Raw genomic sequence first — 51703 nt, 5'->3', positions numbered from 1 at the left:
TTCTAATCTGAAAAGATGGGGATCTCAGCTTGAGTAATGACCAATACTACCTCAAAATCAGTCCTGAGTATGCTAACTGTACATCAGAAGCCTATTCCCGCTTGCTAGAGTGTGAGTAGTTCACGTAAAATATAGTGCCATTGTTGCAGCAGTTCTCATGACCTCATCTGCGTCTTTTGACACATTAGAGTCTTTACAGGCGGATATCGCTGAATTGATCGTTCGTTTACCGACATTAAAAAATCGGCAATTTATTCAGCAAGCACTTGCTACTATTGTTCGTCTAGCTGATACCGAAATTGAACGTCTCGATTGGAAAATCTTGTCGGCTGCATTAGCAGATATGGAGCGCGGTTTCCAGCTTTTCTATGATTACCGACACGTTCGCAAAGTCACCATCTTCGGTTCTGCTCGTCTAGCGCCGGATACACCAGAATACCAAATGGCCCTTGAGTTTGGCCGTGCTGTTTCTCAATTAGGATTTATGGTGATGACCGGGGGTGGCGGTGGAATCATGCAGGCGGGTCATGAAGGGGCTGGTCGAGAAAATTCTTTTGGATTAAACATTCAGTTACCCTTTGAACAGGAAGCAAACCCATTTATAGAAGGTGATCCTAAGCTAGTTCACTTCAAATATTTCTTTACCCGCAAGCTGTTTCTCCTAAAAGAAAGTGATGCTGTAGCCTTGTTTCCGGGAGGCTTTGGCACTCAAGATGAAGCTTTTGAATGCATGACATTAAGCCAGACTGGTAAATTTGGCCCTGTACCTCTAGTTTTAATTGATCGCCCCGGTGGTGATTACTGGCGCTCTTGGAGCGAATATGTTGATAAGCAACTAGTGCAAAATGGTCTTGTCAGTCCTGAAGACCCCAGCCTTTACACGCTAACAGATAACGTGGATGTGGCTTGCGACGCTATTACACGTTTTTACCAGGTTTATCACTCTTCTCGATATGTCGGTGGAAAGTTAGTCATCCGTCTGAAGACAGATATATCAGACACTCAGGTAGAGCAACTCAATGCTAATTTCAGCGACATTATTATTCAAGGACGGATTGAAAAAAGTCAGGCATTACCTCAAGAAGCACAAGATGAAACTGTTGAACTACCCCGACTCATTTTGTACTTTAATCAACGCGACTTGGGGCGCTTGTATCAAATGATTGCCACAATTAACCGGATGGGTACTCCTTCACCAGAGGATGCAGCGCATCCAGAAAGAAAGTAAATATTAACTAATTCGTAATTCGTAATTATATTTGCGGACTTCTTCTCTCCGAGACGTTAAGAGCGAACGTGCTACTCTAAGGTAATTTTCGGATTTGAGTCCTGTACTAAATTCTAAAATCGCTGGTCTATAATTAGTCGGGGTATGAATCCTTAACTAATTCAATTACGGGCGTTGCTGAATTCAGGTATGAAAATGATTTTGCGTGATTTCAAAATTTTTGTAGAGACTAGCAATTGCTAGTCTCTACAGCCAGATTCATACATTTAATCTGCAATGCCCAATTACGAATTACGTTAGCAAGTATTCGATAGCGAAGCGTCATTACGAATTACGAATTATTTTTATGAGATGCGATCGCTTCATACCTATCCATAAAATTTTCTTATAACTAAACTAATTCATATCATTGCCTTAGCTAGAGATTTTTTATTCCCTGCGACTATCTTCATGAGGAATGGGCATTTTGGCTTTGTTAAAGGAGCCGCGAAAACAATATGATTCACCCTACTTACAGATGAGAGAAACAGCAGTTATTATGACTCAATACTGATTCTTGCAAAAAAGCTTGTATATTAGCACAGTAAACACTGTGTCACATCTTAACAGAGGAATAAAATATGCTGGAATTATTGGGTTCAGGTTTGGTATCGCTCTGGCTAGAGATGGCCGGGGTACAAATTAAACCTCTAGATGCTTTAGACGCTTTGACTTGGCAAAGTAGCCCTGGCTTGGTTCTTGCGCCTGATCCTAATCCAACTGGGGCTACTACGGTGCAGGAATATCTGAAACAGCTAATAACATCGAAACTGATAGCGCAAAATCTGGCTGAAAGTCAGGGAATTTGGATGCAGTCGGGGCCGATGCTGATGGCAAATCACCAAGGTACAACACCTCTGCCAGCTGCCTCTTTAACTAAAATTGCTACTTCATTAGTTGCTTTGAAAACCTGGGGGCCAGACTACCAATTTGATACCTTAATCAGTGCCACTGGCCCAGTGGTAAATGGCGTTGTACAAGGCGATTTGGTGATTACTGGTGGTGGCGATCCGATGTTTGTTTGGGAAGAAGCGATCGCTCTTGGTAATACTCTCAATAAAATGGGCATCAAGCAGGTAAAGGGAAATTTGATTATTAATGGCAGGTTTGCCATGAATTTCCAACGTCAGCCGATGTTAGCAGGTCTGATGCTCAAGCAAACACTAAATCGTGCGACTTGGGGCCGCCCCGCTATCTATACACACTCAATCATGCCCAAGGGAACGCCCAAGCCTCAAGTTGTCATTGCTGGTGCGGTGAAAGTTGAGGCGCAACCAAACCCCCGACAGATTTTGTTACTACGTCATCGCTCATTGCCTTTGAAGCAACTAATCAAGGAAATGAATGTTTACAGTAACAACGATATGGCAGAGATGCTGGCAGACTCAGTGGGAGGAGCGGCTGTAGTGCAGTCAACTGCTGCTAACCTTGCGAGAGTGCCGCAAGTGGAAATTCAGTTAATTAATGGTTCTGGATTGGGGCCAGAAAATCGCATTTCCCCTAGAGCTGTTTGTGCCATGCTGATGGCTATTCAAGTTGAGGCATCGGCCCATCAACTGAATCTCGCTGACTTGTTTCCTATGTCTGGATTTGATCATCGGGGGACAGTACACTCCAGACACATTCCCCTTGCTACTGTGATCAAAACTGGCACTCTGCGGGATGTTAGCGCCTTAGCTGGAGTAATGCCTACACGCGATCGCGGTTTGGTTTGGTTTGCTATTATCAACCGGGGGACAAATGTCTGGGGTTTGCGGACTGGACAAGACCAGTTGTTGCAAAGTGTTGTAAAACAATTACAATTACCTCTAACCGTTCCTGTTGCCCTTACTCCCCACTCAGCCATCAACTCTTTACCCCAGCTAGGCGCAGCTAATCGCAATGAAATTTTATTCAAAAGTTAATTCATTTATAGTTCACCGTTAAAACAGAGGTAAGCCTGTCTTATTCACAATCCAAAAATTTTATTGATGGGTAAAAACCGAACTTGTAAAGGGTAAATGTCCATAATAGCTTTTGGGTTAAATCTTCCATTAACTTGATTATAGGTAGTTCGCAAAATGCCCTAACCCCATCATTGGGGAGAGCAGGCGAAACCTGAAGTAAAAGCCAACGTCAATTTTGTAAAAATAACTGTAAATAGATTTGTCACGACTAAGCAACAATTAAGCTTATAAATCAGGTTGTGATTATGCGATTTCTCAAATTACCCAGGTCTTTACGCCAACTCAGTACTCATGTTTTAGCGATCGCGCTAGGAGTTCTGCTAACCGTTAGCACATTGCAAGTGTTGCCCTCCCAAGCCGAACCAGCACCCACAGTAACTGCTGGAGATACTTCACAACTGATTGCCCAACGGCAATCACCAGCCAGTGCTGCGATCGGTAGCAGTAGCTTTGTGACAGCAGCAGTGAATCGTGTTGGCGCAGCAGTTGTCAGAATTGATACTGAGCGGACAATTACTCGTCGGGTTGATCCATTTATGGAAGACCCCTTTTTCCGTCGGTTTTTTGGTGAGGGTTTCTCGCAACAGATTCCTTCTGAGCAGTTACGCGGTTTAGGCTCAGGTTTCATTATTGACAAGAGCGGGTTAGTTATGACTAATGCTCATGTCGTCGATAAAGCTGATAAAGTAACAGTCCGGCTCAAAGATGGCCGCACCTTTGAAGGGAAAGTTCAAGGTATTGATGAAGTCACAGATTTGGCAGTAGTCAAAATTAATGCTGGTAATGATTTACCAGTAGCACCCTTGGGTTCTTCTAGTAATGTCCAAGTAGGAGACTGGGCGATCGCAGTTGGTAATCCTTTGGGATTTGATAATACCGTTACTTTGGGAATTGTCAGTACCCTCAAACGTTCCAGTGCCCAAGTTGGCATTAGTGACAAACGCTTAGATTTTATTCAGACAGACGCTGCCATTAATCCTGGTAACTCTGGTGGGCCGCTATTGAATGGTCAAGGTGAAGTGATTGGTATTAACACAGCCATTCGCCCTGATGCGATGGGTATTGGCTTTGCAATTCCTATTGATAAAGCTAAAGCGATCGCAGGACAATTGCAACGTGATGGCAAAGTTGCTCACCCCTATTTGGGCGTGCAAATGCTAACTTTGACACCTGAGCTTGCCAAGCAAAATAACACCGATCCCAATTCTCCTATTCAGATACCAGAAATTAATGGTGTTTTTGTAATGCGAGTTGTCCCCAACTCTCCAGCTGCATCTGCGGGTATCCGGCGCGGGGATGTAATTCTTCAAGTTGATGGTAAAGCTATTACCAGTGCTGAACAATTGCAGAACGTTGTAGAAGATAGTCGGCTTGGTCAAGTATTACAGGTGAAAGTCCAACGAGGTAATAAGACACAGCAGCTTTCAGTCCGCACAGCCGAGTTGCAAAATGCTTCTTAGAAGGGCAATATAGCCCAATACAGTTCAGATAAGACCAAAACACTTGTAGAGACGGCGATTTATCGCGTCTCGAAAACCCAATTTTGTACAATTAGCCCTTAACTGAACCGTATTGCAATATAGCCGATTTTAATAGTGTCAATAGTAGGGGCACAGCAATGCTGTGCCCTTAGTACATTTTGTATAGAAATTTGTTAAGAACCCATCAGATCACACCATCTCGACAGAAAAGCGAACTGATAAGTCAGTGTTTGGGCATAGCTTACCCCCGTAAGCATCGCTCTACCACCGATTTCAAAATCCCAAGAATAAATTCATTTAGCAACAATTAAAATTAGACCTTCACGGGCTAGTATTCCTTGAGGAAAGGCAGATTTAACATCGACTTGAACCTGATCAAGAAAATCATCATGATCATCTGGGTGATGATGAGAAATGGCTAGCCGTTTAACGCCAGCGTTCAGAGCCGCATTCACCGCAGCTTGCCAAAGCAAATCAGCAGAGTCATGGTTGTGAGATGTAGGCGGAGTATAAGTTGCATTAGCAATCAGCAAGTCAACACCTTGAATGAACTGTAAAATCCGCTCTCGCTCCACTTGATCGGCATTCTGGTGCAAATCTGTGACGTAAGCAACACTATAATCTTGCCAAGTGACTCGGTAGCCAACTGACCTCTGAGTTTGATTAATTAATGCAGTTGTAATAGTGACATCATCCAGCTTCACCTCAATGTCGGGAGTGAGATTGTAAAACTGCAATTCCGACTGCATTACCTGTAAAGGGTAAGGAAAGTGTGGCTGGAGCATCTGATCGTACAGACATTGTTTGATTGAGGCTCCATTTGATGCAGCTGTGCCGTAAATATGGAAGCAATTTTCCCCTATAAATGCTGGAGCAAAAAAAGGAAACCCTTGAATTCTATTTGATTGGCAGTTGGTAAAAAATAAATGGGCTTCTAGTGGCTGTTGCATTTCTTGCCAAGTTTTACCCAGTATGCGTAAGCCAGTACCGCCATCAAAAATCAAACGTTTCCCGACTACATGCATTTCTACACAAGCGGTATTACCACCATAACGACTGGTATTGCTACTTGGAGTGGGAATCAAACCTCTTACACCCCAGAATTGCACGATAAATTCACCTGCTGGGCTACTTGGCAGGGTAGATGACTTTTCAGGTACGTAGCTCTGGGAATCCGACAACTCAAAATTTGACATTTTCCTTGAAATTAGACCTTACTGAGCAGATCATCATAGTGCCGCACTTCTAAAAGCCTGTTTTTTTCGTCCACAATGACTACTGTAGGAGAGTAACTTTTTAACTCTTCTGGAGTGAACTGCCCGTAAGTCATTATAATCAAGCGATCGCCAATAATGCCTAGACGTGCCGCACCCCCATTTAGCTCAATTACTCCGGAATGGGCTGGAGCCGGGATCGCATAAGTAATAAAGCGCTGACCATTGGCACTATTAACTACTTGCACCTGCTCATAAGGTAAGATGCCAGCTTTTTCCAAAAGCATTTCATCAATGCTAATACTACCTACATAGTTGATATTCGCCCCAGTAAGGGTGCAGTTATGAATTTTTGCCAAAAGGAGAGTGCGCTGCATTTAGGTTTGGGTTAGTGACAGATTTTACAATCCTTAACAAGTGAAAGTTATTAAAATCAGGAGTGAGGAGTGAGAAATTAGCAGTGAGGAGAGAGAAATAAAAATTCATAATTCTTAACTCCTAACTTTTAACTCTTAACTGTTAACTCCTAACTCCTAACTCTTCTATTATCCTCTATAAGCTTTGACGGATTTTTCTACTAAAGCTGCAACTTTGTCCACATCTTGCCAACCGAGGATTTCAGTCACCTTTTTTTCCAAATTTTTATAACTACGGAAAAATTCGGCAATTTCATCTAAGCGGTGTGGCGCTAAGTCATTCAGGGATTTGACCTGAGTGTAGCGCGGATCTTTGTCAGGAACACAAAGGATTTTTTCATCGCGATCGCCACCGTCAATCATCTCCAAAAAGCCAATGGGTCGTGCAGCAATCACACAGCCTGGAAAGGTTGGCTCGTCAATTATGACCATACCATCAAGGGGATCGCCATCATCAGCCAAAGTATTAGGTACAAAGCCGTAGTCATAAGGATATTGTACCGAGGAATAAAGTACTCGGTCTAGAGCAAAAGCTTCTAGTTCCTTATCGTATTCGTATTTATTTTTACTTTTGCCAGTAATTTCAATCAGAACGTTGATTAGACCTGGTTTCGGTTGGGCAGGAATACGAGATAAGTCCACAAAAAACTCCTCTGATAACAATAAATCACGGGGACACTCAGTCAGTTTCTCTCCCCGTGTAGAATTTTAGGGCAATATGGATCTCTTCCCAACGTATTCATTTTCATTTCACAAAATAGGGCATTAGGAAAGAGGAGGCAGAAGTTCTTTAATGCGTGAATTTTGAATTGATTTCTCCCTCATCCTCCCCTGCTCCCCCTGCTCCCTCATCCTCCTCATCTCTGCCACTTTTAATTGAAATGGAAAAAGCGTTGTAAAGAAACTTCACAACGCTTTTTCCAAGAGGGTATTATTTTCTAACATCCTTAATTGCTGTTGGAGGGATTTATTTCTGCCCCTATTCTGTCAAGACAACTGAAATCTGGAGTCACCCAATAAAGATTTCAGCTTATTCTTGATGAAATACATCCAAATCTAGAGAGATTGTCTCAAAATCAGTTTTCTCCTTTTTTGTAGCTTTTCTGATGGGGAAATGCTACTGGAAAGCTTTCTCAATCTTGACTTCCTTTGAAATTTTGAACCAGGGGCTGCTGGTTATTTTGAACATCAGTTGAAGAATAGTGGGCTATGACAAATACGGGTAGGATAAGAGTTAACAGAGCGATCGCAGTTCCCACAATGTCTGCCAAACGTTGGGAATATGTGTCGGTATTGGCAGACTGGCTATTTGAATTCATACAAAATTGAAGTTGTTCGTAACACTGTATAGGTCTACTCTCTGATTGAGAGTCTTAATTGCTATGTTAGCTATTTTTAAACTGTAGAATGTGTAACATCCTACAATCTAAACCAGTTCTTTGCTGTCATAATAGCCTTTTTATACATGGAGTTCTTAATACAAAGTTACAACTAAACAAATCATGTTTTATGCAATTAATATTTTCAGATGTTTCCCTGTATGGTGTAATGGTTCGCATACGCAAAGCCAACGTTGACAGCATCATAAATTACATTTTTTCGCTGTTTAAAGATTAATTAGCAAAACATATTTGTCCGAGACTTCATCATTATAACATCTTAAAATGCCTTTGATAAGGTCATTTTACTGTAATTGCTAATTTGTGATACAGGACACAAAACAGCAATTGCACTGAGAAATATTCAGTGCTTTTGATTGTTATACAGTAGTTATACACAAAAAAATTTGATGTTAGCCAAGAAATAGATAGGAATAATTTTTGTAACTAAGGATAGCTACCGAATAAATACACATGGATCAACTGCGTGTGCAGCAAGCATTCAGTGATAACACTAAACAGATATTTTATAATTTAAATTTTAAAGTATATTTAATATCACAGCAATTTTGTCAATCTATATATAGGTAGATTTAAAAATACTGTAGAAGGTGGCGTAGAGGTGTGGAAGTTATCGCAAAACCTTGCTCATGTCTGAACAAAATATCCAATCCTAATTTCCAGATTCTAAATTCGTATAAGTTTTTGGATAACAAATTAATCAGCTAAAAAAACCGCCACTAAATATCATAGGGCGGTCTGATTAAGCAATCGGAGGGTAATTTCAGATTACTCTGCTAATAAATCAAATTGCTGTAACGAAGTTTGCATTCAATTGGGGAGTAGGGAATAGGTATGGGTTTATTCTCTCCTTGTCTCCCTCATTTCCTTAGTACAGTGGGCGCAAAAGCTTGGAATATAATTCTTTTGACTTTTGACTTTTGAATTTTGACTTCCGCCCTGCGGTACTACTCCCTTCCATAAACACTCATTGGTTCCTTGATAAATCGGGTGTAAAGATGCTTAAACGTGGATTTAATTACGCGGGGCATACCAAAATCGATGGGCATCAACTTGTCTGGTAACCGCCAATCTTCTATTTTTAATAAGTCAGGATTTAAATGCGGAAACTCTATGTCAGCTAGTTCTGGACAAACTCCTAGTCTTTGGGAAGCTGCAACTGTAGGCACTTGTTCAGGAGCAACATTAAGGATTTCTACCATTGCCCGATCTAAGGCAAATATATCTGATGCGGCTGCTAAAATTCCCAGTTGGCGAGGTTCACCATTACTAGGGCCATTTCCTTCATGACCGATGATGCCATCTAATATGGTTAAGTTAGGGTTTATTGCCCTGGCAGTTTCTACTAACATTTCACCAAATCTATTCGCATCTTTTCCGGCTTCCATGTGCCACCAAGCTTTCATTTTACCGGGGACGCAACCAAACAAGTTTTTTACACCTAGTGTTAATGTCAATTGCGTATGTGATTTCACTTTAGGTAGGTTAATCACTACATCTGCTTCCATTGCTTCTTTAGACAACCGCAGATGATTAAAATTGTCACTAATAGTTTGGTAACGCTGACCTTGAAAATCGATGATGGGAAGATTGAGTTCTTCTAAAATAGGCAGATAGCCATTTGCTACTGCTACGCCCTTGGCACTGCCAAAAGCAGGACTATCACCCAAAAATGGCTTACCGCCAACTTCAATTACCATCTGGGCAACTTGGTAAACTAGTTCGGCACGGGTGATACACTCTTTACCAGGACGTGAGCCTGTAAGTAAATTTGGTTTGAGTAAAACGCGATCGCCTTTTTTCACAAACCCTGCCATTCCACCAAAAGGTTCTAGGAGAATGACTAAGGATTCTCGTAAAGCCTCTCGTTCGTAAGATGTAGCTCGAATGAGACTAACAGATGGTTTTTGAGTCTGCATAAATTAAATGGGGAGTGGGGAGTGGGGACTGGGGAGTGGGGACTGGGGAGTGGAGGAGATGAGGGAGTGAGGGAGTGAGGGAGTGAGGGAGGGAAAAGAATTAATAATTAATGCCCCATGCCCCATGCCCCATGCCCCATGCCCCATGCCCCATGCCCCATAACCTATTATTCTGTTCTAAGCGGTAAGATACCACTCATTTGTTCTAGATTTAACACTGTAGCTAAGTCTGTTTCACTCATCAATCCGCGTTCTAGGACAATTTGTCGCAGGGATTTACCAGTTTCTAAAGATTCTTTGGCGACAGCTGCGGCGTTTAAATAACCGATGTGGGTATTTAGTGCGGTTACTAAAGCTAAACTACCTTCGGCATAAGCTAAACAACGTTCCTCGTTTACAGTAATTCCCTGGATGCAGCGTTCGGTGAGTGCAGCGATAGTATTACCCAGAATTTCGATGCTGTGAATCAAGTTATAAGCAATCAACGGCATCATCACATTTAATTCTAATTGTCCGGCTTGTGCGGCTAATGCGATCGCACTGTCGTAACCCATCACCTGAAAACACACCATTGATGTCATCTCTGCCATGACTGGGTTATATTTACCTGGCATAATTGAGGAACCGGGTTGCACTGGGGGGAGTTGAATTTCTTTCAAGCCTGTTTTTGGCCCTGAATCCATCAGTCGTAAATCATGAGATATTTTGACTAAATCCTGCGCTAAGTTGCGTAAAGCACCAGAAACATTTACAAATGGGGCCATACTCTGCATGGCTGCCATAAGATGGGGTGCAGGTTCTAAAGGAGTATCAATCAATTCTGAGAGAACTTCTACCACACGGGCGCGATACAAAGGATGAGTATTTAACCCCGTTCCGGCTGCACTACCTCCCAAACCTAGCACCATCAAATCTCCAGAGGCGGTGTAAATCCGGTTTTGATGTTCTGTAAGAATTTGCGCCCAAGCCCGAAAGTTCTCGCCCAAACGCACTGGTACTGCATCTTGTAAGTGGGTTCTGCCAGATTTGACGATATCTTGAAATTCTACAGCTTTGTTTTCTAAGGATGCGATCGCACTATCTATTGCTGGGTGTAATGTCTTGGATAATGCCAATAATCCACCAATACGAATTGCGGTCGGAATCACATCATTGGTAGACTGCCCATAGTTAACGTGGTCATTGGGACTAACACGTTTGTAATTGCCCTTTTCTTCACCAAGAATTTCTAAGGCGCGATTTGCCAAAACTTCGTTAATATTCATGTGGTGAGATGTTCCAGCACCCGCCTGATAAACATCCACGACAAATTGATCCCGGAACTTCCCAGCCAATATTTCATCAGTTGCTTGGATAATCGCCTGACTAATATCTTGGGGAATGCAATTTAGTTCTCCATTCACAATTGCTGTAGCTTTTTTAATGATTAATCCAGCATCTACGTAAGTATCTAAAGGCTTTATGCCGCTAATGGGAAAGTTTTCTATAGCCCGTAAAGTTTGAATGCCGTAATAAAGGCTACTAGCAATTTGGCGATCGCCCATCGAATCGCGTTCGATGCGGAATTGAGAGTCTGTGTGTTCAGTCATAGTATTGTTTTAGGAGAGCTACAGAAAACAGATTTTCCCACGCAGCTACACCCAGATACACTAATCTGCATAGATTTTGCATATTTGCTTGGCTGCTTGTTGCTTTACTATTGTTAATTTTGAAGTTTGATTTTTAAATTCCCTATGACCATACCCAACTGGATTACTTTCTCTCGCCTATTGGGGATACCATTTCTGCTTTACGGTTTATATAATCCTACACCTCAAGCTCAGTGGATATGTTTGGCGATTTTTCTTATTGCTGCATTGACTGATTGGCTAGATGGATATTTGGCGCGGAAACTCAACCAAATTAGTGAGTTGGGTAAGTTTCTTGATCCCTTGGTGGATAAACTTCTGGTACTTGCGCCGTTGCTGGTTTTTATTGAATTAGGAAAAGTGCCAGCTTGGGGAGTATTTTTGATTTTAGCGCGAGAATTAGCGATCGCTGGTTGGCGGGTGAATCAAACGACGATTACGGGAGCGAATATTTGGGGTAAACTCAAAACTGTTAGTCAAATAGTTGCGATCGCACTTTTGATTGCGCCTCTGGGTGAAGTGTGGCAAACTCCCTCTCTGATTGCCTTTTGGCTTTCTGTCGTCCTGACTTTAATATCTGGGGGTATTTATCTTGTACCGCAAAATCCAACTAAAGAAAATTCACAGTCAGATACAAAGCGAACCTAAAATAAAACCACTGTAGCGATCGCTTTCAAAAATGATTCAATAAAATTTTATCGGAGTTCTGAGGTATAGTCTTTATTCTTAACCCCTTGTACAGACGCGATTCATCGCGTCTCTCCTCACCCCTAAATCGCGTCTCTCCTCACCCCTAAATATTTTCATGCCATCCAAAATTTTACCACCGCCCCTAAAACCTGGAGACTTACTACGAGTAATTACCCCTAGTGGTGCTTTGCGAGAATTTGAGGCATTAGAACGGAGTGTAGAAATTTGGCGATCGCGTGGTTATCGAGTAGAAATCAGTCCTCAGATAGATGACAAGTGGGGTTATCTTGCTGGTAAAGACGAAACCCGCCGCCACCAACTAGCAGCAGCATGGCAAGATCCTGATTGCCGTGGTATCCTTTGCGCCAGAGGCGGTTTTGGCAGCACCCGTATTTTGGAAGATTGGAATTGGTCAAACTTAGCGGTTCCCAAGTGGCTCATAGGCTTTTCTGATGTCACAGCTTTATTATGGAGCCTTTATACAGCAGGAATTTCCGGCGTTCACGGCCCCGTGCTGACGACTTTGGTAGATGAGTCAGATTGGTCAATTGAGAGATTATTTGATTGGGTAGAAAGTAATTCTTTCGCCCCTCTCAAAGGTTGCGGTTGGGGTGGTGGTGTTGTAAAAGGCACTTTATTACCAGGTAATCTCACAGTCGCTACTCACCTTTTGGGTACACCAATCCTGCCACATCTGGATGGTGTAATTCTGGCACTGGAGGATATTACAGAAGCACCTTATCGCATCGATAGGATGCTGACACAGTGGCGCTTAAGTGGTGCTTTGTCTCAAGTCTGCGGTATTGCTTTGGGCGGTTTTACTCGCTGTGAAGCGCCGCCAACTGTGTCTAGTTTTAGTGTAGAAGAAGTATTGCGCGATCGCTTGGGTGATTTGGGGATTCCGATTGTTTCTGATTTACCCTTTGGTCATGATAGTCCCAATGCAGCCTTACCAGTGGGTATAGAGGTAATTTTAGATGGGGATGCGGGAATATTAGCGATGCCTACGGCGGCAAGCTACGCGCCGTAGTTGAGGGCAAATGTTGATTAGTACTATATCAGTTTCTCATAATTTTTTGAAACCATTGTTCTACGCGATCGCCCATAGCTTCTAAAGAGTATTCAGTTTCTGCTTTCTGACGACAAGCTTGGCGGTCAAGTTCATCCAGACGCTTAATAGCTTCTACCAAACCTTGGACACTATCAGGTTCCACCAAAAAGCCAGTTTTGCCTTCTTGGATAATTTCTGTTAAACCACCCCGACAATAACTAATCAAAGGCACACCGCAAGCAAGTGCCTCTAGTGCCACATTAGGATAAGCCTCTATCCATCTGGGAGTGATTAATAATGCTCGACACTGACCTAATTCCTGTTGAAGTTCGTGTGTTGGTAAAAATCCTCTGTATTCTATCGGAGCATCAGGATATTCTTGACAAATTTTCTCCCAGTAGGGTACATCCTGTATTAATCCAAAGATTTTCATCGGTATACCTGTAATTTTGGCTGCTGCTACAGCATCTTCTAGCCCTTTTTCTGGTGCTATGCGACCTACCCAAGCCAGATCAGAACCAGGTTGACTGCAAAACTGATAAACAGATAAATCCATGCCATTCACTAAACATCTACATTTATCTGCAAATGTAAAAGTAGCAGCCTGGGTTTGACCATGAACACCAATAGTACCTGGAAAGTTATTTGCTACCTGTTCAATTATGTGATCCATAACATCTGTCAAAGAACCCATGCTAATGAGATGGGCGATCGGACGGTTAAAAAATGGTGTTAAATACAGTGGTAGCCAATCATAAGCAAAATTCACAATCAGATCATAATCTGCTTGCACTTGACGAGCATAATCCCACATATTTGCCAGAACAGAATTTTTCGGGATAAAAATTGGCTCAGTGCGAGTCTGATTTTGGGCTGGTATCTGTAGTTCTCCAGGGATTTCTTTAATAGGTAATGAACTGCTAACAGACCCCTGAGGTGCGACAATTTTTACTTCGTGTCCTCGCCGCAGCATCTCTTTGGCAATGTTAGAGATAGTCAATTCCACTCCGCCACCCAATCCTGAACCTAGTGAACCAATTGGAGTGGACATAAATAATAATTTATAGTACATTTTCGTCGTTAATGTATTTTCAAGATCATTTTTTACCTAAACAACTTACTTATTGGGTTTCGCTGTGGCTCCACCCAAAAGACATGCCAAAAAACATGAAATTAAATTCAACTCTGCTTACGGTAGCAGCGAGTTGTAATGAGGTAAGGGTGAAAAACCTCTAAGAAGTGACTCTGAAGTGTATGGAAAAATGTTTCTACTACTTTAGGATCATCTAAATGAAAAGGGTATTCTTGATTAAAACCTTTAAAGAAATACCAATTTACTATCATCTTACCATCAGAGTTCAAAGCTTGATAAAATTGCAATAACTGCTGGCTAGGATCTAACAAATGTTCTAAAACATCAAAGCATAAAATCGTATCAAATTTCTCTTTTTCAGGCATTTCAAGAGCAAAAACTATTTTTTTGTCCAGTTTCATTTTCTCAGCTCGATACTGAACAAAATCACGATTTATCGGATTAATATCATAATAGATTACTTGCTCAACTTGGGGGCAAAGAGCAGCACCAAGGGCATGAGTTCCTATTCCACCACCAAAATCTAATACTCGACCTTGGGCAGAATCTGCAATCAAGCGCAACATATCTCCAATATACTCATGACTTGACAGATGCCAAGCTCCCAATTCAAATAAGTAAAGTTCTCCTACTTTATCACGATAGAATGCACTTGCTTCTTGCCAATTAAAATCTTTATGTCCTAAGTTTTTTATTTCTTCTTTTTCTGCTGCTAACTTTGTTTCTACAGTTTCGGGATCTAAATGTAAAAAATCTTGTATATGATGCTTGAAGTGAAATGAATTTTCTAAAAAGCCACTTAAGAAATAAGGCGTGGTAGAGCTTACCATAAAATTTGTGTCGCAATGGAATAAACGTATTATACTATACAATAAATTTCTACTAGTTTAACTTACTTAGCAGTCGCGCATATTAAAATAAAATATAGTATGTTGGATCAATTTTTTTAAAATAGATAGAAAATAGCTTTTTGTAATTAAAATTGCCTTATTTGCCGGAGGTTATATTCCTATAATAGCCTTATCAAATTCTATTTGAACTCTGATGCAAAAGGATAAATATTTTTTATATTAAGATTGAGAAGTATATATTTTTAATTATAAAGATGTCAATGAACTCATAGATAAAATAAAGATGGATAGGGAGCATCCCAAATGTGCAAGTTTATTTTTATACGGGATTTTGGCTTAGAACAATAATGAAATAACGAACCGCCAAGGACGCCAAGAGCGCCAAGGAAAGAGGTTTGTACAGGGTTTTTGTGTCAATCCCGTACCTTTTGGCAAAATTGGGATGCTCCCGATGGATATCTTCAATACCCTTATAGAGGGTATTGTTTCTAATGGCACGATTCAGGTAGATGACTAGGGTCAATGAGATGGTTGTCAAAAAGCCTTACATGGTTTTGAACGTTTGAGAATAGAGCAACTTAATCTTCAAAAATTGACTACAGGGCGGTGTGGTTTAAGAAGGCTGAAATGATAGATGCCCAACAAATCTAAAAATTGACATGAAAGTTACCCTTTTCCAATCCCAAATTCAAAAATTTTCCCGCCAGTTGACCAATTCTACTTGGCGGCTTTCGCTGATGGGAATTATTCTGAGTATATTTTTCTTATTCTTATATGGTTGTCAGGGGACAGTCCAGAAGAATGACGGAGTAATTCATCTGAGTTTATGGCAATCAATCAATCCCCCTACTAATCGGTATGTGTTTAACAAACTAGTAGCTAAATTTAATCAGACTCATACTGATGTAAAGGTGAAATCTATCTTTATAGGCCAACCCCAATTGCCAAAAATATTAACAGCAGTTGTGGGCAATGCGCCTCCAGATATTCTGTCATTCGATCCTCAATTGACGGGTCAGTTTATGCAATTAGGAGCAATTCGACCTTTAGAAGAATGGCTGGAAAAATTGCCTTTGAAGTCGGAAATTACCTCTAACCTATGGGAAGAATTAAAATTAAACGAGCATCTTTGGTCAATACCCCTTTACACGAGTAATCTAGGCATTTTTTATCGACCTAAACTTTTCCAAGCTGCGGGAATTATGCAAATTCCTAAGACTTGGGAAGAGTTGAGGGAAGTTGCCAAAAAATTGACTATAGACCGGAATGGCGACAATCGGCCTGAACAATACGGAATGTTGCTGCCTTTAGGAAAAGAAGAATGGACTGTATTTAGTTGGTTCCCCTTTTTATTGAGCGCTGGGGGAGAAATTGTAACAAATAACCGTCCAAATTTGACGAATCCAGGTGCGATCGCAGCCTTACAATTTTGGCAAGACCTGTTAAAAGATGGTTCAGCAACCCTTTCTTCCCCAGAGCGAGGTTATGAAGAAGACGCTTTTATTTCAGGCCGCGTTGCAATGCAGATCACAGGCCCTTGGACTTATATCATGAAGTCTAATGTTGACTTTAACGTATTCCCTATACCTGCAAATGTGAAACCTGCTACAGTGACAGCCACTGGAAATATGTATTTGATGAAGACAACACCAGAAAGGGAGCAAGCCGCACTAAAATTTTTAGAGTATGTTCTAAGTGAAGAATTCCAAACAGAATGGAGTATAGGGACGGGTTTTTTACCAGTTAACATTAAATCTGCCCAAAGTCAGGCTTATCAAGAATTTATCCAGCAAAAACCTGTCTTGAAAATCTTTATTGACCAAATGTCTGTATCAGGTTCTCGACCAATCATTCCTGGCTATAGTCGTTTGTCTGACAGTTTAGGTCGAGCCATCGAAGCCACCATGCTAGGCGCATCTCCAGAAACAGCACTCAAACAAGCTCAAGCAAACCTTGATTCAATTTGGGATTCCCTACAATCTAGATAAAATCTAAAATCCTAACTAAGGTTTCGTTTTTACTTAGCTTTGCTAAAACTAGGTTTCAAACCCGATACTTAATTATGATTAACCAGAAATTCCATTCCGGCGATGTGAATTTCTTTTCAAGGTACATAAGCTAATTGCTGGTATAATTCCCAAAATTAATGCTGTAAATCCTTGTCCACTCCAATATAGTATAAAAGTACGATTGGCTTCTGGAATCAAATTTTGCACAACAAAAAGCAACCAAATCAAAATAGTGATCCAGAAAAAAGAGATTGAGGGTACAAAATTCCACCACCAAATGTCTGTTGTATATCGTCTCAATACCAGCCACTGGCAAAGCCCCAGCCAAATACCAGAAATAATATATGCGATCGCAGACAGAAATCCAAAAATAAAAGTCTGCTCAGGAGATAAAGTTTCATTTAACGATATGGCAATACTTGAAAGATAGTTAATCCAGGCTGTAGAAACGCCGTTAGCAATCAGCCAACCTACACTAGTAGCAAACATCCACTGCCAACCTGATAAATATCGGTAAAGGACAAGGCTCTGATCGGCAGCAAAAATCACAGCAAATATAACATTGCTAAGACTTCTGACCAAAATGCTCCATGTTTGTGGTTGGATAACAACACTAGGTGAGGTTTGGAGAATAATTTTCTCTAAGGCGATACTGGCAACGCCACCCACAACCCATCCAATTAGGGTCATTAAGGTAAACTGAATAAAGAACCTCTGTCGCTGCGATCGCGGAATCAAAAACTTTCCTGGGTTAGGCTCATTATTAGCAGATGCAACATCATCGGAACTGTTAGAGTCAGTTTGCATAGGGAGTTAGGGGAGTGGGGAGTGGGGAGTGGGGATGAGGGAGTAGCGGAAGAAGAACTATTGATTATTAACCAATGCCCCATGCCCAATTCCAATTCTCAGTTCAATATTGATTCTTGTTTTATCCTATTTCTCACTCCTTAGTCCCCACTCCCTATTCCCCACTCCCCAGTCCCTTTTATTCTGAAAAAGCGTAATCCCAGAATGATAAGCTAAACAGTGGCATAAAAATTGTGACTTAGGATGAAGTGATAAATGGGTGTTTATTCAACGACTCCTCATCTCTTACGGGCTGCTCGTGGTGAAGTAGTAGATCGTCCCCCTGTATGGATGATGCGACAAGCGGGACGATATATGAAAGCATATCGAGACTTAAGAGAAAAGTATCCTTCCTTTCGCGATCGCTCTGAAATTCCAGAAGTAGCAATTGAAGTTTCCTTGCAACCCTGGAGAGCTTTCCAACCAGACGGAGTAATTTTATTTTCTGATATTGTCACCCCATTACCTGGTTTGGGCATTGACATGGATATTGCCGAAGGTAAAGGGCCAATCATTCACTCGCCCCTCCGCACTCAAGAACAAATTGAACGCCTGCATCCTTTAGAACCAGAAGCAGCTCTACCATTTATCAAAACAATCTTACAAGCGCTACGTTCGGAAGTAGGCGATAAATCAACCGTGTTGGGCTTTGTGGGTGCGCCGTGGACATTAGCAGCTTATGCCGTGGAAGGAAAAGGTTCTAAAACCTATTCCATCATCAAAAACATGGCATTTTCAGATCCGACGATATTGCATCAACTGTTAGCTAAATTAGCAGATGCGATCGCTATCTATGCCCGCTACCAAATTGACTGTGGCGCTCAAGTTGTGCAAATGTTCGATTCTTGGGCGGGTCAATTGAGTCCTCAAGATTATGACACCTTTGCTCTCCCCTATCAGAAGCGAGTTTTCCAACAAGTCAAGCAAACCCACCCCGATACACCTTTGATTTTGCTAGTTAGCGGTAGTGCAGGTGTGTTGGAAAGAATGGCACAATCTGGCGCTGATATTGTCACTGTAGACTGGGCAGTGGATATGGCAGACGCACGAGCCAGATTAGGTAAGCATGTCAAAGTTCAAGGAAATCTAGACCCAGGTGTGTTATTCGGCTCTAAAGAATTTATCCGCGATCGCATTCTTGATACCGTTCGCAAAGCTGGTAACTGGGGTCACATTCTCAATCTCGGTCATGGTGTCTTACCAGAAACTCCCGAAGAAAATGTTGCTTTCTTCTTTGAAACAGCAAAGGAATTGAATCTTGCAGGAGTTAAGGGTTAGAAGTTATGAGTTATAAGTTATGAGTTAGGAGTTATGAGTTATAAAGTTATCAGTTGCGAGGTGCAAAGTTATCTTTTATTCTTAATTCCTCACTTCTAACTCCTAACTTTATTAATAACTCCTGATTGGGAACTTTTAACTTAATTCTTAACTCTTAACTACTAACTCCTAACTTATTAAAATCTTAGTATGAGCCAGAAACGGATTTTAGTGACTGGTGCAAGTGGTTGTGTAGGTCATTATTTAACAGAAGCCTTAATTAACGAAACAGATTACGAATTGTATCTACTAGTTAGGAACCCAAGCAAACTGCAAGTTGATATTAAGGCACGTTCGGGTATCAACGTTTTGCAAGGTGATATGCAAAATATTCGCCAATTTGCCGATTTGCTATCTACAATTGATACGGCAGTACTCACAGCCACAGCTTGGGGTGGTGATAAGACATTTGATATTAACGTCGTCAAGACTATAGAGTTGCTGGAACTGCTAGATCCAGAACGTTGCCAGCAGGTGATTTATTTTTCGACAGCTAGCGTTTTGGATCGGTACAATCAACCATTAAAAGAAGCTGGGGAAATTGGGACAGATTATATCCGTTCCAAATATGAGTGTTTAGAGAAAAAAGAAAAATTAGCGATCGCACCCAAAATTACCACAGTATTTCCGACTTTAGTTTTGGGTGGTGATGCTAATAAACCCTATTCTCCTATCACATCTGGTATTGCAGAAGTGACGAAATATATCAATTTGATTCGCTTTTTAGAAGCAGATGGCAGTTTTCACTTTATCCACGGACGAGATATTGCCACTGTTGTGCAATATTTAATCGATCATCCTATCGAAAACGATCAACCACGTTGGCTTGTTTTAGGTCAAGCACCGTTAACTGCTAATCAAGCAGTGAAACAAGTTTGTGCTTATTTGGGCAAAAAGATTTACTTTCGCATTCCCATATCTATAGCATTGGCTAATTTGATTATTGTTTTGTTCCGCATTCGGATGGCCGCTTGGGATCGGTTTTGCATGAACTATCGGCATTTTACTTATGAAACATTCATCAATCCCGATAGTTTCGGTTTGCCAAATTATTGTGCAACTATGAGTGATGTTTTAAAAATTAGTGGTGTTAAAAGTGCCAAGTAGAGTATTTAACACTCTTAATATTGAGTTAAAAACATCTCATACCAAATCAAGGATATTTAAAAAATTAGTAAAAGCTTGCGTAAGTACAGCCTGTCAGTAGAAAAAATCAGGCAATATTTTTATGAGTATGTATAAATTAACCGGAATGTTAAGATAGAACAACTTTAATAAAAAGTCAATAGCTCTTTATTTTCGTTAGAGTGGGATAACAATCAAAGTGTGAGGATTGATACTACATGCGAATCTTGTTAGTGTATCCAATATTTCCCAAAACCTTTTGGTCTTATGAAAAAATCTTGGAGTTAGTCGATCGCAAGGTTTTATTACCACCTCTGGGTTTAGTAACAGTAGCGGCGATTCTACCCCAAGAATGGGAATTTAAGTTGGTTGATCGCAACATCCGCGCAGCAACAGAAGCAGAATGGGAATGGGCAGATATAGTAATTCTCTCTGCGATGATTGTCCAGAAACAAGATTTACTTGAACAAATCCAGGAAGCCAAAAAACGTGGTAAGTTAGTCGCAGTTGGCGGCCCCTACCCCACCTCTGTACCTCACGAAGTTGAAAATGTTGGTGCAGATTTTCTGATTTTGGATGAAGGCGAAATTACTCTCCCTATGTTTATTGAGGCAATCAAACGGGGAGACACATCTGGCACTTTCCGCGCCACCGAGAAACCTGATGTCACCAGCACACCAATACCCCGCTTTGATTTATTAGAATTGGATGCTTATGACATGATGTCGGTGCAGTTTTCGCGCGGGTGTCCCTTCCAGTGCGAATTTTGCGACATTATTGTTCTCTACGGGCGCAAACCGCGCACCAAAACCCCAGCCCAACTGTTAGCAGAGTTAGATTACCTCTATGAATTGGGTTGGCGGCGGGGTGTGTTCATGGTGGATGATAACTTTATTGGCAACAAACGAAATGTAAAATTGTTGCTCAAAGAGTTAAAAGTTTGGATGGCAGAACACAAGTATCCCTTCCGGTTTGACACTGAAGCTTCAATTGACTTAGCCCAAGACGCAGAAATGTTAGAGCTGATGGTTGAGTGCGGTTTCTCGGCGGTGTTTTTGGGAATCGAAACGCCGGATGAGGATAGTTTGCAAATGACCAAGAAGTTTCAAAATACTCGCAGTTCTCTAACTGAGGCAGTGGAAACCATTATCAAAGCCGGATTGCGCCCAATGGCTGGGTTTATTATCGGGTTTGATGGCGAAAAAGCAGGTGCAGGCGATCGCATTGTCCGCTTTGCAGAACAAGCAGCAATTCCCTCTACTACCTTTGCCATGTTGCAAGCGTTACCTAATACTGCGCTTTGGCATCGCCTGAAAAAAGAAGGACGACTCCGGGAAAATCAAGATGGCAACATCAATCAAACAACATTGATGAATTTCCTCCCCACCCGTCCTCTGGAAGAACTTGCACGAGAATATATTGAAGCATTTTGTACTTTATATGACCCAGTGCAGTACTTGGATCGTACCTATCGCTGTTTCTTGATGATGGGTTTGCCAAGCTGGAAAGCGCCAGCGAAAATGCCAGAGTGGGTGGTTGTGAAAGCGTTGCTAATTGTAATTTGGCGACAAGGAATCAAACGAGAAACCCGTTGGAAGTTCTGGCATCATTTGTTTAGTATTCTCAAGCGTAACCCTGGAGTTATTGAACATTACATCGCAGCTTGTGCCCACAACGAGCATTTTCTAGAGTACCGGCAAATTGTGCGCGATCAAATTGAAAGTCAGCTAGCTGAATATCTCGCACAAGGTGCAGAAACGCCTTATGTGCTAGTGAAGGAAAAAGCGGAGGAAAAAGCGGAAGCGGTAGTCAGTTAGTTTCATTGGAAAATAACAAGTGATATTATGTCCGCTTGATTACTTATAGCTTTTCTTAATTAAATGAGGTACATCATAGTCCCCTCTCGAAAAGCGGGAGGGGGTTGGGGGTGGGGTTCTTTTATTACGGGTAATTTGGCGGACATAATATTATCTACCGCGATCGCGTTCTAAATCATCAATCACTTTTTGCAAATACCAATCGTCTGACATCCCAGGATGGTAATATTGCTTCTGCTGAATTAATCTTTCAGCAATTTCCCAATATCCGCCAACCATTCGCAAAAGTCGCTGACGTAGTAGGTTATATTTTTGCTTTTTTGACTCTGGACTAAATTTTTGAATTTTTTCTAAGCTACTTAAGACTTGTTGATAATTTCCCCAGTCTTCTTGTTCACAAAAAATACTCGCCGCCCGTTGATAATCTTCTAAGGCATTTTGCATTTCTTCTGTGCAAGTATAGGCAATGCCGCGATTGTAGTAAGCTTGAGCATCATTAGGGTTTATTTTTAATGCTTGGGTGTAATCTTGAATTGCACCGAAATAATTACCCATTGTCCGATAGGCATTACCTCTGGCAATATAGACTAAAGGATCTTCGGGTTGCATCTGAAGTGCTTGATTCAGATCCGCGATCGCACCTTGATGATCGCCCAATATAGAACGGGCTTTACCTCGATTGCGATAGACAATGGCATCTTGAAAATCTAATCGCAATGCTTGATTAAAATCTGCGATCGCTTCTCGATAATTACCCATTTTACAACGCACAACCCCACGACAGCAGTAAGCTTGGGCATCTTGCGGATCAGCTTTTAATACCCAATTTAAATCGGCGAGTGCCTCTTGGGTATCTCCCTTTTCAGCCTTTTCTAATAATTGCGTGAAATATTCATTTGTGGATAAAATGGGCGCATTTGAAGAAGGTGATTGTTGTACAACAGGTAATTCTTGGGGTTGTAGCTGTTTAATTTGTTCCAAACACAGACGACAATTGTCTTTATCCTGTTGTTCTAGATATAACCCAGCAGCTTTTTTAAAATTAGCGATCGCGTCTTGAATATAACCCTGTTTGCGCCGCACTATCCCCCGTAGATTATAAGCAGGAGCATAATTGAGATTGAGACGAATAGCGCGTTCAACATCATCTAGCGCCCCCGGTAAATTTTTCAGCGCCACCCTAGCCAATCCACGACAATAATATGCCTCTACACTCTCAGGATTCAACTTTATGGCTTCGGTATAATCTGAAACAGCTTTAAGGATTGCTCCTGAGTCATAATGTGCCAAACCCCGTTGCAAGTAAGCTTCGGTAAAGTAAGGTGTCAGTTGTAAAGCATGGTTAAATTCCTCAATTGCTCCAGCGTAGTCTTTTCGCCTAGCCTTTTCCAATCCTCTATTGTAGAATTCGTCATTCATAGCATTTGTTTGGTTGATTCAGTTAGTTGAATTCCAGCACGCTTGTTTCGTAGCCTCACCTATACACTTACCTTTAATATTTTAAGTATTCAGCGTGCTTTTCTTCTGGTGTATTAAAAAATGTATCAATAAGAATCTATGGTTATTCTGGATTTATGCTTCCGGTTTGTAAAGATGCCGGGCTAACTAACAGGGCTAATAAGATTTCAACGATAGAAAAAATTGTGGCTTTATGAATTGATATGGCAACTTTAGCAATCAAGTTAGATAAACCACTATAGCAGTCCTAAATCATTCGTGAACAATAAGATCCCCGATTTCTCAAAGAAGTCGGGGATCTGAGCCTGTCGATTTTCACAACTCATCTGGGATTGCTATATCAGCACGATTATTTCCAATTACAAATAAAAAAATGGGGAAATGACTACATTCAATTCCCCATATCTCGTAAATTGTAAATATTTACAGTTAACTAAAGTTATCCTGAAAGTAAGCTAGGAGAAGTCAGTACAAAAACATCCAAGCTTCCTTGAGCATCAGTTTGTGGTTTTATGGGATTGCCGAAGTGGAAAAATTCATGATCGTTAACCAATAATAGTTCACCCGGATTTAGAACTTTGCTAAACACAGGTTTTTCTTTTTTGGCAGTATACAAATGTGCTTCTCCACCTTGAATATTATCTCTGTCTACTGAAAATATGCCAATAAAATCAGTTCCATCTTGATGTATACCTTCAGGCGCTAGATTGCCAAAATTCCCTGGTGAACAAGTAATTCTAATTTGATGAACTCCGATTTCAGCTTCAGGATGAAGTTTACAAGAATCACTAAATGCTAAAACAAGATTTTTAAAAATATCAAGTTTTATGAGTGCATCATCTAATTCTGCAAACTCTCTTTTGATGCCACCCATTAATGGATTATCCTCTTTACTTTGAAAGAAGTAGCCATGAGGTAATTTGATTAAACCATTTCCAGAAACTATAAACCGAGATAATCTTCTCGAACGATAGTTGCCTTTGATATAAGGGTCAATAGGCATATTACTAAAAAATGGTTTGAAACCTTCTGGATTTATCGAATTTACCTTTCTTAGAGTAAACAGAAAAGCATATTCTAATTCCGTTGCTGTCCCCAATTTTTGCATAGGATTTACCTCCTTGCATATTGAAATTCTCCCGAATTTTTCTTTATGGGAGACTTATAATACTTAGTGTATGCTACTTTTTATTACTATGTTGTTAATTTGACTACAAAAATTGACAATCCATGATATAGAAAGTTACTCAAATTCTGCCGCAGGGCGGAGTAGCTGCTGAAAATATCTGCTATTGAGGGGTAGATAGGTAAGGAATCGACGTATATTTACTAGCAGCAACAAGGTTTTATAATGATAGATTGGCTTTATCGCTACCCACCTTTGTATCCGGGTATTTTACTCAAGCGTTACAAGCGGTTTTTTGCTGACGTTCAACTTACTTCTGGCGAAATAGTGACAGCACACTGTCCAAATACAGGGCCAATGACTGGAGTATCAACTCCCCAAAGTGCTGTACAGCTTTCCAAAAGTGATAATCTTAACCGCAAATTGGCTTACACTTTAGAACTAATTCAGGTACATGACAACGAGCCGACTTGGGTAGGCATAAATACTTTCTTGCCCAATCGGGTGGTAAAGCTAGCTTTGGCGAAATATCTTTTCCCAGAATTGGGCGACTATAGCCAAATCAAGGGTGAGGTGGTTTATGGGCTAGATAAAAAAAGTCGAGTGGATTTTTTCTTAACGGGGAGTGATGAGGAACGCCCAATTTATTTAGAAGTGAAAAATACAACTTTGTCTGAGGGGAGACTAGCTTTATTCCCTGACACGGAGACTACAAGAGGACAAAAGCATTTGCGAGAACTAATGGCGCTGTTACCTCTAACTCGTGCCGTGATGCTTTACTTTATTAATCGTAGTGATTGTACTGAGTTCTCCCCTGGCGATCGCACAGATCCTATATATGGTAGATTATTACGCGATGCGATCGCTCTCGGTTTAGAAGTCTTACCTTGCCGTTTTGATATTTCCCCCGAAGGTATCCGTTATTTGGGTTTGGCTAAACTAAAAATTTGATTATACCTAATTAAATCTAAACGCATGAAACAATAAATCCATCTAGACAGTATCTAGATGGATTTATTGGTAGTTGGTGTTTACTAAAAAACATTCAACCACACTGTCATAGAGAAACGACTACAGATAGCCGTCGCCCCAAAAATAGCATTAGCTATTCTGACGTTTGCTTATGCAGGAATCAAAACTGTGTCAATTACGTGGATGACACCGTTATCAGCAGCAACATCTGCTGCTGCAACAGTTGCATCATTGATTTTAACGCCATTAGAAGCGTCGATTTTTACATCTGAACCTTCAACTGTTGTAGCTGTCTTTAGCTTAACTACATCAGCAGCTAGTACCTTGCCTGAGACTACATGATAGGTCAAGATTTTGGTGAGCTTAGGAATATCTTGAAGTAATGCGTCTACTGTACCTGCTGGAAGCTTATTAAACGCTTCATCAGTAGGTGCGAAGACGGTAAATGGCCCAGGACCTTTCAGTGTATCTACTAAACCAGCTGCTTGGATTGCTGCAACTAGTGTGTTGAAAGAACCATTATTAGCGGCGGTGTCAACAATATTGGCCATGTGCTTTACCTAGTTCTGTGTAACTTGTTACAAATCTAAACTATTTATTTAATAAAATCTATCTATCGTTAGAGGTAGGGCGAATAAAAATTTTTATTGATACCATAAATAATTGTCTATATTTTTATAAATTTAAAGAATTGCATATACAATGTCTAGGCGGATGAGTTACCAGCACTTCTGTAGGACTAATAATTGATTTCTGAAAAAGCTCGGTACAGTTCAAAAAGCCTAATTCTTTATTCCCTACTCCCTACTCCCCGCCCACGTAGATAATTTCAAAAATCAAATACGATTCCCATAGGATGCGTAGGTTACCACCGCAGGCATCGCGCCTTTTTTATACAGAGGCAGAGCGATCGCTATACAATTTCAATAAAAAAGTACGTCAACATAATTAATAATTAGTAATTCATAATTTCAATCAGTCTTTCCTGACACTACTAGCATTCAACTTTCAGATAATGTTTGCTTAATGTCATAAAAGCGATATAGAGGTATTGACAAATACAGTAGCTCTAAATCGATTGTGAGAAAATAATAAGGGTGTAAATTTAACTAAGTATTGGGTGCAAAATGTAGAGGCATTCGCTAACTGAATTGAACAAAACCTAGCGAAAACCTCGTGAAATCAAAGGCGCATTTACACACAAACTTATAAGGTAATTAAAATGACTTACGATTCAGAAGATGTGCAAAAAATCCTTCAAATAGCACTCGCTCGTAAACAGGAAGGTGGATTTTCACGAGAACAGCTTAGAGAAATGGCATCTGACTTAGGTATCTCTTCTGATATTTTGGAAGCAACTGAAAACAAGTGGTTGGCTCAAGAAGAAGAGGAACGTTTGCGACGCACATTTAATACTTTCCGACGCAGAGCTTTTAGGGCAAATTTGGTTAGCTTTGTAGCGGTGAATTTATTCCTTATTCTTTTGAATCTAATAACTAGTCCTAGTTATTTTTGGGCTATTTTTCCAGTATTAGGATGGGGGTTAGGACTATTTTTTCATTGGTGGAGTGTTTATCAGAGTAAATCAGAGGGTTATGAGATAGCTTTTCAGAATTGGCGTACAAAAATTTAACTCCTCCCTACTTTTAAGAATGGAGATGTCAATAAGATGCTTTAAGTTTTAACTCATTTTATGATGGGAATCCAATTTGATTTTTGAAAAGCCAAGTTGACTGAAAAGCTTGCTAAATCAAGTTTTGGTTCTCAGTATATTCCGCAAAACTCAAATCGAATCGGCGGGATTCCCGCCGATTTAGTCATTGGTACTAATGACTAATGACCAATGACTTGAATTGCCGTGAAATAATTAAGTTAGATTCCTATAATTTTTTGAGGCGTAGGCGTAGCCCGTCGTAGACATCGCTTCATTAGTAACTGTGGCGGAAGCTTGCCTGTTGTTAAGCCCCAACTCTTGGAGTCGAGAGTAATTTTTCACCTAGAAATGGGGAAATTTCCGTACTTGATACTTTGCTGACTTCACTACTAGATAAAATTCTCTCAGTCCTTGGATAAATTTATCTTTAATAGTCTGCAAATGTGCTTAGGGTAAGGCTTTCCACTGCTCTAGTGTTGCCTAAAAAATGATAAGGGTAACTTCTGTGTGGTCATTGAGGCTAATCCAAACCTCTTTAGCGAGAAATTTAGGATATTCAGCCAGCCCTATTGTCCAAATTTGTGCGTCCTTCTGAATAAAATTTTCCCTTAAATTCGGGACAACCTTAAACTTGAGTCGTTCTCTAAGCACACCCTGCGATCTCTGTGTTTGCTAATTTGCCAAAATAGAGATGTAGGCTAGAGTAACCACGCTTTTAGCATAGCTTGATTGCCTACACTCAGGAGCAATAATCGGCTGGTTTGAAATAATTTAAGAGGAAGGGAGTATGGAAAGCAACAACTGGTTGCAACAGCTTATGATGGTGGGTCTTGGCACAACATCTTTAGTAGCAGAAAAACTGCGCCAAGTCAGCGATGATTTAGTTAAAGACGGTAAGCTCAATCCAGAGCAAGCCAAAGCAGTTATAGATGATATTGCCCAGCAGTTAAAGTCGGAGCAGGGAAACTTTGATGTTCAAATGCAACGGCAAATGCGAAATATGATGCAGGATTTGGGGGTAGCTCGCCAGTCGGAAGTAGACGAGTTGCGCGGTAGAATTGACCGTTTAGAGCGTCAATTGCGCGATTTAGAAAATAAGCTTTGGCGTTAAGATGTCCTTTCTGATTTAAACTAATTGTGTCCTGTTGGTAATGTTTTTGCCAGGATACCTAAGTAAGGAGAACTGATTTTGAAAGCAATTTTCCTCAGCGTGGCGTTCATGCTGGCGTGTGTTGTGCTTTTGGTTGTGGGGCAATTAGGCACTAAGCAGAATACTGCCATTGCTGCCGAATTAACCCAAACGCTGCCAGCGCCCACAACTTTAACTGAAAATAATACTCTAATTGCGAGTCATACTATGTCTGATGCTAATGCCGTAACTACCCCCTCGTCTGGTGATAATGTCGTAACTACCCCCTCTGGATTAAAGTATGTCGAGTTAAAAGAGGGGACTGGGGCGACTCCTCAACCTGGCCAAACGGTTGAAGTTCACTATGTCGGCACTTTAGAAGATGGTACTAAGTTTGATAGTTCACGCGATCGCGGCCAACCCTTCAGCTTTAAAATTGGCGTTGGACAGGTAATCAAAGGTTGGGATGAAGGACTTAGCACTATGAAAGTAGGCGGTCGTCGTAAGTTAATCATCCCCGCAGAGTTAGGCTATGGCGCTCGTGGTGCTGGTGGCGTGATTCCACCGAACGCCACTCTGCTGTTTGATGTGGAATTACTCGGAGTTAAGTAGAAACTAGGGCATGGGGAATTGGGCATTAGTTTTTCCCAATCCCAGCCCCCAATTCAATAGCTAAATTTTTAAATTTTGAAACTTTGTAAACTGTGGATTAAACAAAAGTTTCGCAGTACCAGTAGGCCCGTTGCGGTGTTTAGCTATAATTACTTCTGCAATGCCGCGATCGGGAGTATCGGGAGAGTAATATTCATCGCGGTACAACATTATTACTAAATCCGCGTCCTGTTCAATGGAATTATGAACAATAATATTATTTGCAACAAAATTATGCGAACCAGGAACCGTAAGATCAAAGACTTCTTCCTCGCCGCTATATTCAATTGAAAGTATCTCGTCCCAATAAACATCACTTTTGGCAAGAGTAACCAGTTTAGATGATTGAACAACTTTGCCGACTTTTAGAGCTTCTTCCCGACTTAAATTTACTTTGTAAAGAGTAGAGCCACAAAACGAAACTCCAATGGAGGCTTGTAAGATCCGTGTGGTGAAGCCAATAGCTTGCATCGCAGGTACAACCTCTATTTTCCAAACATCCTTCGGAATTATATCTCTATTAGGGTTGTGAATACTGTTTTCAAGGTATTGGAAAATATCCTGGAGTGAACGTAGTTTATATTCTCCAACTGCTCCAACATGAATAATAAACAACTGGAGATCAGGCTTACCAGTGATTATTACATGATATTGATTTCTACCTTTCCCAACTTGAGGAACTGCCCTGAGTGTTGCGTTAATGCCAAGTCTTAACAAAAGTGTCTGTATATCAAAAGCTAGTCTCTGACTACTCGTTGCATAATATGCAATAGGTCTTAATTTTTTTCCTGTAACCAATTTTATACAGCCATCTGTACTCCAAAGGTGTCTTAGAAAGCAACCTATTAACTCTTGAGGTTGTGAGAACAATTCTTGAGGTACAAATTTTTCATAAGACCTTAAACCAAAAACACCGAGCGAGTCTAGCCATTTGGCTATTGGATTTCTCACACGATGAGTAAGATGTTGTGCTGCGGATAAATAAACTTGATACCACCCACGTTCAGGTGAAATTCTAGGAACAATTGAATCTCCAAAAACTTCTGTTGCCAAGAAAGCAACATTCTGAGCTAAATCTATTTCTCTAGTAGTGTACTGTATGACATGACGTGGTAATGTACAACCGTCGCCAATTAAATGCCCTAATAATGCAACTTCGGCATAAGTCATGGTTTGTTTACCAGGACTGGAGAGATTTCTTGGTAAACATAGATGTTGTTTAGGAGTTAACTCATCAAGTCTTTTCCAGCCATTAATTGTTAAAAATTTGTGATTACCTGTGGCACGGATTTTTCGACCTAATCGAGTTGTTAAAGTAAACAGAGGCTTTATACCTGTGGAAAAAGCATTGCTAACAATTGCCTTTTCTAGCTGCATTGTAACTTCGTTCAACGCCCAAACTACAAAACCAGATTTACCTGCTAATTCCCTAATTGGTACTTGCAGCCCACTATCTGCTAATGTCACCAGACTATCGCCTGCTAAACAACCAGATTCTCTCAAATCAGATAACATCGGGCGTTTGTTAGTGCGTGCTTCGACACCTCGACTCAACTGAGATAAAGCAATAACTGGTACAGATAATTCCCGCGCTAAACCTTTGAGTTGACGCGTAATTTTTGACAATTCTTGAACGCGATTATCACCTGCTCCTTCCATCAATTGCAAGTAATCTATTACAATCAAACCCAGTGTTCCTTGCTCTGCTTGAAGTCTTCTTGCCTGACTACGCATTTGTGTAACTGTAATATTCGGTGTGTCATCAATATAAATTGGCATCTCAGAAAGGATACCAATAGCACGACTTAAAGGTTCCCACTGTGTTTGACTTAAGCGGCCAGTTCGCAGATAACTACTTTCAATTTGCGCTTCGCTAGCTAATAGACGTTGCGTCAATTGCTCTTTTGACATTTCCAAACTGAAAATACAAACTGGTAGTTTCTTCCGCTCGTCAATGTTATCACGCTTGATAATAATTTCGTAATTGGCAATATATTGTGCAATATTCATCGAAAAGCTTGTCTTTCCCATTGCAGGTCTAGCAGCGACAATAATCAAATCAGAACGCTGAAAGCCGCCGGTCATCGCATCTAAATCGTAAAATCCGCAGGGAATACCAGGTAAGGCAATACCTTGATTTCGATCCTCAATATCTTGGAAATTATTAATTAGAGTATCAGAAATGTGAATTAAACACGATTGGGGACGCTCTTGAGTAACGCCAAAAACTTTCTGTTCTGCCTGATCTAAAACAGTTGGCAATTCGGTTTCTGTCTCGTAACCAAGATGTACAATTTCATTGCCAGCTTTAATTAACTGTCGCCGCAGGTATTTGTCCATCACCAACCCTGCTAAGGCATCGATGTTCACGGCTGACACTGTGCGGTCTACCAGAGTTGCTAATTTATTTCTCCCGCCAATGCGAGTAAGCAAATCATGGTCAGTCAGCCAACTTGTGACTGAAAGTAAGTCTGTGGGTTTACCTTGGGTGTGGAGCCTCACAGCTGCTTGATAAATATCTTTGTGAGCGCTAATGTAAAAAGCTTCTGGAAGGAGGCGATCGCTAACTCGACTAATCGCTTCTGGATCTAGTAATATACCCCCCAAAATCGCTTCTTCCGCCTCAATATTTTGGGGTGGGAGGCGTAGTTTACCGCCGTAGGCATCGCTACCATCGCCTTGAAAATTCAGTGCTTCAGCCATAAACGATTTTAGTTTTGAGATGAAAGCTATTTGAGAGTGGGGAGTAGGGAGTAGGGAGTAGTGAGTGGGGTTTAGGAGTTATTAGTCACCCTTAATTCCCTTGCTCTCTCATCTTCCTCATCCCCTTCATCTCCTCCCCCGCCAAACTTAGCTAGCGACGACTTGAATATCGACTTGTGCCGTTACTTCCGAATACAGCTTGATTTCAGCTTGATAAGTACCAAGGTGATTAATATCAGGGATAGTAATTCCACGCCGATCGATTTCTTGACCGGTGGCTGCCTTAATTGCATCTGCAACATCTTGAGTGGTGATAGTACCGAAAATTGCTTCGTTTTCACCAACTTGTTTAGCAATTGTCAAGCTGCCAACTTTTTCTAAAGATTCTTTTTGCTCAATAGCTTGTTGTCTGAGTTCTAATTGCCGTTGACGCTCTTGCTCACGACGGCGTTCTACTTGCTTGAGAATACCAGGAGTGGCATTGGTTGCCAATTTTTGGGGAATCAGATAATTACGAGCGTAGCCAGGAGCTACTTCCACTAAATCGCCAGATTTTCCTAGCTTACTGATATCCTGATTTAAAACTAACTGCACGCGCTTCGCCATCGTTTTTCGTTTTTCCTGTAAAATCTAATTAATTTGGGTTTGGGCAGCATAGCTCACAATGTCAGTGCTGTATTCCAAGCTTGTGTGCCTATACCCTAAAGCTTACAGATCCTAGCGAAAGGAAGGGTGCGATCGCAACTATTAGAGAAAATTGAATGAATTGGGGAATGGGGAGTGGGGAGTGGGGAGTGGGGAGATGAGGGAGCAGGGGAGGCAGGGGAAGAAAATTAATGACTAATGCCCAATGCCCCATACTTAAAAAGTATTTCTCATTTCCCGTATCCGTGCAAAGGTTTGGACTGCATCGCTACTCTTAACAGTTGATTGTAGTGATTGCTGATCCCAACGTAAAAAGGGATTTGTTCGCTTCTCCACTCTTAACAGCGAGGGGATGGTAGCTTCTCCTCGGCTACGGTAAGCTTTTACTTCATTGAAGCGTCTTTGTAAGTCGGTATTGTCGCCATCCACAGTTAGGGCAAATTGCAGATTTTTCAAGGTGTATTCGTGGGCACACCAGATGCGTGTATCATCGGGTAGAGAGCGCAGTTTGCTTAAAGAGTCCACCATTTGGCTCGGTGTTCCTTCAAACAAGCGACCGCAACCGCCAGAAAATAAGGTATCGCCGCAAAATAAGTCGCCTGTCTCACCAGCTTTTTCCGGGGGAAAGTAGTAAACGATGTGAGCGCGGGTATGTCCGGGAACGAAGATAACTTCAGCTATGCGGTCTGCAAACCCGACGCGATCGCCTTCTTGCAAAAACACCTGCTGACCGGGAATTCTACCACGATCTTCCGCTCCTCCATAAACTATCAGTTGCGGGAATTGTTCTATTAATTGCTTATTACCACCAACATGATCGTTATGGTGGTGCGTATTAAAAATTGCTACTAAATCAGCTTTTAATTCTGCCAGTTTCTCTAATACTGGTAGAGATTCCGCCGGGTCAACAACGGCAGCAATATTTTCTTTATGGTCGTGTAGCAAGAATATGTAGTTGTCTGAGAGTGCTTCTAGACGGATTACCTGCATTACCTTTGGCTCCCTTACAACATAGATGTTTGGTATAAAGTAACAATCCTAAGTCTAAGCAAGTAAGTAAGCTACTTGCATAAATTATTTTAAGCATTTATACGCAACTTAGCACAAATGTAATGCGTCATTAATAGTTATGATAATATACAACCGTAGTTATACCGTAAACATACCACAATAAAGCAAAATTTCTCTGGATTTATCAGTGAATTTTCTCTGGAAATAACCGCAAATACAAAGTTAGATTTATTTAATTATTTCCTGTTTTAAAGATATCAAAAATTCATTCAATCATAGTGGCTATTTTCTTTAAAATCTCAGGTTGAATAAAATTTAAATTCTAGTATGTATACACATTGGTATGTTAAAGCTTAAACAAATATTAGGAATATTGGTTTCTATAATTTTTATACATGTTAGTAATCTCTGCAAAATCTGGACAACTAGGCAATCGATTATTATTATCTGCTCATTTTATGGCATTTGCAAGTGAAAATAATTTAACAGTTTTAAACCCGGCGTTTGAAGAGTATGCAGATTTTTTTAACTCAACATCTCAAGATTTTTTATGTTGTTATCCTTCTACTCGATTTTCAATTTCAGGAAATAAACTGTTACGTAAATACTACTATAAAATAAATCGTTATTTAGCTGAAAGTGGACGCTTTAACACAATTGAGATTAAGCGTAATCAGCCCTTTAACTGGAGCAATTCAAGCATTACAAAAGAGTTGAAGCCAGAAAGTATAAACTTTTTTCAAGGGTGGGTATTTCGGGATGGATGGTTTGTAAATGATATATCAAATTTACAAAAACATGGGGAAAAAATCCGTGCTTACTTTCAACCTTTAAAGAAGTATCAGTTAAATGTAGCAAAACTTATATCCAATATTCGTAGCCAGACTGATGTGCTGATTGGAGTCCATATCCGTCACGGAGATTATCAGAAACATCAAAATGGCAGATATTTTTATTTAGTCGAAAATTATTTAAAGGTGATGGAATCAGCACAAATGCTATTTCCTAATAAAAAAGTGACATTTTTGATTTGCTCAAATCAAAAACAAAATGACGAATATTTTCAACATTTATCTTATGTTTATGGCAATAATCATATAATTGAAGACATGTATTCTTTAGCTGAATGTGATTATATTATTGGCCCTCCTAGTAGTTATAGTATGTGGGCATCATTTTACGGTGAACGACCCCTCTACATGATTAAGAATGTAAATAAAACGTTAAAAATCGAAGATTTTGTCCACTTTTACCAATGGCAAGGAGTTTGTTACTATAACGAAGACTGGAGTAAAAGTTTTTGGGAATGGACACATTAAATTAGGTTGACAGGCTAGGATACAAAGTAAGAATTATTTAACTTATTTATGAAAAAAGAGACTAGAGGATTTATTACCATTTTAACTGGACTTTACCCTTTTCAAGATTGCATTCACTTTTTAGCGGCAGTTAGAAAGTTTCATGAAGAACCAATAATTATTTTAATTGATCAAGTTCCAAAAGTTCTCTATCCTTTTTTAAAGACTTTCAAAAATGTAATTTTAAAGCCTGCTCCTGCAAATGAAAATACTGTTTTAGCATCACGGCAAGCAAAACTGGCTTTATATGCAGCCTCTGAATTTGATAAAACTATTTACTTAGATTCAGATATTTGCTTACTTTCCGACCTCAACGATGTATTTGAGTATTTGGATGAATATGATTTGCTATTAACTGAAGATGTGCAACCTTCTATTGTTAAAGCTACAAATTTACTACGGGGAAAGCAAGAAGACATTTTGCCGAATGTTTTGCAAATACTGCAATCTATTGGGTTCCCTTTACAAGCAGATAGTGTGCAATATAATAGTGGTTTGATAGCTTTTAGGAAAACAGAAGTCAACAAGGTGTTTTTTGACGAATTTAAACGTTATTTTGAAATTGTCAAAAATAATCAAGATAAATTGCTTTTAAAAGATCAAGGGGCTTTTGCTTCTGCGATCGCATCTGTAAGCCCTAAAATGAAAATACTACCACCTACCTATAATTATCTCAGTAAATGGGAGGAGGCTTATAATATTCAGGATAAAATTAAAGTTCTTCACTGTACCTATCCTTATCGACCTCAATACGCTAAAAATATTACCCGTTCGTTGTACACAAGGGTATTTGACAGATTTGCTAAAGTATTTTTACCCAATCAAGTTACAAATCCCTGGCGCAAGAAATGACATCTTCTTATGAATATATGCACAAGGCTTTTTCCTGTATTAAATTATGAAGAATTTTAAATATTTATCAATATTTAAATTGCGAATTTCCAGGAGGAAACATCAAAATTGAAAGTTTCATTAATTGTTGGTGATTTATCTGGAGGCGGTAGTATTCGAGCCTTTTTACTAGCTCAAGTACTGCAAAGCCTCAATTATCAAGTAGAGATTCTTGGTTTTATGTATGGTAAAGAACTGTATGCTATTCCTCCGTCTGGCATTTCAGTTGTTTCTCTTCCAGGTACAAATTATCCAGAATTTTTGATATCTGCTCGTCAACTTTTGCAAAAAATAGATGGAGACATTATTTATGCTGTAAAACCCAAGTTTACAAGTTTTGGGCTATCGCTACTGAAAAAATTTATTGGTCATCGTCCTGTAATTTTAGATATGGATGACTGGGAACTCAGTTGGCACGGAGGTGATGAGTGGAAATATAGTCCTAGTCTTAAGCAATTTTATCGTGACATTTTCAAGAAAAATGGCGCATTAAAATTTCCAGATCATCCACTGTATCTCAAGTGGATGGAAAACTTAGTGGCAAAGGCAGATGCAGTAACAATAGATACTGACTTCCTGCAAAAACGCTTCGGTGGTGTTTACCTACCTAATGGTAAAGATACCACAATGTTTGACCCCCAGAAGTATGATTCTGAGACTAGCAGAACGGATTACGGTCTTTCTGAGTATCGAATTCTCATGTTTCCTGGGGCACCACGACCTCATAAGGGGGTTGAAGACATTCTAATGGCACTCGATTTGCTGGATGAGCCAGATTTAAGATTAGTGATTGTGGGTGGTAGCCCTTACGATGATTATGACGATAAATTGATTCAAAAGTGGGGACGTTGGATTATTAAATTACCAAGGTGTTCTGTAGAATTAATGCCTAAAATTGTAGCATCTGCTCACATTGTAGTTGTTCCCCAGCGAGATACTTTGACTGCTCGCGCTCAGTTTCCCCTAAAGTTGACAGATGGAATGGCAATGGCTAAACCTGTATTATCTACGTGCGTTGGAGATATTCCCAAAATTTTAGGTAATACTGGTTACTTAGTCGAGCCTGCTTGTCCCGAACAGCTTGCTAAACAAATACAATTGATTTTTCAGGATTTAGAGTCAGCAGAGCAGCAAGGTATTAAGGCAAGAGAAAGATGTGTGGAACTCTATAGCATAGAGACTATGGCTTCTGTGCTTAAGTCGGTAATTGCTCGGTTGTAAATCTTGATGGAGGTTCGATTTATTTGATTATTACTAAATTTGGCGAGTATAGTGTGAATAATATTAATAAATTAAAATTGCATAAAAATAGCCAATGTCTACCAGAAAACTATTACTAAGATTTGCTAAACCCTATCCAGGTTTGATTCTGCTAACAATATTGTTAGGATTTTCTGGAGCTTTATTTAATGGAATTAGCACAGCTTTAATTGTGCCAGTAATTTTAAAGATTGTCGGGCAAGAAGTAGATTTAAGTTCTGCCCCTCCCATCCTAAAAAGGTTAATATCTCCCTTTGATAATACTCCAGAATCTTACCGGATAGTAATCATGGCCGGGACGATTCTATTAACAATTTTTCTAAAAAACTTAGCAACTTATGCCAGCTCCTTGACATCGAGTTCTTTAACCCGAAAGCTGACATCAGATATGCGCGAAACCGGGTTAAAGCTATTACTAGAAGTTGATATAGATTATTATGCAAAAACAAAAGTTGGTGATTTAATCAACCGTCTTGGTGGAGAAATTGGTCGGGCTGCAAGTGCTATAGGTAGTACGGTCAAGATAGTTATCCTAGCAATCACAATTTTAGTTTTTGTTGGTTTATTACTGTCAATATCTTGGCAGTTGACAATTGCTTCTACGGTTTTGCTGTTGTTGGTGACATTAATAAATCAGTATGCCATCTCTCAGTCGAGAACTTTTGGTAAGCAGTTGAGTGAAATGTCTAGAGCATATTCAATCTCTGTGCTGGAGACTTTGAACGGAATCCGATTGGTAAAGGCGACGGGAAACGAAGAAAAAGAATATCAACGGATTCAAAAATTAATTCGCGATCGCGAGTTAGCAGATTTCCAATCTCAGGTTAATTCGGAAGCGATTACACCTTTGAGCGAGGTGATGGGTATTACAGCTTTACTGCTGATTGTACTTTTGAGTAAAACTTTCTTTGCTGGCCAGGTTTCCTCTCTTTCTACCGTACTTTTAACATATCTATTAGTACTGCTACGAGTGCTGCCATTAATTTCTCAGTTAAATACTATTCGCAGTAACTTTGCCAGTACCGCCGCCAGTGTAGATGTGGCAAATGAATTTTTAAGCCTTCATGATAAGCCGTTCATGGCTAAGGGTAAGCTTCCCTATACAAAATTAGAAAAGGGCATATCTTTTAATTCTCTTCGGTTTGCCTATCCTGGTCATGAAAAAATGGTACTTAAAGATGTAAGTTTATTTTTACCACATGGCACGACCTTAGCATTAGTAGGCAGTTCTGGTGCTGGTAAATCCACTTTAGCAGACCTTTTGCCTAGATTTTATGACCCAATAGCTGGCAGTATTACCATTGACGGTACTGATTTGCGGGAGTTCGATGTTGTATCCCTGCGAAAGCGAATGGGGATTGTCAGTCAAGATACCTTTCTTTTTAATGACTCGGTGCGAAACAATATTGCTTATGGGCGAGAAGAGGCTAGTGACGATGAAATTCTGACAGCAGCCAAGCGAGCAAATGCTTATGAGTTTATTAGCAAATTGCCTCAAGGATTTGACACCTTAATTGGCGATCGCGGCGTGATGTTATCTGGTGGACAAAGGCAAAGATTAGCGATCGCCCGCGCCCTGCTGCAAAATCCAGATATTCTGATTTTAGATGAAGCCACTAGCGCTTTAGATACCGTTTCCGAACGTTTAGTACAATCTGCACTAGATGAATTAAGCCGCGATCGTACAACCCTTGTAATTGCTCACCGTCTTTCCACAGTCCAAAAAGCCGATCAAATTGCCGTATTAGATCAAGGACGGGTAGTAGAAGTAGGAACCCATGATGAACTCTTACCAAAAGGTGGTTACTACTCACGTTTGTACTCAATGCAATTTAGCGAACAGCCTAAGAAAGACTTAATTCAGACAAAAATTTTTAAGGCAATGCGCCTAAACTCTAAGAAATTTGTTGAACATCCTGAAGCCGCTACTAAACACAAACAAAGCTTGCTCCGCATCTCTCACGAAATTCGGACACAGTTAAACTCAATGATTGGGTTCCTGCATTTATTACTTGATGATCTAGTAGACAATTCCCAAGAACAGCAGCAATTAATTGAAGATTCTTACAAATCAGCTTGGAGAATTCTTAACACCATAGAGGTTTTTGAAGATGTTATGAACCTGCAAATAAAGGGAGAATTTATCTCAATCTCTGAAGAAAATAAAGATATTATAAGCAGCTATTATCAGACATTTAATCATCTATCAAGTGAGTTTCGGACTTCTCTAAATCTCATACTTGGCTCTCTCCGTTCTCTAACTGATAATTTGATATACACCCCAGAAGAACAAAAGGGATTAATTACTGAAAGTTATGAATCTGCTATATCTTTGCTCGAAAATTTAGAAAAATTTGAAAATAGTATTAATATTTAAATTTATGAAAAATCCTGCTTTAAAAAAACACTATATTTTTTTTATTGGTGAAGAGTTGCCGCAGCCAGAGGCTCACCTAGTGCAGTCTACAAATGCAGCCAACGGCGCTGCCAACTTGGGATACTCAACAGTTTTGGTATATCCTGAAAAAGGAGCAAAAGCTATTAATCCGGCTAATTTAGCCCGTCCTTTTCAACCGAGAAAAACACCAACAGAACTGATCAAATATTATAACCTCCATGACAAGTTAAAAGTTGCTCCTTTACCTATGCCTTGGCCAATTGACCATTTTCGGAGCAAATTTACTGACTCTAACACCATTGCCAGCAAGTATTATTTACCATTTCACATACTTCCAACTACTAAAATTGTCCACAGTCGCAACTGGAATTTTGTCAAAGCTGCCATCAAAAATGGCGTTCCAGCAATTTATGAACACCACCACCACGAAGACAAACCATTTGAGCCAGAAATTGTTAAAAATCCGCTATTGCAAATTGCTGTCACCGTTGTAGACACCATCCGCGAAAGCATGATTAAAAATGGGATGCCACCAGAAAAACTGATTACAGTGCACAATGGTTTTAATCGCTTATTTATGGAGAGACAACCCGAAAAAGCAGCCGAATGGCGTCAAAAACTATTGCAAGATGAAAGCCAAAAATTGGTAGTTTATGCGGGAGCTTTACAGCAATTCAAAGGTATTGATGTATTAATTGATGCAGCTCAAGAAATGCCTAATGTGCAATTTGCTTGTGCAGGTGGTAAGCCAAAAGATATCGAATATTATCAGCAATTGGTAAAAGACAAACAAGTTCATAATATTAAATTTTTGGGCTATATATTACATAATGATTTAGCCTCTTTGCTACAAGCAGCCGATGTTTTAGCTCACCCTCATTGTTCAGGAAAAGCGGCAACTTTCACATCTCCCTTAAAGCTGTTTGATTACTTCGCCTCTGGGACTCCCATTGTAGCAACAGAAATCCCTTCATTAGTTGAGTTTCAAGATACTCAAGCGATCGCTGCTTGGTGTGAGCCAGATAATCCCAGCAAATTTGCCGAATGTCTAAAGCGGGTTTTAGAAACTCATCCCAGAAAAATAGAAGGTTATCCAGATAGTATCAATTTTGTTAAGCAGTTCTCTTGGGAAAATAGAGCGGCAAAAATCCTGAGTTATGTTGATGAATCTCTGTTACCCCAACTTGTTAGATAAGCAAAAATGAGTGATATTAGGGAAAATAACTAATGAAAATAATAACTGACTAATAAATAAAATGACTATTACAACTGTAGGCATGATTAGCAGCTATCGAGGTTTAGAAACTAGAGCCGATTGGCTGTGGCAACAATCTCCAAATCAATTTGGAGTTTGGGGCAATATCCAAATGCAAGCATTGGCAGCCAAACCAGATTTTCTGCTGATGTATCAATTTGATTTTCCCCAAGCAGCGCCACAAACATCTTGGTTTGATAATTTTCGTAAACGGCAGCAAAAATCAGTAGTAAATGTTGATTCTCTACTGCGTGATGTGAGTAAAGAACGGATTATTTATTTACTAAGAGAACCGCCTTTAGATGAAATTATAGAAATCACTAATCATAATTACCAACAAGCCCAAAAGTATTGTGGGTACGTTTCTGGCCCAGATGATTTTGCCCCTACTCCTGACTATATGCCTGCTATTTGGTATCACTCAAATTCATTTCAAGATTTAAATGAAATGCCACCTCCCCAAAAGGTTGCTCCATGTAGTTGGATTACTTCAGGAATTAGCCGCACTGTCAACCATCGTCAGCGTTTAGATTTTTTGCAGTCTCTACAATCTAGTGGTATTAAGTTTGATTTGTATGGGCGTAACTTACCACAATGGGCGAAAAAGTCAGGAGAACTGGGTAATAAGTGGTATGGCATGGCACCATACTATTACAATCTAGCAATTGAAAATTATGCTGATAATAATTGGTATGTAAGTGAGAAACTTTGGGATAGTTTACTTGCCTGGTGTCTACCAATTTACTATGGCGGCTCGGCTGCTGATAAATTATTGCCACCGGGTAGTTTCTTGCGATTACCCAGTTTAGATGAAAAAGGCATTGCCTACATTCAAGAAATGACAGCTACACCTGATGCTTGGTATGCTGCCAAAGATGCGATCGCAGAAGCACGTCAAATCATCTTACATAAATTAAATCTGCTTAACTGGTTGTCAAACTTTGTTGATCAACACTCATAAATTATGAATGGTATTTGTACCCTTGGCAATGATTATGTTTTCGATCAACTGGTGGCTCTGCTCAACAGTATTGATGTGATCTTGGGGCCGGAAACGCCTGTTTGTATCTATCCTTTCGATGATCAGACACAGCGAATCGCTAATGAAATAGCTAAACGACCTAATGTATTTCTTTACGATAATCAAGAATCAATTAATCGTTGGGATCAATTTATGCTCTCAGCAGCACCAGAACGATTGAATCGCAGTAAATTCCGTTTGTATGGCGCTCACCGTCGTTTTTGTGCTTTTGATGGGCCATTTGATAAGTTTATCTATTTAGATGCAGACACTTTGGTGATGAACTCTCTAGCGGCAGTGTTTGAAAAGTTAGATAATTATGATTTTGTTGTCTACGATTTTCAATTTAAAGATGTTAGTAAAGTATACAATGTTAATTCTCCCAAATTACTAAAAGTTTTTGAGCAAAAGCGCATTGATTCTGAAATATTTTGCTCAGGCTTTTATGGCTCAAAGCGGGGCATATTTAACTCAGAACAAAGAGATTTGCTGATATCCCATTTACAAAATGGGGAAGCGGAAATTTTGTATGAAGGGGCTGGTGAACAACCACTAATAAACTATATGGTAATGAGGTCTAATCTTTCTATTTATAACTTTGCTCAACAATTACCAGATAATCAAAAAACTGGATGTTCTGCCACATCTAAGCACTTTGAAGAACGAGAATATATTCTCTATGATAAAGGCAATCGACTAACTTACATTCATTATATTGGGGTTCCTCCTAATATCAATCAAGCAGTATGTGCTGGAGAAAACATTGAGTTCCCTTATCGAGATTTATTTCTCTACTATCGCTACTTACACGAACCAGAAAAGCGTCCAGTCTTTACAAATCCTCCTAAAAATTATAATGACGCTCCAACACCAAATTTACTTACAAGAGCTTTGCGAAAACTTAGGTTAATTAACCAAGGATAATTTATGACTAGGGGCATTTATATTGTTGCCAATGACCGGGTTATTGATAATGCGATCGCTTTACTCAATAGCATTCGTTACTATGACCCAGAAGTTACCGTTTATCTCATACCTTTTAATGAAAATTATCATAAGGTAGCAGAGCAGCTTGCTACCTTACATAAAGTGCAAATTTTTCCAGATTTAGAACTGATTGAGAAATTTACCAAACGCATCGGAGAAATTTTTGATCGGGATTTTCTTGCCTTACCCAACAAAATGCGTAAACTGGTGGCGTGGTTTGGCCCTTTAGATGAATTTATTTATATTGATACTGATATTGTCGTTTTTGAAAAAATTGTTGACAATTTAGACAAACTTTCAGAAATTGATTTCTTCTGTTGTGATTACCATCATGCCAATGACAAGCTGCGAAATATCTTTTCCTCATTTGTGAAAGAGCAGCAAATTTTTTCAGATGCTCAACTTGAAGACGTTTTCAATAGCGGTTTTTGGGCTTCCAGAAAAGGAACTATTACCGAACAACAGATGGATGAAGCTTTGCGCGAATGTGCTGCACATCGAGAATATTTCGATTTTTCTGAAGGAGTTACAGACCAACCTATTTTAAATTATCTTGTTCTTAAACTAATTGCCAAACGCGGTAATCTTGTCAAAATTCCTGGGGGAGGGCCTGGTAGTTGGGCTGGTTCGCAAAATTTCCAACAGCAAGACTACGCCCTCTATGACCGAGGACAAAGACTAAAATACCTGCACTGGGCTGGTACGCGGATGAAAATTGGTAGTCCATATTGGCAATTGTGGGAACATTATCGCTATCTTCATGAGGGTAAATTTGCCTTCATCCCCAAACTGACTCGCCGTTTATTTCCCTTTGTTACCGCCCGTACTTAATATTATGAGTATTCCAATGATTGATGGCATTTACATCTTAGCCAATGATGTTGTCTATGACCAATTAGTTGCATTGCTCAACAGTATAGAAGCTAATGCTGGTAGAAAAATTCCTATTTGTATACTTCCATATAATCAGCGATTAGATAAGGTAAAGGCAGAGATTGCGTCTAGAGATAATATCAGCTTATTTGAAGACTCTGATTCTATAGCTTATTGGGATAATTTTGCCACTCAGATATGGAAAAATTACCCAAGAGCACAAAAAACTTGGCGAGAGTGGGGCTTTCCAGAACTTTATGAGCTACCAATGCACCGCAAATTTTGTGCTATCGATGGCCCATTTGATAGATTTATTTATTTTGATGCAGATACTTTGTTAATGGGGCCTGTAGATTATGTGTATGAAAAATTAGATAACTACGATTGGGTAGTCAATGATTTTCAATATAAATCTGACTTAAAATTTATTTTTGATGGCTCACCAGAGCAGATGCAGCAAGTTTTCAACTCAGATGATTTACAATCTAAAGTATTTTGTGCTGGTTGGTTTGCAACTAAGAAAAATATTTTTTCTCCAGCAATAAGAACCGACTTAATCAAGAACTTAACATCAGGTGAGGCAGATGTCATGGCCTTTTTAGCGCCTGACCAATCTTTATTTAATTACATGGTGTTGAGAAGTGGAATTTCCTATTATAATTTTGCTTTTCATGACTACGAACAGTCAACTGGTAATCACTGGAGTTCTCAATTTGATGTAGTAGATAATATCCTTTACGACCAAGGACGGCGGCTGACATATCTGCACTATATGAGTATAAGTTCATCAAAATTTACTCAACTTTGCGGCGGTGAAGATGTTAATATTCCATATCGAGATGTGTTTTTGCATTATAGATATTTAAAGTCGCCAGAACAAAGGGTTAAAAGCTTTAAGCGTCAGAGTCCACTAGTACGCCTACAAAAGACTACTACAAGTTTTTTCAATCAAAAAATCAACAATATTAAGCTGAACTATCGTAACTTCAAGGATAGAATTACTAAATAATTAAATCAAACTTGACTTAAAATTTGTTTAAATTGTAGTTTATCTATTGCCCGATTATCGATAATAAAAATCAAAGTCTTTTAAAGTTAAAATTCTTAAGCGCAATAAATTATATAAATACTTAATAATTTTATTGCTTTTAAATATAATTCTATGCCCAATAAAGCGTTCGGGGTATTCTAACTTTGTTTGCTGCTCAAAATATATTGCCATATCCTCCATTTTCGATTCTCCCTTTTTAATTCTGACAAATTCGATTCTATTCTTAAAGAAACAGATACCTTCCATTGCACTCCATCTAACAGGTAAACCTGCTTTAGCAGCTGCTAAACCTATTGCATTTCCTTCACAGTCATACAGTCCATTTAACTCACAATGCAAGATTACGATAGTTCTCACCACATGCTAAAGTACAAAAACAAAATGTCTTTTTGTCTTGATTCATAGCTTTTTACGCTCCTTTTAATTAAAAATCTGCAACGCCAAAATTCTAAACAAAGTCGAGTATACTTTGAGTCATAGTTGTGATATTTTTAGCAGAGATACTGCGGATACAAATTTCAGTATTTGTACGTAATCTTAACGCAATTGAATCTTGGATTTATAAAATTTTATTACAAAATAAGTATTCACCACTAGCTAATGATCTCATTTGTAGCGGAACATCATTGCTGGCGGTGATAATTTAGGATAATTTGGATGTTGATGAAGCGTTACACTATCTAAGAAAAAGAATCTAAATCTAAAGATTGCATACCTTCGCGTTCTATAAAGGTCATCATACTTCCCAATTGCAACCAAACTAATAAACAAGTAAACAGACTAATTGGTAAACCGACTCCTAAAGCCAAGGAGGTAGGAAAACCAAATATTTCTAAACCTGAAGATAGAAATAGACAAGTACCGCCAGTTATACCTATAAATGGCACAAGTAATTCTTTGAGTGAAGAACGCGGCTTAGTATTTTCTGTGCGCTCACTTGGCCATTTCTGTACAATTACTTTCAAAGTGCCAGATAATGCCAAACCAGATGTTAATGCTGTCAAAAAGCCAACAAGTAACAGAAAATAAGGCGGTTGCAGAGGAAAATAGTACATGAAAACTCCTAATTTATATTAAAAATTTTTAGTTTTTGTTTGTTGACTGGTTCCCAGCGAAAGGCGTAAGGAATGTAGTTTTTGGCAGGATAGCAGCTGCGCCTTCCCTGGATAAGTCTGTTAAAATGCCGATCGCTACATTTAATAAACGATCCGGTTTTAAGTCATCTTTAATTAGGTTCCACAGGCGTTGGACATCTTCGGTGTGCAAGCGGTCATCTTCGGTGAGAGCAAGCACCAATTGTCGCCGCAGAAACTTGCCTTCTTCCGACATTAAATATTGGAATCCCATCTGGGCTGTAGGCAATACATCAAAGCTGCTATCGGTACGAGCGATCGCAATCAAATTCTCTAATCGCTGCCACTGAAATTTACCATCTTTGAATAATACATTCAACAATCGTCGCCGTAATGCGGGCGATTCCCCTGTCAGCAAGCGTCGTGCTATATAGGGATAACCCACCTCAACAATTTTGAAATTCGGGTTGAGGCTAAGGGCAATACCTTCTTGAGTCACCAAGGAACGAATAATTAAAGCAAACTTCGCCGGAACTCGGAAAGGATATTCATACATCAGTTCCGAGAATTCATCGGTAATAGTTTTGAAGTTAAAATCCTTGACATTTTTGCCTATGGCGTTTCCTAGCACCGCTTCTAATGCTGGCACAATCGGACAAATATTTGTATCTGGAGTCAGAAATCCTAATTTGACAAAATCTTCGGCTAAGTCGGTGTAGTCTTTATTCACCAAATGCACCAGTGCATCCACTAGTGTTTCTTTGGTGGTTTCCTCCAACTGATCCATCATACCGAAGTCAATATAAGCCATCCGACCATCGGGTACAGCAAATAAATTACCGGGATGAGGGTCAGCATGAAAGAAGCCGTGTTCTAAAAGCTGTTGCAATCCTGAAGTCACGCCAATTTGGATGATTGCTTCTGGATCTAAACCTGCTTCCTTGATGCGTTTAGTATCTGTCAACTTGAAGCCATCAATCCATTCCAGGGTTAAAACGTGGGTATTAGTATAACGCCAATAAATTCCTGGAACTTTAACTTGGGGGTCGTTGCGGAAGTTGCTAGCAAATTTTTCGGCGTTGCGCCCTTCATTTATATAGTCGATTTCTTCAAATAACTTTGTGCCGAACTCGTCCACGATTAAAGTTAGGTCGTGACCGAGATTGAGGGGTAACCAAGGAGCTACCCAACTCGCCCCCCAGCGCAATAAATAGAGGTCACGGGTGAGAGTTGGGCGTAAGTTGGGGCGTTGTACCTTGACTGCAACTTCTTCGCCACTAATTAGACGACCACGATATACTTGACCCAAGCTAGCTGCTGCTACTGGGCTAGGCGACAGTTCGCTAAAGCATTCATCAATGGGACGGTCTAGTTCAGTTTCGATAATTTTGTAAGCGATCGCATTATCGAAAGGTGGTAACTGATCTTGTAACTTGATCAGTTCTTCTAGAAAGTCCTTACGTATTAGGTCAGGTCTGGTAGAGAGGGCTTGACCAACTTTAATAAAAGTCGGGCCGAGGCGGGTGAGCAGTTCTCGCAACTGGATTGCTCGTTTACCCTTGTTCTGCTCAACTTTATCTTGCCATTCGTCCCATTTGAGACTGAGTATAAATCCTGCAAAAGAGAAGATAATTCTCAGGAGTCGCCCCCACGCTAGCCAGGGACGGTAACTATAGTAGCGAGCGATCGCCTCTGGATTATAGAGTTTTAGCAGAGCAGGTTGATACTGACCCACGCCTTTATTTGCCTCTTCAACTGAAAAATTTACAATGATTGTTTTTCTCCTAACCCACAAGTTAGTTGCAAGTTCAGGATAGCGGTAGTCTTTTATCTAAAACAACTAGAACTCTTACCCTTTTGGGATAAGGTTCGCGGTGATTTTAGCTTATGTTACTGCCTAAGATTTGTTTATCTTTTTCTTAATTATACTTTATAAAACTACAACTAATTATCAAGGTTTCAGAGGATTTTATCTTTTCTTAACTATTATTTATAAAAATATAAATATCTACCTGTGTCTGATTATTCAAATTTAAATAAACCGGGATCAAAAGTAACTTTATTTACCAACAGTTATATGGAATAGTAGTACTATTACTGTCTTGGATTTAACGAACTTTGGGGGTTTAAGTCCCCAGCAAGATAGGCAGCACGTTTTGTGTCGGGGTCTAAATCCCCGTCACAAAACGTAATTGCGAATTGCGTTAGCGGAGCGGGGCGTTAGCCCATTGCGAATTGCGAATTGGTTTAATCTTCGTTACCATTCCCGCGTCGGAATAAATTCCAAGGCTAATAGCTCAAGTCTTCTCAAGAGGAGTAAATACAAAATTTTCAGCCATGCAGAAGGCTATTTTATAGCGGTTCTCAGTCGAGTAGGTATAAAACCCCACCCCCAACCTTCTTTAAGAGCAAGCGAGGAGCTTGCTCTGATGTACCTCACTTGATTAGGAAAAGCTATATAAACGGAAAATTTCAGTCCACTTGAGTGGACTTTAGCTATCAGCCCAGAACTTAAGTTCTGGGCGGTATATCGGATGAGCGCGACACTTTGACTATTACAAAAATGTGGGTAGAAATTTATCTTTTTACTCTGTGTTCTCTATACTTAATAAGGTTAAATTAATTACTTTTTAATAGCAGAGACTAAAGAGCGCAGAGAGAAAAAAGAGATTTCATCAGTCACCTTGAAAGAGCTAATACCGCAAGGCGGAAGTCAAAAGTCAAAAAGCTTGTGTTATCAGCTTTTCCTTGATTGTGAATGGTATCTCTATTTACGCCGTGCTGTACTAGTACTAAAATTAGTATAATTAGGTGGAAGAACCAACGCGCGAATCATAACAGAATTATTATTTATAAATACTATAAATTTGGTAATTGGTAGTGATTATGCCACACTTACCAATTACCAATTAGCTACTTTTAAACATCGTGCAATGCTATTTAGATTTTGCCTCCAAGTTTTCTAAACGGCTTCTCAATTCCTGATTTTGTTGTTTGAGTTGGTCAAAATCTTCACGCAATTGACGCAGGGTTTTTTCTGAACCAATATTCTTTTGCACCTTAGAAATTTCTTCTTCAGCATAGCGACGTACACGCCCATCGGCTGTTTGTTCAACTAGCGATCGCAAAATCCCCACTGCTTTGGGTGTTTCCATTTGTCCTAATGCTGCTGCTACCGCCACTTGCGTTAAAAAGAAGGTTTCTTTCGCTAGTTCTGTTAATTTTTCTAAAATACGCTCTAAATTAACCGGACTTTGACCTACAGAAATCTTTCCTAAAGCGCGAATTGTGGCTAAACGTAAGGGTTGTGGTACACCGAGTTTGGTGTATTCGATTAGCAAATTTAAAGCTGCTTCCGAAGTTTTGAATTCAGCTAAACCCGCAACTGCACCACTCCGCACGACTTCATTCCAACCCGCCTTTTCTTCTAAAACGGATTTCAGCAGCTTTAATACTTTATCTTCCTTGGGCTTTTCTTCCAAGTTTGCAGAAGCGATCGCCCCGATCACACGAGAAGCTGCTGCTTCCACATAATAGCTAGGATCGCCCTTTTGTACTAACCCTCTCACAGCTTTATAGCTTTCAGCAGTTTTGATTTGAGCAAGTGCTTCCACTACAGCTCGTCGCACGTAAGCATTTTTATCTTTTAACCCAACAACTAAGCCATCAAAGGCTTGGTCTAAATTAATTTGCGCTAGTTGTTTCGCCGCTTCCACACGCACACCCCACAATGGGTCATTTTTCAGCGATGTAGATAGTGCAATAGTAGCTTCTAATCCACCTTTTTTCGTCAAAGCTGCTGCTGCATAAATACGTGAAATCGGGTCGGGATCAAATTCTAACTGTGCTTTTAACTCTGATATTGGATACTCTAATGCTACTGTTTTCAAATAATTATTTCCAACATCAAAGCTAATAAATTGAGGCTTATTTTCTAGGGGAAAGTAGAAGCTTTGTTCACGCTCATTTACCCGCACTACAAAAGTTTTTAGTTGTGAGTTATGAGTTTGAAGTTTGGAATTATTTTTAACTCCTAACTCCTCACTCCTAACTTCTCCTTGTTGGGTATTGCCAAAACCAATAGGTATTTTTAAATCAAACAAATCCTTACTGCCATTTTGACCTTCAGCAGCTTGGGTTTGAGTTACCGTAATTTTTGCTAATTTAGCATCCCCATCCCAAGAGTAAGCGACTTTAAAATCAGGATGACCACCACGAAAAACATATTGGTCAAAGAGGAATAAAAGATTATGTCCGGTAGCCTTTTCAATCGCCCTGAGTAAGTCTACTGTTTCTACAGTTTTGTGGGCATTATCTTGAACAAATGTTTGGATAGCCTGCCAAAACAACTCATCTCCTAATTGGGCCCGAATCATGTGATAAACACAAGATCCTTTTTCGTAAATGTGGCGATCGTAAAGCTCAATAGCTTCCCGGTAAACATGTGTTACCATTGGGCGACGATAGCGACTGCTATCTTCACTTAAGTAACGACGAGCTTCTAATAAACGATAGTAAGCTGCTTCTTCGAGACTATATTCCTGTTCTGTCCACATCACCTCAGAATAGGAAGCCATGCCTTCCTTAATCCAAGCATGAGACCAATGCTTAATCACCACCAAATCACCAAACCACTGGTGCGCGAGTTCGTGGACGACTAAACTTTCAGTATTGCGGTTATCTAAAGCAGCGCGTTCATCTAGCAAGCATCTATCTGTTAACAGTGTTGTGGAAGTATTTTCCATCCCGCCAAAGATGAAGTCATCGACGCAAACCTGGGCGTATTTCGGAAAAGGGTATGGATATCCATACTTTTGGCTCAAAAATTCAATCATGCGGGGAGTTTTGCCCATGCTACGTTTAGCATCTTCCTCCCGTCCCTTTTCTACGTAGTAGGTAACTGCTTTACTATTCCACTCATCCTGAATTTCGGCAAAGTCACCTACTGCTAAAGTCATCAAGTAGGTGGGATGAACTTGTTGCTGTGACCAATGGTAGATTTTGTAATCACCATCTTCTGTGGTATTAATCAATTCGCCGTTGGAAATTGCCACCAGAGGGTTGGGGACACGAACCCGAATTTCTGAAGTAGACAATTGTCCTGGGTAGTCAAAGCAGGGGAACCAAAAGCGAGAGTCTTCGTCTTCTCCTTGAGTCCAAACTTGAGTTGGCTTGTTTGGGTAGTGCTTGTCTGGTTGAATAAAGTAAAGACCGCGTTGCGGTTTTGCCACTGAATAGGCGATCGCAATCAGCAAGCGTTTACCAATTTGGGTCACTTCAGCAAGTTGGATGGAAAGCTGTTCCCCGTCGTAGTCAAAATTTTGTGGCACCTCGTCCACTTGCACAGACTCGATATTTAGGTTGACAGCATCCAAAGTCAAACGGTCAATGCCATTACGAATTGGTAAGAGACGAATGCTACAAGTGCCCTGATAGGAAAGCTTTGGGATATCCAAGCTAAGATCGAGAAAAATATGCTCTACCTGTCCGGGGCGATCGGGGTTGTAGTGTGGTCTTGCTCCCGGTAACTCAAAAGGTTTGTGTACGTTATTATCTGTATCAAAATAAGACTTCGACATTGATCCTTACTGACCTTGTAATCCTGAAAAGTCTGGCTTGGCTGGACGTAGTTAAGCAAAATAGCGGTGTCTAAATATATTTCCCAAATCAACAGGGCGTTATGGAGGTGAGAATTCCCTTTTGGGATTGGGGGATTAAAATTAATCTCACCCGAATTTCCGAAGGTCGGCTGGCGATCTTGGGAATTTTTTCCATATCCCTCCCGCATTTACTTTTACTGATGTTTTGCACTTTTTTGTCATCGAGTCAAGAGTCTCTTGCACCTCGATAACTTGTTATTAAGTACAAACACTCCTAATTATTCTTATATAGGACTCCGATTTGATTTTTGAAAACATACTGAGACTGAAAAGCTCGTTTATCAGGGTTTTATCTGAAATTTTGCTTACAAATCAGACAGGAGTCCTATAACTTAGGATAGCTTGCCTCTGTTGAGGAGGCTATTTTGTTTGAAATGAACAGCATATCATTTGCCGATTCGCTCCCCATCTCGTGGAAGTATTTTTTAGAGTAATTATTTTAGACTGCTAGCTTATA

Annotated in this window: 42 protein-coding genes and 1 pseudogene; 23 read left to right on the top strand and 20 right to left on the bottom strand. The window is 39.9% G+C overall.

The features are described from left to right. Positions 1–157: 157 nt before the first annotated feature. The 3 genes from CDC33_RS26575 to CDC33_RS26565 all read left to right on the top strand — a co-directional run bounded on the left by CDC33_RS26575 (position 158) and on the right by CDC33_RS26565 (position 4673). On the top strand, positions 158–1228 hold the full coding sequence (locus CDC33_RS26575) for an LOG family protein (RefSeq protein ID WP_109011466.1): 1071 nt from the start codon (positions 158–160) through the stop codon (positions 1226–1228). Positions 1229–1848: 620 nt separating this feature from the next. Continuing rightward, positions 1849–3171, top strand: coding sequence for a D-alanyl-D-alanine carboxypeptidase (locus CDC33_RS26570; RefSeq protein ID WP_109011465.1), 1323 nt, complete (start codon positions 1849–1851; stop codon positions 3169–3171). A 287-nt stretch (positions 3172–3458) separates the two neighbouring features. Next, a complete protein-coding gene (locus CDC33_RS26565) occupies positions 3459–4673 on the top strand; it encodes an HhoA/HhoB/HtrA family serine endopeptidase (protein WP_109011464.1) in 1215 nt (404 codons plus the stop codon). 314 nt (positions 4674–4987) lie between these two features. Here CDC33_RS26565 and CDC33_RS26560 read toward each other — a convergent pair whose 3' ends face one another. The 6 genes from CDC33_RS26560 to CDC33_RS26535 form a co-directional block, all read right to left on the bottom strand. Next, positions 4988–5890, bottom strand: coding sequence for an MBL fold metallo-hydrolase (locus tag CDC33_RS26560; protein ID WP_109011463.1), 903 nt, complete (start codon positions 5888–5890; stop codon positions 4988–4990). Between the two features lie 11 nt (positions 5891–5901). Further along, a complete protein-coding gene (panD, locus tag CDC33_RS26555; RefSeq protein WP_109011462.1) occupies positions 5902–6285 on the bottom strand; it encodes an aspartate 1-decarboxylase in 384 nt (127 codons plus the stop codon). A gap of 168 nt (positions 6286–6453) precedes the next feature. Further along, entirely contained in the window at positions 6454–6966 is a 513-nt protein-coding gene (locus tag CDC33_RS26550) for an inorganic diphosphatase (protein ID WP_100901064.1), read from the bottom strand. A gap of 491 nt (positions 6967–7457) precedes the next feature. Further along, positions 7458–7643: a TLTLP motif-containing protein gene (locus CDC33_RS26545; RefSeq protein ID WP_109011461.1), complete on the bottom strand. Its 186-nt coding sequence runs from the start codon at positions 7641–7643 to the stop codon at positions 7458–7460. 1028 nt (positions 7644–8671) lie between these two features. Next, entirely contained in the window at positions 8672–9643 is a 972-nt protein-coding gene (locus tag CDC33_RS26540) for an Npun_F2552 family protein (RefSeq protein WP_109011460.1), read from the bottom strand. A 167-nt stretch (positions 9644–9810) separates the two neighbouring features. Then, the gene (locus tag CDC33_RS26535; RefSeq protein ID WP_109011459.1) at positions 9811–11232 is read right to left on the bottom strand and encodes an aspartate ammonia-lyase; all 1422 of its coding nucleotides are present in this window, start codon (positions 11230–11232) and stop codon (positions 9811–9813) included. A 144-nt stretch (positions 11233–11376) separates the two neighbouring features. On the opposite strand from CDC33_RS26535, the gene pgsA reads away from it, so the two are divergent. Both pgsA and CDC33_RS26525 read left to right on the top strand, forming a co-directional pair. Next, positions 11377–11919 carry a CDP-diacylglycerol--glycerol-3-phosphate 3-phosphatidyltransferase gene (gene pgsA / locus CDC33_RS26530; protein ID WP_109011458.1) on the top strand — a complete coding sequence of 181 codons (543 nt, stop codon included), beginning with the start codon at positions 11377–11379 and terminating at the stop codon, positions 11917–11919. Between the two features lie 157 nt (positions 11920–12076). Continuing rightward, positions 12077–12991 carry a S66 peptidase family protein gene (locus CDC33_RS26525; RefSeq protein ID WP_109011457.1) on the top strand — a complete coding sequence of 305 codons (915 nt, stop codon included), beginning with the start codon at positions 12077–12079 and terminating at the stop codon, positions 12989–12991. A gap of 28 nt (positions 12992–13019) precedes the next feature. On the opposite strand, the gene CDC33_RS26520 is transcribed toward CDC33_RS26525, so the two are convergent. Then, positions 13020–14063: a glycosyltransferase family 4 protein gene (locus tag CDC33_RS26520; RefSeq protein ID WP_244919357.1), complete on the bottom strand. Its 1044-nt coding sequence runs from the start codon at positions 14061–14063 to the stop codon at positions 13020–13022. A gap of 128 nt (positions 14064–14191) precedes the next feature. Next, on the bottom strand, positions 14192–14935 hold the full coding sequence (locus tag CDC33_RS26515) for a class I SAM-dependent methyltransferase (protein WP_109011455.1): 744 nt from the start codon (positions 14933–14935) through the stop codon (positions 14192–14194). Between the two features lie 680 nt (positions 14936–15615). Here CDC33_RS26515 and CDC33_RS26510 point away from each other — a divergent pair. Further along, entirely contained in the window at positions 15616–16944 is a 1329-nt protein-coding gene (locus CDC33_RS26510; protein WP_109011454.1) for an ABC transporter substrate-binding protein, read from the top strand. A 78-nt stretch (positions 16945–17022) separates the two neighbouring features. On the opposite strand, the gene CDC33_RS26505 is transcribed toward CDC33_RS26510, so the two are convergent. Then, positions 17023–17772 (bottom strand): hypothetical protein, encoded by a 750-nt coding sequence (locus CDC33_RS26505; protein ID WP_109011453.1) that lies wholly within the window; start codon positions 17770–17772, stop codon positions 17023–17025. Positions 17773–18027: 255 nt separating this feature from the next. On the opposite strand from CDC33_RS26505, the gene hemE reads away from it, so the two are divergent. The 3 genes from hemE to CDC33_RS26490 all read left to right on the top strand — a co-directional run bounded on the left by hemE (position 18028) and on the right by CDC33_RS26490 (position 22070). Continuing rightward, the gene (gene hemE, locus CDC33_RS26500; protein WP_109011452.1) at positions 18028–19089 is read left to right on the top strand and encodes a uroporphyrinogen decarboxylase; all 1062 of its coding nucleotides are present in this window, start codon (positions 18028–18030) and stop codon (positions 19087–19089) included. Positions 19090–19278: 189 nt separating this feature from the next. Next, on the top strand, positions 19279–20235 hold the full coding sequence (locus CDC33_RS26495) for an NAD-dependent epimerase/dehydratase family protein (protein WP_109011451.1): 957 nt from the start codon (positions 19279–19281) through the stop codon (positions 20233–20235). 236 nt (positions 20236–20471) lie between these two features. Beyond that, complete coding sequence (locus CDC33_RS26490) at positions 20472–22070, top strand: B12-binding domain-containing radical SAM protein (protein ID WP_109011450.1); 1599 nt, start codon at positions 20472–20474, stop codon at positions 22068–22070. Between the two features lie 150 nt (positions 22071–22220). Here CDC33_RS26490 and CDC33_RS26485 read toward each other — a convergent pair whose 3' ends face one another. After that, a complete protein-coding gene (locus CDC33_RS26485; RefSeq protein ID WP_109011449.1) occupies positions 22221–23489 on the bottom strand; it encodes a tetratricopeptide repeat protein in 1269 nt (422 codons plus the stop codon). 131 nt (positions 23490–23620) lie between these two features. Between CDC33_RS26485 and CDC33_RS40655 the strand changes: the two are divergent. Further along, positions 23621–23987: pseudogene (locus CDC33_RS40655) on the top strand (hypothetical protein); the annotation flags it as partial. Here CDC33_RS40655 and CDC33_RS26475 read toward each other — a convergent pair. Next, on the bottom strand, positions 23968–24636 hold the full coding sequence (locus CDC33_RS26475; protein WP_109011448.1) for a 2OG-Fe dioxygenase family protein: 669 nt from the start codon (positions 24634–24636) through the stop codon (positions 23968–23970). The pseudogene CDC33_RS40655 and the gene CDC33_RS26475 overlap by 20 nt on opposite strands. 243 nt (positions 24637–24879) lie before the next feature. Here CDC33_RS26475 and sfsA point away from each other — a divergent pair, with 243 nt between their 5' ends. Next, positions 24880–25605, top strand: coding sequence for a DNA/RNA nuclease SfsA (gene sfsA / locus CDC33_RS26470; RefSeq protein ID WP_109011447.1), 726 nt, complete (start codon positions 24880–24882; stop codon positions 25603–25605). 170 nt (positions 25606–25775) lie between these two features. Here sfsA and CDC33_RS26465 read toward each other — a convergent pair whose 3' ends face one another. Continuing rightward, on the bottom strand, positions 25776–26177 hold the full coding sequence (locus CDC33_RS26465) for a fasciclin domain-containing protein (protein WP_100901082.1): 402 nt from the start codon (positions 26175–26177) through the stop codon (positions 25776–25778). A 671-nt stretch (positions 26178–26848) separates the two neighbouring features. Between CDC33_RS26465 and CDC33_RS26460 the strand changes: the two genes are divergently transcribed. After that, a complete protein-coding gene (locus tag CDC33_RS26460; RefSeq protein ID WP_109011446.1) occupies positions 26849–27259 on the top strand; it encodes a 2TM domain-containing protein in 411 nt (136 codons plus the stop codon). Between the two features lie 501 nt (positions 27260–27760). Here CDC33_RS26460 and CDC33_RS41720 read toward each other — a convergent pair. Beyond that, positions 27761–27931, bottom strand: coding sequence for a TIGR03792 family protein (locus CDC33_RS41720; RefSeq protein WP_369694355.1), 171 nt, complete (start codon positions 27929–27931; stop codon positions 27761–27763). A gap of 136 nt (positions 27932–28067) precedes the next feature. Between CDC33_RS41720 and CDC33_RS26450 the strand changes: the two genes are divergently transcribed. Beyond that, complete coding sequence (locus CDC33_RS26450; RefSeq protein WP_109011445.1) at positions 28068–28391, top strand: phasin family protein; 324 nt, start codon at positions 28068–28070, stop codon at positions 28389–28391. 78 nt (positions 28392–28469) lie between these two features. Beyond that, positions 28470–29021, top strand: coding sequence for an FKBP-type peptidyl-prolyl cis-trans isomerase (locus CDC33_RS26445; RefSeq protein ID WP_181374136.1), 552 nt, complete (start codon positions 28470–28472; stop codon positions 29019–29021). 60 nt (positions 29022–29081) lie between these two features. Here the strand turns inward: CDC33_RS26445 and CDC33_RS26440 are convergent, their stop codons facing one another. The 3 genes from CDC33_RS26440 to gloB all read right to left on the bottom strand — a co-directional run bounded on the left by CDC33_RS26440 (position 29082) and on the right by gloB (position 33398). Continuing rightward, on the bottom strand, positions 29082–31763 hold the full coding sequence (locus CDC33_RS26440; RefSeq protein WP_109011443.1) for a replicative DNA helicase: 2682 nt from the start codon (positions 31761–31763) through the stop codon (positions 29082–29084). Between the two features lie 147 nt (positions 31764–31910). Further along, complete coding sequence (rplI, locus tag CDC33_RS26435) at positions 31911–32369, bottom strand: 50S ribosomal protein L9 (RefSeq protein WP_109011442.1); 459 nt, start codon at positions 32367–32369, stop codon at positions 31911–31913. A gap of 255 nt (positions 32370–32624) precedes the next feature. Further along, positions 32625–33398, bottom strand: a complete 774-nt coding sequence (gene gloB, locus CDC33_RS26430) for a hydroxyacylglutathione hydrolase (protein WP_109011441.1) — start codon at positions 33396–33398, stop codon at positions 32625–32627. Between the two features lie 416 nt (positions 33399–33814). Here gloB and CDC33_RS26425 point away from each other — a divergent pair, with 416 nt between their 5' ends. From CDC33_RS26425 to CDC33_RS26385, 9 genes are all read left to right on the top strand, one after another. Then, positions 33815–34738 carry an alpha-1,2-fucosyltransferase gene (locus tag CDC33_RS26425; protein ID WP_109011440.1) on the top strand — a complete coding sequence of 308 codons (924 nt, stop codon included), beginning with the start codon at positions 33815–33817 and terminating at the stop codon, positions 34736–34738. Positions 34739–34786: 48 nt separating this feature from the next. Beyond that, entirely contained in the window at positions 34787–35629 is an 843-nt protein-coding gene (locus CDC33_RS26420) for a glycosyltransferase family protein (protein WP_109011439.1), read from the top strand. Positions 35630–35737: 108 nt separating this feature from the next. Then, complete coding sequence (locus CDC33_RS26415) at positions 35738–36889, top strand: glycosyltransferase family 4 protein (RefSeq protein WP_109011438.1); 1152 nt, start codon at positions 35738–35740, stop codon at positions 36887–36889. Between the two features lie 94 nt (positions 36890–36983). Beyond that, on the top strand, positions 36984–39305 hold the full coding sequence (locus CDC33_RS26410) for an ABC transporter ATP-binding protein (protein ID WP_109011437.1): 2322 nt from the start codon (positions 36984–36986) through the stop codon (positions 39303–39305). A gap of 4 nt (positions 39306–39309) precedes the next feature. Next, complete coding sequence (locus CDC33_RS26405) at positions 39310–40521, top strand: glycosyltransferase family 4 protein (protein ID WP_109011436.1); 1212 nt, start codon at positions 39310–39312, stop codon at positions 40519–40521. A gap of 61 nt (positions 40522–40582) precedes the next feature. Further along, positions 40583–41542, top strand: coding sequence for a glycosyltransferase family 10 domain-containing protein (locus CDC33_RS26400; RefSeq protein WP_109011435.1), 960 nt, complete (start codon positions 40583–40585; stop codon positions 41540–41542). 3 nt (positions 41543–41545) lie between these two features. After that, entirely contained in the window at positions 41546–42526 is a 981-nt protein-coding gene (locus CDC33_RS26395; RefSeq protein ID WP_109011434.1) for an Npun_R2821/Npun_R2822 family protein, read from the top strand. 3 nt (positions 42527–42529) lie between these two features. Beyond that, positions 42530–43420 carry an Npun_R2821/Npun_R2822 family protein gene (locus CDC33_RS26390; RefSeq protein ID WP_109011433.1) on the top strand — a complete coding sequence of 297 codons (891 nt, stop codon included), beginning with the start codon at positions 42530–42532 and terminating at the stop codon, positions 43418–43420. A 4-nt stretch (positions 43421–43424) separates the two neighbouring features. Beyond that, positions 43425–44471, top strand: coding sequence for an Npun_R2821/Npun_R2822 family protein (locus CDC33_RS26385; RefSeq protein ID WP_244919356.1), 1047 nt, complete (start codon positions 43425–43427; stop codon positions 44469–44471). A 54-nt stretch (positions 44472–44525) separates the two neighbouring features. Here CDC33_RS26385 and CDC33_RS26380 read toward each other — a convergent pair whose 3' ends face one another. The 4 genes from CDC33_RS26380 to CDC33_RS26365 all read right to left on the bottom strand — a co-directional run bounded on the left by CDC33_RS26380 (position 44526) and on the right by CDC33_RS26365 (position 51165). Further along, entirely contained in the window at positions 44526–44870 is a 345-nt protein-coding gene (locus CDC33_RS26380) for a hypothetical protein (RefSeq protein ID WP_146195861.1), read from the bottom strand. A 323-nt stretch (positions 44871–45193) separates the two neighbouring features. Next, positions 45194–45568, bottom strand: coding sequence for a hypothetical protein (locus tag CDC33_RS26375; RefSeq protein ID WP_109011431.1), 375 nt, complete (start codon positions 45566–45568; stop codon positions 45194–45196). A 28-nt stretch (positions 45569–45596) separates the two neighbouring features. After that, complete coding sequence (locus CDC33_RS26370) at positions 45597–47321, bottom strand: ABC1 kinase family protein (protein WP_109012713.1); 1725 nt, start codon at positions 47319–47321, stop codon at positions 45597–45599. A 1201-nt stretch (positions 47322–48522) separates the two neighbouring features. Then, a complete protein-coding gene (locus CDC33_RS26365; RefSeq protein WP_109011430.1) occupies positions 48523–51165 on the bottom strand; it encodes a M1 family metallopeptidase in 2643 nt (880 codons plus the stop codon). Positions 51166–51703: the final 538 nt, after the last annotated feature.

The organism is Nostoc commune NIES-4072 (genome assembly GCF_003113895.1).
Taxonomy (GTDB): domain Bacteria; phylum Cyanobacteriota; class Cyanobacteriia; order Cyanobacteriales; family Nostocaceae; genus Nostoc; species Nostoc commune.
This window is presented reverse-complemented; position numbering and strand designations above follow the sequence as displayed.

Excerpts from the sequence above, each read along its gene's own strand:
- rplI (WP_109011442.1), bottom strand. The coding sequence starts at position 32,369 with ATGGCGAAGCGCGTGCAGTTAGTTTTAAATCAGGATATCAGTAAGCTA.
- CDC33_RS26410 (WP_109011437.1), top strand. The coding sequence starts at position 36,984 with ATGTCTACCAGAAAACTATTACTAAGATTTGCTAAACCCTATCCAGGT.
- CDC33_RS26495 (WP_109011451.1), top strand. The coding sequence starts at position 19,279 with ATGAGCCAGAAACGGATTTTAGTGACTGGTGCAAGTGGTTGTGTAGGT.
- CDC33_RS26485 (WP_109011449.1), bottom strand. The coding sequence starts at position 23,489 with ATGAATGACGAATTCTACAATAGAGGATTGGAAAAGGCTAGGCGAAAA.
- sfsA (WP_109011447.1), top strand. The coding sequence starts at position 24,880 with ATGATAGATTGGCTTTATCGCTACCCACCTTTGTATCCGGGTATTTTA.
- CDC33_RS26400 (WP_109011435.1), top strand. The coding sequence starts at position 40,583 with ATGACTATTACAACTGTAGGCATGATTAGCAGCTATCGAGGTTTAGAA.
- pgsA (WP_109011458.1), top strand. The coding sequence starts at position 11,377 with ATGACCATACCCAACTGGATTACTTTCTCTCGCCTATTGGGGATACCA.
- CDC33_RS26545 (WP_109011461.1), bottom strand. The coding sequence starts at position 7,643 with ATGAATTCAAATAGCCAGTCTGCCAATACCGACACATATTCCCAACGT.
- CDC33_RS26440 (WP_109011443.1), bottom strand. The coding sequence starts at position 31,763 with ATGGCTGAAGCACTGAATTTTCAAGGCGATGGTAGCGATGCCTACGGC.
- CDC33_RS26405 (WP_109011436.1), top strand. The coding sequence starts at position 39,310 with ATGAAAAATCCTGCTTTAAAAAAACACTATATTTTTTTTATTGGTGAA.
- gloB (WP_109011441.1), bottom strand. The coding sequence starts at position 33,398 with ATGCAGGTAATCCGTCTAGAAGCACTCTCAGACAACTACATATTCTTG.
- CDC33_RS26465 (WP_100901082.1), bottom strand. The coding sequence starts at position 26,177 with ATGGCCAATATTGTTGACACCGCCGCTAATAATGGTTCTTTCAACACA.
- CDC33_RS26395 (WP_109011434.1), top strand. The coding sequence starts at position 41,546 with ATGAATGGTATTTGTACCCTTGGCAATGATTATGTTTTCGATCAACTG.
- CDC33_RS26515 (WP_109011455.1), bottom strand. The coding sequence starts at position 14,935 with ATGGTAAGCTCTACCACGCCTTATTTCTTAAGTGGCTTTTTAGAAAAT.
- CDC33_RS26525 (WP_109011457.1), top strand. The coding sequence starts at position 12,077 with ATGCCATCCAAAATTTTACCACCGCCCCTAAAACCTGGAGACTTACTA.
- CDC33_RS26505 (WP_109011453.1), bottom strand. The coding sequence starts at position 17,772 with ATGCAAACTGACTCTAACAGTTCCGATGATGTTGCATCTGCTAATAAT.
- CDC33_RS26390 (WP_109011433.1), top strand. The coding sequence starts at position 42,530 with ATGACTAGGGGCATTTATATTGTTGCCAATGACCGGGTTATTGATAAT.
- panD (WP_109011462.1), bottom strand. The coding sequence starts at position 6,285 with ATGCAGCGCACTCTCCTTTTGGCAAAAATTCATAACTGCACCCTTACT.
- CDC33_RS26425 (WP_109011440.1), top strand. The coding sequence starts at position 33,815 with ATGTTAGTAATCTCTGCAAAATCTGGACAACTAGGCAATCGATTATTA.
- CDC33_RS26385 (WP_244919356.1), top strand. The coding sequence starts at position 43,425 with ATGAGTATTCCAATGATTGATGGCATTTACATCTTAGCCAATGATGTT.
- CDC33_RS26490 (WP_109011450.1), top strand. The coding sequence starts at position 20,472 with ATGCGAATCTTGTTAGTGTATCCAATATTTCCCAAAACCTTTTGGTCT.
- CDC33_RS26565 (WP_109011464.1), top strand. The coding sequence starts at position 3,459 with ATGCGATTTCTCAAATTACCCAGGTCTTTACGCCAACTCAGTACTCAT.
- CDC33_RS26420 (WP_109011439.1), top strand. The coding sequence starts at position 34,787 with ATGAAAAAAGAGACTAGAGGATTTATTACCATTTTAACTGGACTTTAC.
- CDC33_RS26460 (WP_109011446.1), top strand. The coding sequence starts at position 26,849 with ATGACTTACGATTCAGAAGATGTGCAAAAAATCCTTCAAATAGCACTC.
- CDC33_RS26365 (WP_109011430.1), bottom strand. The coding sequence starts at position 51,165 with ATGTCGAAGTCTTATTTTGATACAGATAATAACGTACACAAACCTTTT.
- CDC33_RS26475 (WP_109011448.1), bottom strand. The coding sequence starts at position 24,636 with ATGCAAAAATTGGGGACAGCAACGGAATTAGAATATGCTTTTCTGTTT.
- hemE (WP_109011452.1), top strand. The coding sequence starts at position 18,028 with ATGGGTGTTTATTCAACGACTCCTCATCTCTTACGGGCTGCTCGTGGT.
- CDC33_RS26540 (WP_109011460.1), bottom strand. The coding sequence starts at position 9,643 with ATGCAGACTCAAAAACCATCTGTTAGTCTCATTCGAGCTACATCTTAC.
- CDC33_RS26535 (WP_109011459.1), bottom strand. The coding sequence starts at position 11,232 with ATGACTGAACACACAGACTCTCAATTCCGCATCGAACGCGATTCGATG.
- CDC33_RS26570 (WP_109011465.1), top strand. The coding sequence starts at position 1,849 with ATGCTGGAATTATTGGGTTCAGGTTTGGTATCGCTCTGGCTAGAGATG.
- CDC33_RS26520 (WP_244919357.1), bottom strand. The coding sequence starts at position 14,063 with ATGTCCACTCCAATTGGTTCACTAGGTTCAGGATTGGGTGGCGGAGTG.
- CDC33_RS26560 (WP_109011463.1), bottom strand. The coding sequence starts at position 5,890 with ATGTCAAATTTTGAGTTGTCGGATTCCCAGAGCTACGTACCTGAAAAG.
- CDC33_RS26510 (WP_109011454.1), top strand. The coding sequence starts at position 15,616 with ATGAAAGTTACCCTTTTCCAATCCCAAATTCAAAAATTTTCCCGCCAG.
- CDC33_RS26575 (WP_109011466.1), top strand. The coding sequence starts at position 158 with ATGACCTCATCTGCGTCTTTTGACACATTAGAGTCTTTACAGGCGGAT.
- CDC33_RS26450 (WP_109011445.1), top strand. The coding sequence starts at position 28,068 with ATGGAAAGCAACAACTGGTTGCAACAGCTTATGATGGTGGGTCTTGGC.
- CDC33_RS26375 (WP_109011431.1), bottom strand. The coding sequence starts at position 45,568 with ATGTACTATTTTCCTCTGCAACCGCCTTATTTTCTGTTACTTGTTGGC.